Origin of the sequence: Nicoliella spurrieriana, assembly GCF_023380205.1 — a bacterium.
In the GTDB taxonomy this organism is placed as follows: Bacteria; Bacillota; Bacilli; order Lactobacillales; family Lactobacillaceae; genus Nicoliella; species Nicoliella spurrieriana.
Genome location: NZ_CP093361.1, coordinates 173,015 through 230,685 on the forward strand (window position 1 = coordinate 173,015; position 57,671 = coordinate 230,685).

At 41.1% G+C, this 57,671-nt stretch carries 47 protein-coding genes, 3 tRNA genes and 3 rRNA genes (2 of these 53 running past the window's edge); 11 read left to right on the top strand and 42 right to left on the bottom strand.

The annotated features are described in order from the left end of the window. Both mfd and pth read right to left on the bottom strand, forming a co-directional pair. Positions 1-3,089 carry the 5' portion of a transcription-repair coupling factor gene (gene mfd / locus MOO44_RS02455; RefSeq protein WP_260116849.1) on the bottom strand. Its footprint begins 436 nt before the window's first position, so 3,089 of the gene's 3,525 nt are visible here — the first part of the coding sequence; the start codon lies at positions 3,087-3,089; its stop codon lies beyond the left edge, outside the window. Between the two features lie 23 nt (positions 3,090-3,112). After that, positions 3,113-3,670, bottom strand: coding sequence for an aminoacyl-tRNA hydrolase (gene pth, locus MOO44_RS02460; protein WP_260116850.1), 558 nt, complete (start codon positions 3,668-3,670; stop codon positions 3,113-3,115). A gap of 160 nt (positions 3,671-3,830) precedes the next feature. Between pth and MOO44_RS02465 the strand changes: the two genes are divergently transcribed. The 3 genes from MOO44_RS02465 (at position 3,831) to cbpA (ending at position 7,064) form a co-directional block, all read left to right on the top strand. Beyond that, positions 3,831-4,781: an L-lactate dehydrogenase gene (locus MOO44_RS02465; RefSeq protein WP_260116851.1), complete on the top strand. Its 951-nt coding sequence runs from the start codon at positions 3,831-3,833 to the stop codon at positions 4,779-4,781. A 94-nt stretch (positions 4,782-4,875) separates the two neighbouring features. Then, positions 4,876-6,420, top strand: coding sequence for a glycosyltransferase family 39 protein (locus tag MOO44_RS02470; RefSeq protein ID WP_260116852.1), 1,545 nt, complete (start codon positions 4,876-4,878; stop codon positions 6,418-6,420). A 2-nt stretch (positions 6,421-6,422) separates the two neighbouring features. After that, a complete protein-coding gene (gene cbpA / locus MOO44_RS02475; RefSeq protein WP_260116853.1) occupies positions 6,423-7,064 on the top strand; it encodes a cyclic di-AMP binding protein CbpA in 642 nt (213 codons plus the stop codon). 69 nt (positions 7,065-7,133) lie between these two features. On the opposite strand, the gene MOO44_RS02480 is transcribed toward cbpA, so the two are convergent. The 7 genes from MOO44_RS02480 to MOO44_RS02510 all read right to left on the bottom strand — a co-directional run bounded on the left by MOO44_RS02480 (position 7,134) and on the right by MOO44_RS02510 (position 14,530). Further along, a complete protein-coding gene (locus MOO44_RS02480) occupies positions 7,134-7,508 on the bottom strand; it encodes a type II toxin-antitoxin system PemK/MazF family toxin (protein ID WP_260116854.1) in 375 nt (124 codons plus the stop codon). Between the two features lie 332 nt (positions 7,509-7,840). Beyond that, a complete protein-coding gene (gene alr / locus MOO44_RS02485; protein ID WP_260116855.1) occupies positions 7,841-8,971 on the bottom strand; it encodes an alanine racemase in 1,131 nt (376 codons plus the stop codon). A gap of 125 nt (positions 8,972-9,096) precedes the next feature. After that, positions 9,097-10,602 carry a degradosome RNA helicase CshA gene (gene cshA / locus MOO44_RS02490; protein ID WP_260116856.1) on the bottom strand — a complete coding sequence of 502 codons (1,506 nt, stop codon included), beginning with the start codon at positions 10,600-10,602 and terminating at the stop codon, positions 9,097-9,099. Positions 10,603-10,751: 149 nt separating this feature from the next. Further along, positions 10,752-12,125, bottom strand: coding sequence for a UDP-N-acetylmuramoyl-tripeptide--D-alanyl-D-alanine ligase (locus MOO44_RS02495; protein WP_260116857.1), 1,374 nt, complete (start codon positions 12,123-12,125; stop codon positions 10,752-10,754). Positions 12,126-12,190: 65 nt separating this feature from the next. Beyond that, positions 12,191-12,976, bottom strand: coding sequence for a hypothetical protein (locus tag MOO44_RS02500; RefSeq protein ID WP_260116858.1), 786 nt, complete (start codon positions 12,974-12,976; stop codon positions 12,191-12,193). Positions 12,977-13,046: 70 nt separating this feature from the next. Then, complete coding sequence (htpX, locus tag MOO44_RS02505; RefSeq protein ID WP_260116859.1) at positions 13,047-13,940, bottom strand: zinc metalloprotease HtpX; 894 nt, start codon at positions 13,938-13,940, stop codon at positions 13,047-13,049. An 8-nt stretch (positions 13,941-13,948) separates the two neighbouring features. Then, on the bottom strand, positions 13,949-14,530 hold the full coding sequence (locus MOO44_RS02510) for a LemA family protein (RefSeq protein WP_260117284.1): 582 nt from the start codon (positions 14,528-14,530) through the stop codon (positions 13,949-13,951). A 102-nt stretch (positions 14,531-14,632) separates the two neighbouring features. Here MOO44_RS02510 and MOO44_RS02515 point away from each other — a divergent pair, with 102 nt between their 5' ends. Beyond that, positions 14,633-15,100, top strand: coding sequence for a low molecular weight protein-tyrosine-phosphatase (locus MOO44_RS02515; protein ID WP_260116860.1), 468 nt, complete (start codon positions 14,633-14,635; stop codon positions 15,098-15,100). Positions 15,101-15,159: 59 nt separating this feature from the next. On the opposite strand, the gene MOO44_RS02520 is transcribed toward MOO44_RS02515, so the two are convergent. The 5 genes from MOO44_RS02520 to MOO44_RS02540 all read right to left on the bottom strand — a co-directional run bounded on the left by MOO44_RS02520 (position 15,160) and on the right by MOO44_RS02540 (position 19,855). Next, complete coding sequence (locus tag MOO44_RS02520) at positions 15,160-15,408, bottom strand: type B 50S ribosomal protein L31 (RefSeq protein ID WP_260116861.1); 249 nt, start codon at positions 15,406-15,408, stop codon at positions 15,160-15,162. 102 nt (positions 15,409-15,510) lie between these two features. Then, positions 15,511-16,797, bottom strand: a complete 1,287-nt coding sequence (locus tag MOO44_RS02525) for a UDP-N-acetylglucosamine 1-carboxyvinyltransferase (protein ID WP_260117285.1) — start codon at positions 16,795-16,797, stop codon at positions 15,511-15,513. A gap of 211 nt (positions 16,798-17,008) precedes the next feature. Beyond that, positions 17,009-18,619 (bottom strand): CTP synthase, encoded by a 1,611-nt coding sequence (locus MOO44_RS02530; protein ID WP_260116862.1) that lies wholly within the window; start codon positions 18,617-18,619, stop codon positions 17,009-17,011. 180 nt (positions 18,620-18,799) lie between these two features. Then, positions 18,800-19,327 carry a DNA-directed RNA polymerase subunit delta gene (rpoE, locus tag MOO44_RS02535; RefSeq protein ID WP_423802925.1) on the bottom strand — a complete coding sequence of 176 codons (528 nt, stop codon included), beginning with the start codon at positions 19,325-19,327 and terminating at the stop codon, positions 18,800-18,802. Between the two features lie 117 nt (positions 19,328-19,444). Then, positions 19,445-19,855: a YwiB family protein gene (locus MOO44_RS02540; protein ID WP_260116864.1), complete on the bottom strand. Its 411-nt coding sequence runs from the start codon at positions 19,853-19,855 to the stop codon at positions 19,445-19,447. Between the two features lie 170 nt (positions 19,856-20,025). Here MOO44_RS02540 and MOO44_RS02545 point away from each other — a divergent pair, with 170 nt between their 5' ends. After that, positions 20,026-21,387, top strand: a complete 1,362-nt coding sequence (locus tag MOO44_RS02545; RefSeq protein WP_279306814.1) for an HD domain-containing protein — start codon at positions 20,026-20,028, stop codon at positions 21,385-21,387. Positions 21,388-21,399: 12 nt separating this feature from the next. Then, positions 21,400-22,215, top strand: coding sequence for a sugar-phosphatase (gene yidA / locus MOO44_RS02550; protein ID WP_260116865.1), 816 nt, complete (start codon positions 21,400-21,402; stop codon positions 22,213-22,215). Positions 22,216-22,287: 72 nt separating this feature from the next. On the opposite strand, the gene MOO44_RS02555 is transcribed toward yidA, so the two are convergent. The 15 genes from MOO44_RS02555 to trpS form a co-directional block, all read right to left on the bottom strand. Next, entirely contained in the window at positions 22,288-22,620 is a 333-nt protein-coding gene (locus tag MOO44_RS02555) for a DUF3899 domain-containing protein (protein WP_260116866.1), read from the bottom strand. A 41-nt stretch (positions 22,621-22,661) separates the two neighbouring features. Continuing rightward, positions 22,662-23,621 (bottom strand): ribose-phosphate diphosphokinase, encoded by a 960-nt coding sequence (locus MOO44_RS02560; RefSeq protein ID WP_260116867.1) that lies wholly within the window; start codon positions 23,619-23,621, stop codon positions 22,662-22,664. A 101-nt stretch (positions 23,622-23,722) separates the two neighbouring features. Further along, positions 23,723-25,096, bottom strand: a complete 1,374-nt coding sequence (gene glmU, locus MOO44_RS02565; RefSeq protein WP_260116868.1) for a bifunctional UDP-N-acetylglucosamine diphosphorylase/glucosamine-1-phosphate N-acetyltransferase GlmU — start codon at positions 25,094-25,096, stop codon at positions 23,723-23,725. Positions 25,097-25,113: 17 nt separating this feature from the next. Then, positions 25,114-25,935, bottom strand: coding sequence for a pur operon repressor (purR, locus tag MOO44_RS02570; RefSeq protein ID WP_260116869.1), 822 nt, complete (start codon positions 25,933-25,935; stop codon positions 25,114-25,116). Between the two features lie 109 nt (positions 25,936-26,044). Further along, on the bottom strand, positions 26,045-26,896 hold the full coding sequence (ispE, locus tag MOO44_RS02575; RefSeq protein ID WP_260117287.1) for a 4-(cytidine 5'-diphospho)-2-C-methyl-D-erythritol kinase: 852 nt from the start codon (positions 26,894-26,896) through the stop codon (positions 26,045-26,047). Positions 26,897-27,005: 109 nt separating this feature from the next. Further along, complete coding sequence (gene rsmA / locus MOO44_RS02580) at positions 27,006-27,896, bottom strand: 16S rRNA (adenine(1518)-N(6)/adenine(1519)-N(6))-dimethyltransferase RsmA (RefSeq protein ID WP_260116870.1); 891 nt, start codon at positions 27,894-27,896, stop codon at positions 27,006-27,008. Further along, a complete protein-coding gene (gene rnmV, locus MOO44_RS02585; protein ID WP_260116871.1) occupies positions 27,896-28,453 on the bottom strand; it encodes a ribonuclease M5 in 558 nt (185 codons plus the stop codon). Before rnmV ends, rsmA begins: the two co-directional genes overlap by 1 nt. Further along, a complete protein-coding gene (locus MOO44_RS02590) occupies positions 28,450-29,226 on the bottom strand; it encodes a TatD family hydrolase (RefSeq protein ID WP_260116872.1) in 777 nt (258 codons plus the stop codon). The genes rnmV and MOO44_RS02590 overlap by 4 nt, the downstream gene beginning before the upstream one ends. Positions 29,227-29,291: 65 nt before the next feature. Further along, positions 29,292-31,322 (bottom strand): methionine--tRNA ligase, encoded by a 2,031-nt coding sequence (gene metG, locus MOO44_RS02595; RefSeq protein WP_260116873.1) that lies wholly within the window; start codon positions 31,320-31,322, stop codon positions 29,292-29,294. 62 nt (positions 31,323-31,384) lie between these two features. Beyond that, the gene (locus MOO44_RS02600; RefSeq protein WP_260116874.1) at positions 31,385-32,230 is read right to left on the bottom strand and encodes a DUF72 domain-containing protein; all 846 of its coding nucleotides are present in this window, start codon (positions 32,228-32,230) and stop codon (positions 31,385-31,387) included. Beyond that, positions 32,231-32,938 (bottom strand): NAD-dependent protein deacylase, encoded by a 708-nt coding sequence (locus MOO44_RS02605; protein ID WP_260116875.1) that lies wholly within the window; start codon positions 32,936-32,938, stop codon positions 32,231-32,233. An 18-nt stretch (positions 32,939-32,956) separates the two neighbouring features. After that, positions 32,957-33,922, bottom strand: a complete 966-nt coding sequence (locus MOO44_RS02610; RefSeq protein ID WP_260116876.1) for an IpaB/EvcA family protein — start codon at positions 33,920-33,922, stop codon at positions 32,957-32,959. A 15-nt stretch (positions 33,923-33,937) separates the two neighbouring features. Next, positions 33,938-35,188 carry a hydroxymethylglutaryl-CoA reductase, degradative gene (locus MOO44_RS02615; RefSeq protein WP_260116877.1) on the bottom strand — a complete coding sequence of 417 codons (1,251 nt, stop codon included), beginning with the start codon at positions 35,186-35,188 and terminating at the stop codon, positions 33,938-33,940. 53 nt (positions 35,189-35,241) lie between these two features. Further along, a complete protein-coding gene (locus MOO44_RS02620; RefSeq protein ID WP_260116878.1) occupies positions 35,242-36,180 on the bottom strand; it encodes a Ppx/GppA family phosphatase in 939 nt (312 codons plus the stop codon). Positions 36,181-36,222: 42 nt separating this feature from the next. Next, a complete protein-coding gene (gene trpS, locus MOO44_RS02625) occupies positions 36,223-37,242 on the bottom strand; it encodes a tryptophan--tRNA ligase (RefSeq protein ID WP_260116879.1) in 1,020 nt (339 codons plus the stop codon). Positions 37,243-37,566: 324 nt separating this feature from the next. On the opposite strand from trpS, the gene helD reads away from it, so the two are divergent. Then, complete coding sequence (gene helD, locus MOO44_RS02630; RefSeq protein ID WP_260116880.1) at positions 37,567-39,885, top strand: RNA polymerase recycling motor HelD; 2,319 nt, start codon at positions 37,567-37,569, stop codon at positions 39,883-39,885. 66 nt (positions 39,886-39,951) lie between these two features. Here the strand turns inward: helD and MOO44_RS02635 are convergent. The 9 genes from MOO44_RS02635 to MOO44_RS02675 form a co-directional block, all read right to left on the bottom strand. Beyond that, positions 39,952-40,024 (bottom strand) — tRNA-Thr (locus MOO44_RS02635). A 60-nt stretch (positions 40,025-40,084) separates the two neighbouring features. Further along, positions 40,085-40,201: ribosomal RNA gene (rrf, locus tag MOO44_RS02640) — 5S ribosomal RNA — on the bottom strand. Between the two features lie 72 nt (positions 40,202-40,273). Then, positions 40,274-43,188: ribosomal RNA gene (locus MOO44_RS02645) — 23S ribosomal RNA — on the bottom strand. A gap of 171 nt (positions 43,189-43,359) precedes the next feature. Beyond that, positions 43,360-43,432: transfer RNA gene (locus MOO44_RS02650), tRNA-Ala, on the bottom strand. A 35-nt stretch (positions 43,433-43,467) separates the two neighbouring features. Continuing rightward, positions 43,468-43,541 (bottom strand) — tRNA-Ile (locus MOO44_RS02655). An 86-nt stretch (positions 43,542-43,627) separates the two neighbouring features. Further along, positions 43,628-45,203: ribosomal RNA gene (locus tag MOO44_RS02660) — 16S ribosomal RNA — on the bottom strand. The 16S, 23S and 5S rRNA genes sit together here with 3 tRNA genes alongside, the layout of an rRNA operon. Positions 45,204-45,643: 440 nt before the next feature. Next, a complete protein-coding gene (gene tyrS, locus MOO44_RS02665) occupies positions 45,644-46,903 on the bottom strand; it encodes a tyrosine--tRNA ligase (protein WP_260116881.1) in 1,260 nt (419 codons plus the stop codon). A gap of 292 nt (positions 46,904-47,195) precedes the next feature. Further along, complete coding sequence (locus MOO44_RS02670) at positions 47,196-47,993, bottom strand: DUF4811 domain-containing protein (protein ID WP_260116882.1); 798 nt, start codon at positions 47,991-47,993, stop codon at positions 47,196-47,198. After that, positions 47,993-49,462: an MDR family MFS transporter gene (locus MOO44_RS02675; RefSeq protein WP_260116883.1), complete on the bottom strand. Its 1,470-nt coding sequence runs from the start codon at positions 49,460-49,462 to the stop codon at positions 47,993-47,995. Before MOO44_RS02675 ends, MOO44_RS02670 begins: the two co-directional genes overlap by 1 nt. 179 nt (positions 49,463-49,641) lie before the next feature. On the opposite strand from MOO44_RS02675, the gene MOO44_RS02680 reads away from it, so the two are divergent. The 3 genes from MOO44_RS02680 to MOO44_RS02690 all read left to right on the top strand — a co-directional run bounded on the left by MOO44_RS02680 (position 49,642) and on the right by MOO44_RS02690 (position 52,713). Beyond that, positions 49,642-50,100, top strand: coding sequence for a MerR family transcriptional regulator (locus tag MOO44_RS02680; protein WP_260116884.1), 459 nt, complete (start codon positions 49,642-49,644; stop codon positions 50,098-50,100). Positions 50,101-50,313: 213 nt separating this feature from the next. After that, positions 50,314-51,534: a glycosyltransferase gene (locus tag MOO44_RS02685; protein WP_260116885.1), complete on the top strand. Its 1,221-nt coding sequence runs from the start codon at positions 50,314-50,316 to the stop codon at positions 51,532-51,534. Positions 51,535-51,822: 288 nt separating this feature from the next. After that, positions 51,823-52,713: a polysaccharide deacetylase family protein gene (locus tag MOO44_RS02690; RefSeq protein ID WP_260116886.1), complete on the top strand. Its 891-nt coding sequence runs from the start codon at positions 51,823-51,825 to the stop codon at positions 52,711-52,713. Positions 52,714-52,750: 37 nt separating this feature from the next. On the opposite strand, the gene MOO44_RS02695 is transcribed toward MOO44_RS02690, so the two are convergent. The 4 genes from MOO44_RS02695 to MOO44_RS02710 form a co-directional block, all read right to left on the bottom strand. Beyond that, a complete protein-coding gene (locus tag MOO44_RS02695; RefSeq protein ID WP_260116887.1) occupies positions 52,751-54,409 on the bottom strand; it encodes a hypothetical protein in 1,659 nt (552 codons plus the stop codon). A gap of 152 nt (positions 54,410-54,561) precedes the next feature. Further along, a complete protein-coding gene (locus MOO44_RS02700) occupies positions 54,562-55,254 on the bottom strand; it encodes a 2,3-diphosphoglycerate-dependent phosphoglycerate mutase (RefSeq protein ID WP_260116888.1) in 693 nt (230 codons plus the stop codon). Positions 55,255-55,324: 70 nt separating this feature from the next. Then, positions 55,325-56,395 carry an AI-2E family transporter gene (locus MOO44_RS02705; protein ID WP_260116889.1) on the bottom strand — a complete coding sequence of 357 codons (1,071 nt, stop codon included), beginning with the start codon at positions 56,393-56,395 and terminating at the stop codon, positions 55,325-55,327. A gap of 23 nt (positions 56,396-56,418) precedes the next feature. Beyond that, positions 56,419-57,060, bottom strand: coding sequence for a hypothetical protein (locus tag MOO44_RS02710; protein WP_260116890.1), 642 nt, complete (start codon positions 57,058-57,060; stop codon positions 56,419-56,421). A 140-nt stretch (positions 57,061-57,200) separates the two neighbouring features. On the opposite strand from MOO44_RS02710, the gene MOO44_RS02715 reads away from it, so the two are divergent. Continuing rightward, on the top strand, positions 57,201-57,671 hold the beginning of the coding sequence (locus MOO44_RS02715; RefSeq protein WP_260116891.1) for a class I SAM-dependent methyltransferase. It continues 714 nt past the right edge of the window; 471 of the gene's 1,185 nt are visible here — the first part of the coding sequence; the start codon lies at positions 57,201-57,203; its stop codon lies beyond the right edge, outside the window.

Consider the following 57,671-nt stretch of genomic DNA (forward strand, 5'->3'; position numbering starts at 1 on the left):
TCGTCTGGAAGGTAGGCTTCAACATCCAGTTCAATGGTCGAATCGACTCTTTGGGTCCGGCTAGTCCCCCGCTTTTGCGCCACCGCATCTGATAGCATTTCGGTGTAGAGGTCGTAACCAACTGAATCAACGAAGCCGTGTTGTTGCTTTCCCAACAAATTTCCGGCGCCCCGTAACGAGAGGTCACGCATCGCAATTTTAAACCCGGACCCCAGGGCGGTGAAATCACGAATTGCATCTAAGCGATTTTCGCTGACTTCGGTCAAGACCTTGTTGGGTTTATACATAAAGTAGGCATATGCAATCCGATTGCTCCGCCCAATTCGGCCCCGTAATTGGTATAGTTGGGACAGCCCCATGTGGTCCGAATTTTCAACGAACAACGTATTGGCATTCGGAATATCCACCCCGGTTTCAATGATCGTAGTCGTTACTAACACATCATAATCACCGTTCACAAAGTCATATAAGACCGTCTCAAGCTGATTTTCACTCATTTTACCGTGGATGTACGCAATTCTAGCATCCGGGACTAGTTGTTCTAACATCCCGACCGTTTTTTCAATATCTTCGACCCGGTTATGCAGGTAAAAAACCTGCCCCCCACGATCTAACTCCCGGTGAATTCCATCCTTAATCGTCCCGGCGTTCTCCTCTAGGACGTAGGTTTGAATTGGGTAGCGGTTGGTCGGGGGCGTCTCAATTACTGATAGGTCCCGGACCCCCATCATCGACATATTTAAGGTTCGGGGAATCGGGGTGGCAGTCAGCGTTAATACATCAACGTCGGAACGCATTTCCTTAATTCGTTCCTTATGCTTAACCCCAAAACGTTGCTCTTCATCAACGATCAACAGCCCTAAGTCCTTAAAGTGAACGTCCTTGGATAAGAGCCGGTGGGTCCCCACCACGATATCGATTGATTCATCCTCTAACCCCTTAATCGTCGTTTTAATCTGTTTAGGGGTTCTAAATCTAGACAGGACTGCCGCTGAAACCGGAAAGCCATCGAAGCGTTTTAAAATCGTCTCGTAATGCTGGTGTGCCAAAACGGTTGTTGGCACTAAAAAAGCGACCTGTTTGCCGGCCTCAATCGCCTTAAACGCGGCTCGCAGCGCTACTTCGGTTTTCCCGTACCCGACATCACCGACCAATAGCCGGTCCATCGGGTGGGGCTTTTCCATATCAACCTTAATTTCATTGATGCTCTTAATTTGATCGGGAGTTTCGGGGTACGGAAAGGCATCGTCAAATTGTTCTTGATAGACATCATCTGGCGGGAACGCAAACCCGGTAGCGGTTGACCGTTTTGCATAGAGGTCGATCAAATCATCGGCAATGTCTTCAATCTTACTTGCGACCTTACTCTTGGTCTTAGCCCATTCACTGCCCCCCAGTTTGTTAATTCGGGGCCGCTTATCCTCAGCCGAAACGTACTTTTGAATTAGATTTAACTGGGTCACCGGGATGAACAGTTGTGCGTTATCGCGGTAGGTAATCGTCATGTAATCTTGGTGCTTACCATCAACTTCCATTGTCTTCATGCCTTCATAGCGACCAATTCCGTGGTTTACGTGAACGACATAGTCGCCGGGCTTTAGATCCACGTAGCTCTTGATTCGCTCAGCATTTGAAAAGGTCTGCCGCTTTGCAAGCCGCTTCGTCACGTGGTTAAACATTTCTGATTCGGTAATTAGTGCCAAGTTTGCAAACGGTAATTCGAAGCCGTTGTTCAACCGTTCTGGGATCAATTGGACCTGATTTTGAATCAGGTGGTCCCAATCGGTCTGGGTCACATTGATTTCAAAGTCATCCATCGTGTTTGCCAGCTTATCCATCTGGACCTTATCACGAACCATGATCACAACGGTTTCATTTTGCTTTTGCCAACGGTTCATTTCGGTTTTTAATAGCGGAATCTGCCCGTAAAATTTCTGCATCGGTTGGACCTTAATTTCAACCAGCTTAGTCAACCGCAATCCATTTAGTCCCCGTTGGAAACGCGCGAACATTAATTCCGGTTGGTTAGCAGCCTTAAAGACCGTTTTAAAATCATGACCAAATTGCTGGTCACTAAAAATTTCGCCATTTAATAGTTTATCGGCCGCCCATTGCTGCTCGTCCCCTAACAACTCTTGTTCCGATTCTAATAGCCGATGATAGTCGTCACAGACGATGATACCATCGGAAGGCACGTAGTCAAAAATGGAGGTGGATCGATCAAAGAGGTAGTTAGCAAATAAAATCAACTGGCTATCAATGATTCCGGCCTTAAATTCATCAATAATCGGCTGTAAGTAATCCTTCATGGCTTCCGCAACTTTGGCATCCTTAATCTGCCCAACCGAACGGTTCAAATGCGTCTGCAGTTGTTGCGGGCCGTTTTGCAACTGGTCCGCATTCAAAATAAAATCGGTGGCTGGCAGGACCTTAAAGCTATCCATATTTTGCACACTGCTTTGCGTGGAGACATCAAAGTAACGCAGTGAATCAACCTCGGTATCAAATAGATCAACTCGAATCGGATATTCCGAATTAAGTGGATAAATATCAATGATCGATCCCCGAATTGCAAATTCACCGGGGGCGGCCACTAGTTTCACCCGTCGATACCCTAGACGAAAGAGTGCCGTCTTAACATCCCCTAGGTCAATTTCATCTCCAACGGTGATTTGAAACTGATTTTCGGCAAAATCATGGGGCGTCGGCAACAGTCTCCGGACCCCAGACATTGAGGTCACAACTACGGCCGCTTGCTTAGTTTGTAATGCATGCAAGGCCCGCACCCGTTGCGCTCGGTATTGCGGTGAACTGGTCGCTGCTTCGGCTGCAATCAATTCCTCAGCCGGAAATTCAAATACTTGATTCTCAGATAGTAGATTCGTAAAATCATCGGCTACCTGGGTCATGTGATGCAAATTATCAACCACCAATAAAATTGGCTGCTTAGTTTGCTCAAGTAAAATTGATAGTAATAATGTTTTAGCTGAGCCAGACATTCCAGTAATCAATTGCCGGGTGGCCGGTTTTAAATTGTCAGTAATTGTTTGAAACTGCGGAATAGAAGTAAAAAACTGACTGAGTTTCATCAAAGGAGTCCTTTCAATGCGTTTTAATTATATTTATTTTCAAGCCGGTCAAATGCGGTTCCAGCAACCCAATCATCCAAAGCAGCGACCGCTTGATCACAAGCGGTTTTGAAATCGGGTAGTTGTTCATCGGTAAACTTGCCTAAGACATAGTCAACCACACTTTGTAGTTTTGGGTGGTCAGTCCCCACTCGAATGCGGTTAAACTGATTCGTTCCTAAGTGGGCAATTAAACTCTTGATTCCATTGTGGCCACCGGCAGCCCCATGGGTCCGCAAGCGGATTTTACCCACTGGGATGTCCATGTCATCGTAGACCACGATCAAATCTTCAATCGCTAACTTATAAAACTTCATCAAAGGTCCCACGGCCCGACCGGAATCGTTCATGAAGGTAGTCGGTTCAACTAGTAACACCTTTTCGCCATCAATCATCGTAGCACCTAACTTAGCATCCATTTTGCGGGTCGTAAGTTCGATTCCATGGTCAGCTGCAAATTGATCCACAACTGCAAATCCAGTATTATGCCGCGTTCCATCATATTGGGGTCCAATGTTTCCTAGTCCAACAATCATTTTCATTTTATTAAGCACTCCCTAATTCATTTATTTCTATCTATTATATCAAAATATCAGCTTAATATAATTAAAGGCGACCTCTTCGTTATCAACTTAACATTAATTATGATATAATGATTTTTGGAAGCATTAAAATAAAAATTCTTTTGAAGGGATGATTATTTTGGCATTAAAACACCAAAAAGTTGCTTTAATTGGTGACGGTGCGGTTGGTTCTTCATACGCATTTGCAATGATGCAACAAGGAATCGCCGAAGAATTCGTCATTATTGATATTGTTAAGGATCGGACAGAAGGAGATGCTTTAGACCTTGAAGACGCTCAAGTTTTCACTGCTCCAAAGAACATCTACTCTGGCGATTACAAAGATTGTAAGGATGCTGACCTAGTAGTTATTACTGCTGGTGCTCCTCAAAAGCCAGGCGAAACTCGTCTTGACTTAGTAAACAAGAACGTTAAGATCCTATCATCAATTGTTAAACCAGTTGTTGATTCAGGATTTGACGGAATCTTCTTAGTTGCTGCTAACCCAGTTGACGTATTAACTTACGCTACTCAAAAGTTATCTGGTTTTCCAAAGGAAAAGGTTGTGGGTTCCGGTACTTCACTAGATACCACCCGTTTCCAAGTTGCAGTTGGTAAGAAGTTAGGTGTTAACCCTGCCGATGTTCACGCATACATTATGGGTGAACATGGTGACTCCGAATTTGCTGCAATTGATGAAGCGGAAGTTGGTAGTCGCCCATTACTAGATGTTGCCAAGGATGCTGGCGTAAGCAAGGACGATCTTCTTAAGTTAGAACAAGAAACTCGTGACAAGGCTTACACGATCATTAACAAGAAGGGTGCTACTTTCTACGGAGTTGCAACCGCATTAATGAGAATTTCTCGTGCCATTCTTCGCGATGAAAATTCAGTATTGCCAATTGGTGCTCCAATGAATGGTGAATATGGATTAAATGATATCTACATTGGTTCTCCTGCCGTAGTTAACGCCTCTGGTGTTGCTAAGGTCTTAGAAGTTCCATTAAGTGCCGACGAAGCTAAGAAGATGGCCGCATCTGCTGAAACTTTGAAGGAAACTGCTAAAAAGGGTATGGATGTATTAAAGTAATTCACCCGATTTAACAACGCAAAATAACCGCACTCTGTTGAGTGCGGTTATTTTTTGCTAAGAAGGAAGGTTTCCGGGAATTTCCCATTTAATCATGAATCATAAATCCAATCAAAAACTAGGATGGCCATTGATCATTTTAATCGGCATCCTAAGCTTATTCATTACCGCATTTATTACCACTACCTCCCCGCTATTTGCCTTCAATAATTCATGGGACGGTAACACCATGTTTACCGTTGGAAAGGGGCTATGGCACGGGCTACTTCCGTACCGCGATCTGTTTGATCAACGGGGACCATTAATGTATTTAATGAACTCATTTGCCGCTTTAATTAGTTACAGAACCTTTTTAGGGGTTTACCTATTTGAGGCCCTCACAGTCTGTTTTGACATCATATTAAGTTATCGCATTATTAATCTTAAATTCAGCAAGCCGATTGCATTTGCCAGCAGTTTCACCATCATTCCAATCGTTTTTAATGGTTACTTTTTCGAAAATGGTGAATTACCAGAAAGCCTGGTAATGCCATTGATGTTAGGCCTCATTTACACGGTTTTAAAGAATAATGGAGCAGCATTTAGCGATTTCCAATTATTTTGGCAGGGGGTCGCCCTATCAATTGTTTTTTGGACTAAGTACACGTTAATCTTACCGTGGGTTGCCTTTTTCGGTTGGATTCTAATTGCAATGCTGATCAAAAAACAATGGCACCCATTATTACGCAAAATCGCGTTTGGGGCTGCGGGCTTTTTTAGCATTTCACTAGCGTTAATCATCTTTTTTGGTATCAATGGGGCCCTCTTTGACCTGTTCAAGGGGTATTTCTATATGAATTTTCATTATTACCCTAAATCTAAATTTTTATCAATTCACATTATCTATAATATTTTTGATTTTATCTTTAGAAATCCACTGAATACCCTCTTTTCATTTCTATTCGCCCTTGGATTTGCTTATTTCTTAAGCAGCCGAACCTTTAAGTGGCAACCCAAGTTGATGATTGCCCTAGGAGCATTAATGGAGGTATTCATGATCGTTGGAAACGCCCATAGCTTTCGGTACTACTTTGTGGGCCTGGGCTGCTTTTTAATTTTCATCTCAATGGGGATTGCTAATTTAATTACCATTCTGATTCAGCATTGGCGACCCAATCCAATTAAGGTTAGTGCCCTCGTTACATTGCTTGCCATTGCAGGAGTGTTTATCACTAATCCGCTCTATCAAGACACCATCTTGTTTCCCCACAACCAATCCATTAGTGCGAACCAAAAATCAACGGTCCCGTTTCAAATTAAATTTGCCAAAATCATTAATCGGAGTAATGATCGGAGCATTTTAAACTATAATAATTTAGATGTGGGCCTATATACGGCCACTGCAACGTTGCCACAAAACAAATACTTTGCTAAACTAAATTTGAAGGGCTTTGCCCCCATGATGGATAGTCAAAACTACATTTTAAACCACCATAAGGCTAACTTTGTTGTTTTTGCCCTTAAGCGAAATCAAAGCATTTGGGATCCTGATCAACACCCCGATAGGAGTTTCAAAAAATACTACCGGTTAGTTGCCCATCGCACAACCATCTTCCAAAACCAAAAGGTAAAATACCTATTATATAAATTAAGGAGCTAATTATGCTATTAAAATCGTTAGTTAAACCCAAGTCCAGATTAACAATGGTAACCGAAAATACCACCCTGGCTGAAGCATTAAAAATTCTAGAGGAAAAGGATTTCCGGTGTGTGCCAATTCTAGACGAAACCGGAACCCTATTTCGCGGTAATATTTATAAAATGCATTTATACCGCCATAAATCACGTGGTGGGGATATGAACCTCCCCGTGACCCACTTAATTAAAAATTCTACTAAGTTTATTAGCGTCAATGCATCATTCTTTAACGTGTTCTTCTCAATTAAGGACTTACCTTACATTGCCGTGTTAGATTCACAAAATTCATTCTATGGTATCTTAACCCATAATCGCTTGATGGATATGCTTTCACAATCATGGAACGTTAACGTGGGAAGCTACGTCATTACGGTTGTTTCCACCGGTGAACGTGGTGATTTGGAAAAAATGGCTCGGATCATTTCTAAGTTCACCAACATCGCTAGTGTGATTTCACTTGACGTTCAAGAAGGTGAACTCGTCCACCGGACCATGTTCACCCTACCATCAGATGTTGATCAAGATAAGTTGGATAAAATTGTGGCCACCCTGCATAAACGAGGCTTTAAGATTCCTGAAATTGAAAATCTAAACAGTGTTCAATAGTTCGTCCATAATATAAATAAAAAGATTCGGGAGTGAATTAACATTCCCGAATCTTTTTATTTATGTATACTACTTTTTAACGTTAGGTTTAGAAGCTAATCCAACGCTTAACTCCAAAGCAGTATCAACCTTTTTCATTAAATATTTATTTAAATGGGCGACCCGGTCGTTAAGGCGTTGTTTATCAATCGTTCGAATTTGCTCTAATAAAATAACTGAATCCTTTTCAATATCTGATTGACTAGCTTTAATCCCAACGTGCGTTGGCATCTTTGGTTTTGAAATTCGTGCAGTAATGGCTGCTACGATTACGGTCGGACTGTAGTGATTTCCAATATTATTTTGAATAATCAATACAGGCCGCACCCCTCCTTGTTCAGAACCGACGACCGGAGATAAATCAGCATAGAAAATATCGCCACGTTTCACTTCTGTCTTTGACATTTCTGATATACTCCTCCTTAATCTTATTAACGAATTGTGAATCACCTAAGTATTCATTAATAGTTCTTGCCGCACAATCCTCAGAGGGCATAAACTCTTTAACGATATCCTTATTTAAATTCCCCATTATGATGTAACCATATATCAATTGCTGAATATAAGGGGAGTAACTGGATTCAGAATTAACTAATACCGAAAACGTCCGGTAATTATTTAAATTATTTTTAATATCATTAATTAAAATTAACTTATTATTCGTAACTACAAAACGTTCGCATAAAATAAATGGCATCATAAATACCTCTCATTATAATATATTACTAAAAAAAGCACTAAATATATACTCTGGGAAGTCGATTTTGAAATAAACAAGCAACTTCATAGTGAATTGTACCACATTTTTCAGCTATTGATTCTAATGAAATCTCATTTTGACCATTTTTACCAATTAAGGTGACTTTGGTTCCAATTCCAACCTGCTTTGGCAGCTTAATCATAAACTGATCCATACAAATCCGCCCCACGATCGGACAGAATTGTCCGTCGACCAGCACGTGAAAATCATGCAATGCACGGACATAACCGTCAGCATACCCAATCGGCAGGGTTGCAATCCATTCATCCTTAGTAGTGGTATAGGTAGCCCCATACCCAATCGAACGACCAGCTGGCACTAGCTTGCAATGAACCACTTCCGTTTCTAAACTAAGGGCTGGTTGTAATTCATACGGTGGTTTAACTTCGGTCCCGGATGGATTCAACCCGTAACCCGCGACCCCGAATCGAATCATATTCCCATTGCACTCTTGGTGCCAAAGACTAGTGGCGGAGTTTGAAACATGGACGTAACGGGGCCGGGTCGGTAATGCAGCCATAAACTGGTTAAACCGGCCTACTTGGGTGTGAAAATAATTAGTCGCTTCGATTTGGTTTGAATCAGCAGTTGAAAAATGGGTAAAGACCCCCTCAATATTAATCAACTGCTCATTTGAAGCTGCCAGTGCTAATGCTGTCTTCATTGAAGCAACCGTCTGAAAACCAATTCGCCCCATTCCAGTATCCAATGCAATGTGGACGTTTAATTTGGAGGCATCCGGATGGTGAGCGAGCTCAGCTACCGTTGCTTGTAACCATTCGTTCGAAGGTAAGGTAGTGGAGATATTGTAGGTAGCAGCAATTAAGGCATCCTTAGGTCTAATGACCCCTAATACTAAAATTGGTTCCATCAATCCAGCTTCACGCAGCTCCAGGGCTTCATCCAAAATGGCAACACAAAATCCAGTTGCACCAGCAGCCTTAGCCACTTTAGCCACTTGGACAGCCCCATGGCCATATCCATCGGCTTTTACCACCATAAATAATTCGGTCCCAGCATCAAGACGGGAGCTTTCACTATTAATGTTATGATAAAGCGCCTGTTTATTAATCACTAATTTTGCATTTCGATGAACCCCAGTTATCATTGTCCACACCTTCAAAATATAATTTATCTTCTATTTTATCATTAAAATCAACAATTAAAAATAGGAACAACGACTTTTCAGTCCCTGTTCCTATTTTTTAGTAATATCTTATTATTTGAAGATTATTAGTCGCGTTGCTTAATTGTAAATGACTTTCCGCCACCATTTGAACGATGGTTATTCCGCCGATCACCACTGCGCCGGTCATTACGATGATTATTATTCCGACCATTGTAACGACGACCACCATTAGAGTGACCACCGCGACCACCGCTGTGACCGTTATAACGACGGCCACGGCTAAAGCGGCGCTTCTTGTTTGGTAATGGCCGTTCTGGCGTAATCCGGACCTTAACTTGACTTCTAGTCATCTTGCTGAGCAAGACTGACACTAGTTCCTTAGCGGAATACTTTTCCAAAAGTTCGTCAGCAGTATCTGAGAACTTATCCATATCAGTCTTTTGAATTAAGGCCCCTAGTTCGTTCTTAACCACTGCTAATTGACCATTCAATGCTTCAGTTTCCGAAGGTGGCTTAAGTGGTAACATTCTCACCTTGGTTAATTTTTCAACTTCTCTAAGGTAGTCCTTTTCATTTGGTTCAACAAAGGTAAGTGATACCCCATGGTTTCCGGCACGACCAGTCCGGCCAATCCGGTGAACGTAGCTTTCTGGATCCTGTGGAATGTCGTAGTTATAAACATGGGTCACACCACTAACATCAATCCCACGGGCTGCAACATCGGTCGCAACTAGGATCGTAATTTTTCCATCACGGAATTCACGCATAATTTGGGAACGCCGCTTTTGGGTCAAGTCCCCGTGTAATCCAGCAGCTGGGTATCCACAAGTGATTAATCCCCGCGATACTTCATCAACCCGCCGTTTAGTTCGACAAAAGACGATCGTTACTTTGGGTGCCTGAACATCAAAGAAACGGGTCATTAAATCAAATTTTTCAGCTTCCTTTGAACGAACGTAGTATTGATCAACTAAATCAGTAGTCAATTCCTTCGCCTTAATTTTAACCTGCTTAGGATTATTCATAAACTGAACTCCGACCCGCTTGATTTTATCGGGCATCGTAGCTGAGAATAATAGGGTTTGCCGTTCAGTCGGAAGGGCTTTTAAAATACTTTCAATATCATCTAAAAATCCCATGTCTAACATGTCATCGGCTTCATCAAGAACTAAGAATTTAACATTACCTAATTTTAAAGTCCGTCTATTAATATGGTCTAAAATTCGACCAGGCGTCCCTACAATTACTTGAGGGTGCTTTTTAAGATTTCTAATTTGTTGACGAATGTCAGCACCACCATAAATGGCCTGCACCTTAGCTCCTTCAACCCGACCAAAACGGTTCATTTCACGTTGGGTTTGAATGGCTAATTCACGGGTAGGTGATACGACCAATGCTTGAACATTGGGATCATCCAAGTCAATTTTATCCAAAATCGGTAGGGAAAATGCAGCTGTCTTACCAGTCCCCGTTTGGGCCTGACCCAAAACGTCGTGGCCTTCTAGAATCAACGGAATCGTATCCGCTTGGATGGGGGTAGCTTCGGTAAAACCTGCTTTTTCAACGGCTGTTAATAGGTCATCTGATAAACCTAAATCTCTAAATTTCAAAAAATTTCCTCCTATGATTTCAAAAATTACTAGTGAGCTAAGAAAAATCCGTTTCCGTCAACCACCCACTAGCGGATTCAAAATCAATCAATCTATTATTAAAGTTGTATATCTTTTTAATGATAGTCCTTTTTAGCATATTAAGCAACCTAATTAACTAAATTGTTTAACACTGTTTCTAAGTGAATCCCATGGCTAGCCTTAAGGAGCACCATGTCATCATGCTGAATTTCTTTTTGTAAATCATTCGTTAATTGCTCCAATTGATCCTTTGTATAATAATGAAGCGCACTAGCTGGGTATTTAGCAGCTAACTTATCTCGTAGTGCTAAAATGTCAGTCCCGATTAAAAAGATGTCTGCGGTCAATGCCGGATTCAATGATTCAGCTAATGATTCATGCATCGCTTTCGACTGAACTCCTAATTCCAACATGTCACCCAACACCGCAATCCGCTTTCCCGTGGTTTTCGTCTCGGCAAACGCATGCAACACTTCCTTTGCGGCCGTTGGATTAGAATTATAGACATCGCTTAAAATTGCTTCCCCCTGATTTCCAGTCAACCATTCAGTTCGATTTGCAGTTAAATGAACTTCATTCAATCCATGGCGAATTGATTCAGGCCGAAGATGAAATAAGGCCCCCGTTAGGACTGCCGCTAGGGCGTTATTCACATTATATTCACCAATCATTGGAATAGTAAATGTAAAGTCCTTCCATTTATTAGTAACAAAGCTGGTTTGGGCTGGTTGATCATGAATTTCAGTTGGGTAAATATCATTGACCCCGTTGCGACCAAAGGTCAATTGATCAAAGTCCACCATAGCTGCCCGTTGACTTAACAACGGTTCATCCCCATCATAAATAAAGGTGCCATCAGCTTTTAGTCCATTTAAGATTTCGACTTTCGCATCGGCAATTTTGCTCCGGGTCCCGAAAAATTCAATATGGGCTTCCCCAATCATGGTAATAATTGCAACGTCTGGTTGGACCAGGCGGCTTAAAAAGTCGAGTTGCCCGGGACGATCCATCCCCATTTCTACCACCAAGACCTCAGTATTTGCGCCCATATCTAAAATGGTCACCGGCACCCCAATTTCATTATTAAAGTTAGCATGCGTCTTAGTCACATTAAACTGCGTGCCTAAGACGGAAGCTACCATGTCCTTGGTAGTGGTTTTACCATTACTTCCTGTAATTGCGACCACCTTCGGGTTAATCTTGTTTAGGTAGTATCGACTTAAATCCTGCAACGCCTTGAGTGGATCGGCCACTACGATTACCGGAAAATTAGTCGGCTGATTAGCATGCCCGCGTTGCCAAAACGTCGCTTGCGCTCCGTTTTGAATCGCACTGTCAATGAAGCGATGGCCATCTTGGTTGCCCACTAGGGGTACAAATAGCGCTCCTGGTTTTAAATGCCGACTATCAAATGCAACACTGGTGAGTTCTACATCCTGATAGCCCGTAACATCATTTTCAGCTGATACAGCTTTTGCAATTTCAGCAATCATCATTTTCATAGTCTTTAACCCCATTAAATGTAAAATAAAAAAGCACCCTGGTTAATTAAACGTCCAGAATGCTTCTAATCTTCAAAAATAAAATTATTTGGTAATTTATCTTCATTAATATTGATTCGCCACTGTTGTTCATAAATTAAGTAGCTTAGCGTCCCAACGGAAATGGCATTCTGGTATATATCATGTTTAGTATACCATGTACTCTGTTTTTCTGGGTACTTTTCCATTAATAACGGGATAATATATTGTCGTTTTTGTTCTGTGCTGCGGTCGAAGGCAATCACTAACCCCTCACTACTAAGTCGAATCATCAGTTGTAAAATCTTGTCATCAATGTTTTTAATCACTAATGGTTTTACGAACATCCTGCGACCACTATGAATTTCACGTAAGTGCCGCTTGATACTTATTGCTAACACATTATCAAACGTGGAGAAGTTCCGGTAAAATAATTTTAAAAAATTAGATTTTAGAGCAATGTAAATATAATTATTTCGGATTTTCGAAGAAAATGGATTAGCGATGGGATAAGTCATGTGCCCTAGGTAAAGGAGATTCGCAATTTCACTATCTAACATCACATTTAAATCATCATTTGAACGAAAATCAATAATTTTCTTATCAATGATTTGTTTATCTAACAGGTAATCACGGACAGCACTGCTTCCAGTAATCGTACTGAACCTTGTGTGAGCATTATAGCTATTGGCGTTATCTCGATCATCGTTCAATAGAATAATATTACTTGGCACTGGATTGATTCCGTTTATAAAATCTGCGGAATCAATTCCCCGGGTAATCGTCATATTTCTTACTAAATTAGCATCAATGTAGATAAAATTATCCCGCATCACAACCACACTTTCGCAAAGATTTAACCATTCAATTGTACTCCATTTTAGTCACTTTGAACCACCATTATTACATTTTTTCTAATCTTTGAATTCGATCCTTGATTGGTGGGTGGGTATCGAATAACTTTGCAAATGAAAATTGATGCTTCCCATGGTATGGATCTTCAATATATAACCCCGCACTATTAGAGTTAATGTCATGCATCGGTTCCCCGCCGGCAATTTTTTGAAGGGCATTAATTAACCCCAGTGGATTTCTAGTCAACTCCACACCGGATGCATCCGCTAGGTACTCACGATTTCTGGATAGGGCCATCTGAGCAATTGTGGCAGCTAATGGACCTAACAAAAGTACTATAACTGAAGCGATGATTTCCAAAACACCGGTATCCTTCTCATCATCATTACGACGATTACCACCAAACCATAGGCTCCGCATTCCAAAATCAACAATAATTGAAATCGCAGCTGATAATGCTACTCCAATCGTTGACACTCGAATATCGTAATTGCGAATGTGGGATACTTCGTGGGCAATTACCCCCTCTAATTCTTCCCGGTTCAAAATGGATAACAATCCAGTTGTGACCGCCACTGCAGCCCTTTTCGGATTATTACCAGTGGCAAAGGCATTGGGACTATCATCGTCAATAATAAATACCCGGGGCATTGGCACCCGTGCCACCATTGCCATATCAGACACCACATGCCAAAGTTGTGGTGCTTGTTGCTCAGTAGTAATTTCATGTCCATGGTTCATCATCATTACAACGTCAATCGATTGACTAATCATGATCAACGTATAAATCACTCCAACCACCGCTGCAATCACCACTCCCAAAATTGCATTACGCAAAAAGAGAATTCCCGCTGCTGCCCCTACCAATAATAAGAGCATCATAAAACCAGTCAAAACATAGACTGTCTTTCGTTTATTTTGTGCAATTTGTTCATATAACATCTAAACGCCTACTTATTAAAGCCCTTAAATTCATCAAAATTAACCTGAGGGGCCTGTTTTTCTGCTTCTGGCACTTCCAAGTATTCTCGCTTAGTAAAATGGTGAATTCCAGCGACTAAATTACTTGGGAACGTGTTGATCTGCATATCATATTTAGCCACACTGGAGTTATATAACTGTCTGGAATACGCAATTTTATTTTCAGTATTGGTCAACTCTTCCATCAGTTCCTGAAAATGAGTGTCAGCTTTTAAGTCTGGGTAGTTCTCAGCCACCGCAAACATTGACTTCAAAGTCCCTGATAGCTGGTCAGAAACCTGCATTAACTTATCACGATCAACGTTGCCATCGATTGAAAGCATTTGATTCCTTAATTCGGTTACCTTAGCAAGTGTTTCTTGTTCGTAGTTTGCATAACCCTTCGCAGTTGAAATTAAATTTGGAATTAAATCATTTCGCCGTTTTAACTGAACGTCAATTTGACTCCATGATTCATCAACGTAAGTTCTCAATCGAATTAACCCGTTATAGATTGAAATATAGGCAATCACTAAGATTGCGATTACAACCAATGCAATAATAATTCCCATCATAAATTCTCCATTCTATCTAAATTTGTATTAATCATAACAAAAACCACCTAAATTAGCTATAATAATAATTGTAATTTAAATTTGATTGGAGGAAATTTAATGGTCAACGTCCTATTTGTCTGCTTAGGGAATGTTTGTCGTTCTCCAATGGCAGAGGTCATTTTCAAACAATTGGTGGCTAAACAGGGGTTAACTAATCAAATTACAGTTAGATCAGCCGCTACTAGTGACGAGGAGCAGGGGAATCAGCCCCAACCTGGTACTATTAAAACCCTTACTAAGCACCATTTACCATGGCAACAATTGCGGGCCAGCCAAATTACGCTTGCCGATTTTGAATGGGCTGACTACATTATCACGATGGACCATCAAAACGTAGTAGATCTTAAACGGATTGCACCTGCTGATTGTCAGGATAAAATCCATCTTTGTTTGGATATTTTTCCTGATCAAAAGGGCACCCCCATTCCAGATCCATGGTACACGCACCGGTTTGATTACACCTACGACGTTTTAGCTAAAGCCATGCCGGCTTGGTTAACATTTATTAAGCGTCATTCATTATAAATTAATGCATAAAAAAAGAGCCCGTCGAATGACGAGCTCTTTTACGTAATTAAAAATAATTACTTGTTTAAACCGTAACGCTTGTTGAAACGGTCCACAGCACCATCTGCTTGGGTGAACTTTTGACGTCCAGTGTAGAATGGGTGTGAGTCTGATGAGATTTCCATAAGGATCAATGGGTAAGTGTTACCATCTTCCCATTCGATGGTTTGATCAGAATTAGCAGTGGAACCAGTTAAGAAACTGAAACCAGTACTTGAATCCTTAAATACAACCTTGTGGTAATCTGGATGAATTCCCTTTTTCATTATCTATCGCTCCTTTGCCCTGAAATCTGATTGAAAACAGAGATTATCGATTAGTCGATACTTATTATATTACCACTAACTAACCGTGCAATCAATGCTTTTTTAATTGATTAAATTGGTATTATTGATTAATTCAACATGTGCGTGTAAGTTAGTTAACTTATCCACTACGTTATCGTAACCACGCAAAATATTATCAGCATTAGTGATCTTTGTAACTCCATCAGCCATTAATCCTGAGATCATGGCAGCCGCACCGGCCCTAATTTCACCCGCATCAACCACTGCTCCGGTTAATTTAGCGGTAGGACTGATAATAATAATGTGGTCTGATGGACTAACCTTAATGTTAGCGCCCATCTTAATTAATTCCGCAATGTGTCTGGTACGTTCAGGATAGATGGTATCCACAATAATACTATCACCACTGGCTTTCAACAGTAGTGGCGTAATCGGTTGTTGTAAATCAGTGGCAAAGCCTGGGAACGGCAGGGTCTTAATTTTAATTGGTTTAAAATTATCACACCGGTGAACATAAATACTATCCTCATTAATATCTAAGTTCACTCCCGCTTCATTTAACTTTGCAATAAACGATTCCAAATGTTCAGGAATCACATTATTTACCAACACCCCATCACCAATTACAGCCGCCATTGAAAGGTACGTCCCAGCTTCAATTCGATCTGGAATAATCGTATGGGTATTTTTAGCAATTAACCGCTTCACCCCATCGATTCTAACTACATCGGTACCAGCTCCCCGAATTTTAGCCCCCATATTATTCAAAAATGTGACTACATCAATGATTTCAGGTTCCTTTGCAGCATTCCAAATGGTGGTAGTACCCTTAGCCTTAACTGCAGCTAAAATTGCATTAATAGTTGCTCCAACTGAGACAACATCCAAAAAGATGGGGGCCCCAACTAGTCCGTCCGGACCCGCCTCAATTTTAATCTTACCGTTCGCATCCTCACTTACGGATGCTCCTAACGCCTTAAACGCCTTAATGTGTTGATCAATTGGCCGCGGTCCAATATTATCACCACCGGGAAAAGTCAAAACCGCCCGGTTAAATCGACCAAGTAATGCCCCCATAAAGTAATATGATGCTCGCAAACTTTTAATGGTCTTACTTGGGAGGGCCGATTGTTCAATGTCAGTCGGATCAATTGACAATACCCCATCCACAAACTCGGAGTGGACATTCATGGATTCCAAAATCAACATTAAATTTTTAACGTCTAAAATATTTGGCACCATATCTAATTGAACTGGTGAGTCAGCCAAAATTGCAGCTGGAATAATTGCAACGGTACTGTTCTTAGCACCACCAATTGTAACCTCTCCTGAAAGCCTGTGCCCTCCATAAATAATCATTTCGCTCATGATTGCATTTCCTCGCTTAAATTTAATCATTAACCCCCAATTTAAAATGGTCACTATGCCATTTTTGGGTGAAAAATCAGCATTAGTTAAAATTAACCAACTAATAACAAATTATATCATTTTTTAGATATAATTTGTGAATTTATTCGCAAATGTAAAATAAAAAGGGCGTTCGATGAAATGATCATCAAACGTCCCCTAATTATTATGATTATTGATTGCCGTGTTGCTTATTAGCAGCGGCAATAAATGCCTTGAATAAGCCTTCCGGACGATTAGGTCTAGATAAAAATTCAGGATGATATTGGGCAGCTACGAAAAATTTATTTTCAGGAATTTCAATTACTTCCACTAAGTGGTTATCAGGAGAAGTGCCCGCAAATACTAATCCCTTAGCTTCCATTTCTTTTCTGAATTTATTATTAAATTCATAACGGTGCCGATGCCGTTCTGAAATTTCAGTTTGGTTATCATAAGCAGCAGCAGTAACGGTCCCAGGCTTAATCTTACATGGGTATGCCCCTAATCGTTGGGTCCCACCCATTTCTTCAATATCTGATTGATCAGCCATAATATCGATCACATTGTGCTTAGTATCCGGATCAATTTCGGTCGTATTAGCATCTTTGTATCCTAATACATCCCGCGCATATTCGATACTAGCAACCTGCATCCCTAAACAAACCCCTAGGTATGGAATATCATTTTCACGAACGTAACGGACGGCTCTGATCATTCCTTCGACCCCACGCCGACCAAATCCACCGGGCACGATGACCCCATCTGCACCAGCTAGCATTTCAGCAACGTTATCATCAGTAATATCAGCGGCAGCAACCATCTTTAGGTTGATCTTAGCATCCACTGGGTATCCAGCATGGTGTAATGATTCTGCAACTGAAATGTATGCATCATGAAGAGAAACGTACTTTCCAACTAAGGTAATGTTAATTTCATTCTTAAGGTGAAGTGCCCGTTGTTCCAATTCGCGCCATTTGGTCATGTCAGCTTCTGGAGCTTGGATTCCGAAATGTTCCAAAATTTGGTCATCCATCTTTTGGGCTTGCAAGCTCAATGGAACGGAGTACAGTGACTTAGCATCAATTGATTCTACCACTGCTTCAGGCTTAACGTCACAGAAAAGTGAAATCTTCTTCTTCATTGAATCAGTAACGGGATGTTCAGCACGAACCACTAATAAGTTAGGTTGAATCCCGAGTCCCCGGAGTTCCTTTACACTGTGTTGGGTCGGCTTAGTCTTCATTTCACCAGCAGCATGTAGGTATGGAATTAAAGTGGTATGAATGTAAAAGACGTTGTTTGCACCCATTTCAGTCTTCATTTCCCGAATGGCTTCCAAGAATGGTTGTGATTCAATATCACCAACGGTTCCACCGATTTCGGTAATCACTACATCAGCATCAGAAATATTAGCGGCCCGCATGATCTTTTCTTTAATCATGTTGGTAATGTGTGGAATGACTTGAACCGTAGCACCAAGGTAATCACCACGGCGTTCCTTTTCCAAAACTTCTGAATAGATTTTTCCAGTCGTAACGTTTGAATATTTATTTAAGTTAATATCAATAAATCGTTCGTAATGCCCCAAATCAAGGTCGGTTTCAGTCCCATCATTAGTAACAAAAACTTCACCGTGTTGGTAAGGACTCATCGTTCCGGGATCCACGTTAATGTATGGATCGAACTTTTGAATCGTAACCTTTAAGCCCCGATTCTTAAGTAGTCGGCCAATTGATGCCGAAACAATTCCCTTTCCAAGCGAGGAAACAACTCCACCAGTTACAAAAATATACTTAGTCAATTGAATTTCTCCTTTTTAAATGATTAAGGTTCCAAACAGTAATAAAAATAAAAAGACTCCCCATTCTATGGAACGGGGAGCTAATTATCTGCATAATATTATCGATCAATTCCCTACGAATTCTTCGTAGGGAGCCCAAACAATATATTACCCAGAATAAAGACCATAGTCAAGCACAAATTATTTTTTATCGTGGTCTTGATCATCGTCATCAGCATCGATATCTTCATCGTGTAAATCGATGTCATCTGGCACGTCATTATGATCTTCATCATCGATCGGATTTTCTTCATCGATATCATCTAAGTCGTGATCGTCATCATCATTACTATCATCATCATCACTAAAATCATCCTGATCTTCAGGATCATCATCGTCATAATCGATCACGTCATCATCGTCATCAGCATCAGCTAAGAATGCATTGACCTTGCGCCGTTTCTTCTTTGGGCGTTCTTCGTCTTCTTCTTCTGGATGAACGGTTGCTTCATCAATTGATTCGTAAGGATACCAAGTCCGTAGGCCCCAAAGGTTATCTCCTAATGAGATGAAACTACCATCGACGTTTAAGTCAGCATAAAACTGGACTAAGCGATTTCTGATTTCTTCATCTGAGTCACCAAGGTATTTTTGAATCTCGTTAGCTAAATCAGCAAACGACATTACATCGCCGTGTTGAGATAAAATTGCGTGTGCAACTTCGATCATTGAGAGTTCTTTTTTGTTCTTACCTTCTAAGGCTTTTAATTCCAAATTGGTGCACGTCCTTTCAAACACTTTTCAATCGGATTATTCGATTCGCATATATTAATATATGGTACTCGTCTAGGCGCTAAATTGCAACCTTATCTTGTAGTCACCCAACAGATTTGCTCCCGAAAACAACCGGTATTCGACCCGTAAGTTCCCCCTTGCTGGCTTATCTTGGTATTGATAAGCCAATTTGGTCGTTTCAGCTTCCATATTCATTAATCCGTACGGGGTGTGATAGCGGTCCGTAAACTTGCGGCCCTCGGCAAATCGAACCTGCAGCCGATTTGCAGCTGCCCGGGTCAAGCGCACCTCGCCATTATCATCCAACTTAAAAGTGACTGGAATTTTTGTACCAGTTTGTGGATCATCTTCTTGGTATCGTAGATAAAATGATTTGCCCACCCGAGCTAGTTGGCCCTCAACGTCAAATAAAAAATCAGAGTGTTCCCCCTCTTGACTCACACGGGTTTCCAAATGAATCATTACGGTTTGTACGTTCGTATCTCTAATGTTGATCTCCTCCCAAAATTGATTGATACCTTAATTATACCTGTGCGGATTTAAATTGCACCCATTTGATAGTCAACCAACTTAAATTTAGTTATAATAATGATAAACACTTTTAAGTCGAATTAACTAGAGGGGTTATCGGAATGCCATATGCTAAACAATTATTACCACGTGAAAAGGTTTTTCGCGATCCAATTCATAACTACATTTATGTGCGCCATCAGGTAATCTTGGATTTGATCAACACTCCTGAATTTCAACGGCTCCGTCGGATCAAGCAGTTGGGGACCTCATCATTTACGTTCCACGGTGCTGAACATTCTCGCTTTACCCATTCGTTGGGGGTTTATGAAATTGCTAGGCGCATTTGTAATAACTTTCAACGGAATTTCCCCCACCAAAAAAATTGTGACGATGGGCTATGGGATGACGATGCCGAACGACTCGTTACCCTCTGTGCAGCTCTGCTTCATGATATTGGTCACGGTGCTTATTCACACACATTTGAACACATTTTCGGCACTGACCATGAAAAAATTACTAGGGACATCATTACTAATTCAAAAACGACGGTTAACCAAGTCTTAAAGCGGGTCGCACCTGACTTTCCCGAACGGGTCGCAAGCGTTATCGATAAGACATACCCTAATCCACAGGTCGTCCAAATAATTTCTAGTCAATGCGATGCCGATCGAATGGATTACCTTTTGCGTGATTCATACAGTACCGGAACCAGTTATGGTAACTTTGACCTTACTAGAATCCTTAGGTTAATGCGCCCTTACCATGACGGTATCTGTTTTGATATGCGGGGAATGCATACGATTGAAGATTACATTATCGGTCGAATGCAAATGTATTTACAGGTCTACTTCCACCCCGTCTCACGTTCGATGGAAGTCATCTTAAATAAATTACTCCTGAGGGCCAGGGATATCTATCGTAATGGTAAATTTCCACCACACTTAACCCCCTATTTATTATTGCCATTCTTTGATAGTGATAATAATCAAAATGCTCAATTTGATTTAAACGCCTACTTAGAACTAGATGACGGGGTGCTTAATACCTACTTTATCCACTGGATGCATTCAAAGGATCAAGTCCTAAGTGATTTAGCCCACCGCTTCTTAGATCGCATCCCGTTCAAGTCGGTCAAATATGAAAGGGAAAGTGCACTAACCACCATTAATGACCTTAAACAAATCGTGAAAAATAATGGTTTTAAAGAAGTTGAATACTACACGGGGATTGATAATAGTTTTAATCATCCTTACGATTCATACGATACTAAAAAGCAAGTTCACAACGGGCCGATTATGTTAATGCAGTTGGACCATTCGCTAGTAGAACTATCTAAAGTTAGTGAACTCGTTAATGTCGTCACTGACAAGACCGTTAGTGATGACCGCTTCTTCTTTCCACGTGAATTCGTGAAGGAACGTAACACCCCTGCTCAAAGGGAATTTCAAGAATACATTCAAAATGATGAAATTATTAAATAAGGAGTCTGCATTATGGATATTAAATTAATCGCAATCGATATTGATGGAACGCTAGTTGACGATGATAAGGTGCTTCGTGAACCCACCAAGCAAGCCATCGCCGCCGCTCGGCAAAGGGGAGTTAAGATCGTTTTATGTACTGGCCGGCCCATCTCAGGTGTTGAAAAATACTTAGAGGAACTATCAATCTCCGGTGCTGATGAATATGCGATTTCATTCAACGGATCATCCATTCAAGATGCCAATGGGAAGTTAATTTCAAACCACACCATTACCTACGATGACTATGTTGATACCGAAGCCCTCGGTCGCAAATTAGATGTTAATTTTCAAATTGAAAATACCGAGGCTATTTTCACCTTCAACCGAGACCTTAGTCCATACTCAGTTTATGAAAGTTCCATCATTCGCCTCCCAATTAAGTTTCGGAATCCAGAAGACATCAAACCGGATTTAACCATTACCAAGTCAATGTTCGTTAGCACTCCCGAAAAAATTACCCATGCTAAAAACAACATTCCAAAGGAAATTAGCGACCGGTTATACGTGGTCCAAACCGAACCGTTCTTTTTGGAATTTTTAAATAAAAACATTAGTAAGGGTAACGCCCTAAGGGAACTCGCCGCAAAGCTAGATTTAAAGCCAGAAAACATTATGGCCATTGGTGACCAGGGAAATGACCTTTCCATGATTAAATTTGCCGGATTAGGTGTCGCGATGGGCAATGCAATTGATGAAAACAAGGCCGCCGCTCAATTTGTTACTAAGCGGAACGTTGATGACGGAGTAGCCTATGCCATTAATAAATTCGTTAACCAACCCGAATAAATAGTTGATAGTAAAAGAGCTTCGTTAGAAATGATTTTCCTAACGAAGCTCTTTTATTATTCAATCTTAAATTTAAATCATTGTAATGATGATTGCCATCACCATTAACGGCAATGCAACCTGCAAACAAAAGTTAGCGGGGCGATTTAACCTAATGGGCGCGTTTTTTAGCCGGCCCACTTTGCGGGCTGGGACTCGTTCATCTGGTAGATCGGCATCATCGCCCCGTCGACGCATCCGCCGCCAACCAGTGAACAAATGGCCGCCTAAAATCATGATGAAAGCAGCCACCATCAGCATTAATAAGCCCACCATGAAGTAAATATTACTAATCATCACCGTGAGCCGATTAGCACCAATAATCAATGGACCAACTGCAATCAAAATCGTTAAAGCAATTGTCAAAATTGCAACCCTAAACCGTTTAGTCAATTGTTTAAACATGTTTAGGCCTTAAATAAAGGGCTTAGCGGTTTATTTTGGTGAATGCGAGTAATTGCATTCGCCATTAGTTCAGCAATCGTAATTTGATTAATCTTACTAATTCTTTGTTCCGGCTTTAATTGGATGGAGTCAGTCACTACTAATTGCTTAATTGGTGACTTTTCAATTCTCTCAATTGCTGGACCGGATAGCACCGGATGGGTACAACAAGCATAGACTTCCTTTGCACCAGCATCAATCAATGCTTGGGCCCCCAGGGTAATCGTTCCAGCAGTATCGATCATATCGTCAACCATTAGACAGGTCTTGCCCTTAATATCACCAATGATGTTCATGACCTTAGCAACGTTTGCCTTGGGTCTTCTTTTATCGATAATCGCAATGGGTGCCTTTAGGTGTTCAGCTAACTTCCGTGCTCGAACGACGCCACCGTGATCTGGTGAAACAACGACCGTGTTGGAATCAAAACCTTCCTTTAAGAAAAAGTCAGCTAATAATGGTGCTGCCATTAGGTGGTCAACTGGGATGTTGAAGAAGCCCTGAATTTGCGCAGCGTGTAAATCAAGTGAAACAACCCGGTTAACCCCAGCAGTCTGTAAGATGTCAGCTACTAATTTAGCAGTAATGGGTTCTCTGGATTGTGCCTTTCTGTCCTGACGAGCGTAACCATAGTATGGAATTACAACATTAATTGTCCGGGCACTAGCACGCTTTAACGCATCTGCCATAATCAATAGTTCCATTAAATTGTCGTTCACGGGTCCTGAAGTAGATTGGATAATGTATACATCATCCCCACGAATACTTTCTTCAATTTGAATCTGAATTTCACCATCACTAAAATGATTAACGTTCGCTTTTCCCAATTCAATGCCCATCTTATCAGCAATTTTTTCAGCCAACGGGATGTTTGAATTTAAAGCGAAAAGTTTAAATTTAGGATCGATTTTTTGTTCAGCCATGAGTTCCTCCATCTAATTCCATTCTGATTGATTATATTCCACTATATTGTATTTTACACTAATTTAAATCATTATCATACAGCGTCAGGTTAATTTTTAACCTATCCGTCGTAAGGTAATTTTTGATAGTAACCAGGCTTATTAGTTTGCCTTGCCCGTGCAATTGCCATATCATATTCATTTACATCATCTGTAATCGTTGAGCCAGCAGCAATGAACGAATGATCAGCAATATTGATTGGGGCAATTAGGTTCGAATTACTCCCGATGAACGAGGCATCCCCAACGGTAATATTATGCTTATTTTTACCATCGTAATTAGCAAAAATAACCCCACACCCTACATTAATATTTCGGCCTAGGTGGGCATTCCCGATGTAGGTCAGATGCCCCACCTTAGTTCCCTCATCAATTTGGGCCTTTTTAACCTCTACAAAGTTACCAAGATGAACATGTTCACCAATTAATGCATTGGGTCTCAAATGGCTATAAGGGCCAATATCGGAGTAATCCAACATTTCAGATTCCTGTAGGTATGATGATGTTACGGTAATGTGATCATGTAATTTACAATCGATGATCTCAGAATTAGCACCAATTTTACAATCGGAACCAATCGTGGTCTGCCCATGGATTTGCACCCCTGGTTCGATGACCGTATCAGAACCAATTTGAATATCGACATCAATATAGGTATCTTCAGGGTTAATAATCGAAACCCCTTCTGCCATATGATGATGGTTAATGCGGGCTTGCATTACCTTCGTGGCTCTGGAAAGTGCGATTCGATCGTTAACACCCATTGATTCGTTAAAATCATCCATTTGGTATGCAGCAATAATGCGACCGGCAGCTCTTAAAATTTCAATTACATCGGTCAGGTAGTACTCACCCTGAGCGTTATTATTATTAATCTTATGCAGTGAATCAAACAACGCTTGATTGTCAAAAACGTACACTCCGGTGTTGATTTCGTTAATTGCCTGTTCTTCCTTTGAAGCATCTTTTTGTTCAACGATTTTTTCCACAATTCCCAGGTCATTTCTAACGATGCGTCCATACCCAGTAGGATTAGGCGCTTTTGAAGTCAAGATTGTCACTGCAGCCTGTTTTTCTTCATGGTACTTAAATAGCTTTTCAAATGTTTCACTGGTAAATAATGGCGTATCACCACTAACCACCATCGTGGTCCCGTCTAATCCAGCAAGAAGTGGTTCCGCTTTAATTACAGCATCACCAGTTCCCAATTGTTTTTCTTGAACCACGTACTTAGTCCGATCACCTAATTCATGTTCAACATCTTCGGCTCCGTATCCGACCACCGTAACCACATTGTCCATGTGGGTTTTTTCCACTTGGGTCAACACATGATCCACCATTGTCCGGCCGCAGATGCGGTGCAGAACTTTGTATAGTTTTGATTTCATCCTAGTACCCTTACCGGCAGCTAAAATAATCGTGTTTCTTACAGCCATTAAAATGCTCCTCCTAATTATTGGTTAAAAACCGTTTTTAGAAAATTCCCATCAGAAACGGTAATGTGCTTTGCAATATCCACCTTGACCAACGAAACGTACTGTTGATCAGCAAATTCTTTGCGATCGTAATTTTCCTCAGCTAACACGGAAATTCCTGCCACTTCACAGTTAAATTCCTTGGCTAGGGTTGCGAGTCCATTTACAGTTCCGCCCCCCTTAAGGTAGTCATCTACGATCAAGACCCGGGAGTTATCCCTTAGGCTCCGCTTTGATAATACCATTTTTTTGACATTATTATTAGAACCAGATACATAATTGACGCTAATCGTTGAACCGTCAGTAATCTTAGAGTCATGCTGAGCAACTACGAACGGAACGTTTAAGTTACTAGCAATACTTTGGGCAATTGGAATTCCCTTCGTAGCAACGGTCAGGACCGCATCAATCTTTTGGTCGGTATACTTAGTTGCCATAATGCGCCCAATCGTCCTTAGTGTATCAGGGTAACTCAATACGTCTGACATGTAAATGTAGCCCCCCGCCAAATAGCGACTATCATCATTTAAAGCATCCTTTAAGTCGTTTACGAATGCTTGGGCCTCGGTCGCCGGAATCGAAGGTAAGAAGCGGGTCCCTCCCGCTGCTCCTGGAATCGTATCCACAATTCCAATTCCACGTTCCTTAAACGTCTGTTTTAAGATGCCCAGGTCTTCACTAATGGAAGACTTTGCTGACTCATAACGGTCAACAAAAAAAGTCAGTGGGATCAATGTGTGTGGTCGATCTAATAAATACTTTGTCATATCAATCAGTCGATTACTTCGTCTGACTTTCAAATCCTTCACCTCTATAAAATAATAAATTTTCCTATCAATCAAATTTTAGCATAAAAGTTCGGATTTTACTCATTTTTTTCATAATTTAATCAATTAATGTAAGTAATCTTTATAACGGACGGACTAAGTAAGCTTCATTGCAAAAGCCCCTGATGCTATTGATAATGCGTTTCGCACGACTATATTTTTGGCAAATGGCAAACACGGTGGGCCCGGTCCCACTCATTTGCGAACCATCTGCGCCAAAATTAATCAACCGGTTTTTAATATCAATAATCTCTGGATAACGTTTTCCCGAAACGGTCTCTAACACATTTCCCATACTAGCGGTAATTCCAGAAAAATCACCCACCCTGGTGAACGCTAGCAGTCGTTCAATATTAGGATGGACTAGGTGATCATAATCAATTTCTTGGATAATTTTAGGGGTCGAAACACTAATTTTTGGTTTCACGATCACAATCCACATTGACGGTAGCTTAGGCATTGTTTCAATAATTTCACCACGCCCGGTCACCTTGGCGGTACGACTATAAATGCAGTACGGAACATCAGAATCCACCTGTAATCCTAACGTTGCTAACTCCTGATTAGAAAGGTTTAAGTGGTACAACTTGTTAAGCCCCCGCAATACCGCTGCTGCATCGGAGGACCCACCACCCAGACCGGCAGAAACTGGAATATGCTTAATGATGTTAATCATGATGCCATCGTTAATGTGAAATCGCTTCGTAACCAATAACGCTGCTTGATAAGCTAAATTTCGTTGGTCGTTTGGAATAAAAACACTGTCGGATTCCACTTTGATTTCGCCATGATTTGAGTTAGTTTTAATTTCTACATAATCAGCCAAATCTACCGATGCCATGACCATATTCCACTCCGGTAAGCCATCATCATGCATGTACGGCGTATCTAGACCGAGATTAATCTTCGCCGGTGCTTTTTCCACGATTCTCAAGTTCATCCCTCCAATCCTATCATTTGATTTATTTTTAATTATACTAAAAAATTAGTCAAAAGTCAGTGGACTAAAAAAGCAACCATTGCATTTAATGGTTGCTAAGGGATTATTTTAAGATTCCAATTTGATGGTAGGTATTAGCGAGGTTAACAAAGTCTGTAACCGTTAAGCGCTCCGGGCGTACCCCTGGATCTAATTGCATCTGTGCTAGTCCCGCTTTAATTTGTTGCTTTGCTTCGGGCTGTTTGCCAAAAACACCCTGCAAGTTGTTCCATAACGTTTTACGCCGGTGGGCAAAGCAACCCCGAACGAACCCCATAAATGATTTATCATTAAATGCGGTTACATCGCGGTGCTCATAACTAGTTAGGGTGACAATTGCAGAATCCACCTTGGGCGCTGGGATAAATGATTTTCTAGAAACCATCATCGCTACGTTGACTTGGTGGAGGTATTGCACAATTACTGATAACGAACTATAGGCCTTCACACCGGGCTTAGCACAGAGCCGATCGGCCACTTCCTTTTGCATCATTACCACAATGTTTGTAAAATCAACGGGCCCCTTTAATAAATTTAAAATAATCGGGGTCGTAATGTAATAAGGTAAGTTGGCAACCACCTTAACCGGTTTCCCATCTCCAAATTGATTTTCAATCGTTGCTGGCAGGTTCGCCTTTAAAATATCCTGATTAATGATTTTTACGTTGTCATATTGATGGAGGGTATCATCCAATACTGGCAATAGGTTTTGATCTAGTTCGTAGGCCACCACCTTATTGGCTCGTTTGGCCAATTGTTCGGTCAAAGACCCAATTCCTGGACCAATTTCAATTACATTATCCTGCTTCGTAATTTCCGCAGCATCTACGATTCCGGTTAGGATGTTTAAATCCGTCAAGAAATTTTGGCCAAGACTCTTTTTAGCTGATAGGTGGTAGCGATTCAAAATTGCTTGCGTCCTGGCGGGACTGCCAATTGCTGGAACTTCAGACATTATAATTCCTCCTTGATTTGCTCAACTGCAGTTTTAAATTGTTGGGGGGTAATTGAGAACATTTGCAACCGCTTCCCTAGCTGTTTTCCATTTACATAGCCGATATTTAAAATGTTGCAGAGTGCCTGGCGCCGTTGCTTTGCGTCCTTGCCACCGACTAATCCAGATTCAATTAACACGTCATCGGTAATTAACGGTTTGGCAGCTTGATTTTCAGTATACAAATTAGCTAACGCATCCCGAATGGATTCAGCAGAGGCGTGTTCCACCCCTAAGGAGCCGTTTGAATGCGTAGGTTTAGCTTGATTGCGTTTAATGAACGCATGCTTTGCATCCGGAACCGCCTTTGAAACAATTTTGCGAATCCGTTCACCAGAAAAGTCAGGGTCGGTAAAGATAATAATCCCCCGTTGGGCAGCAATTTTTTTAATCAATGCAAGTGTCGGGGCGTCAATCGCTGAACCACGCGTCTCAAGCGTATCAGCATTCACTGCATCCTTAATCCGCTTGGTATCATCCTTGCCCTCAACGATAATGACTTCCTTTATTTTTTTCATGATGCCTCGATTCCAAATAGCCTAAGGGTATTTTGATAGGTCGCATCAGCAATTACATCCGGAGTCGTATCACGATACCTAGCAATTGCTTCAACCGTATATAACGTATAACCCGGTTCATTTTGCTTCCCCCGGTATGGTTCGGGTGCTAAATATGGTGCATCGGTTTCGACTAGGATTTTATCCAGCGGAGTTTGTTCCGCAGCCGCATGGACTTCATATGTTTTCTTGAAGCTAGCAACCCCACTAAATGAAATCAGCATCCCCAGGTCCACAAATTTGCGGGCCCACTGGGCATCACCGTTAAAACTATGCAGGATGCCGTGTGTCTTACTAACGTCAGCTGATTTTAAAATGTCATAGGTGTCCTCAAAGGCATCACGATTATGAACTGAAATTGGTAACCCGGCATCCTTTGCAATTTCAATTTGCCGTTTAAAAACTCGCTTTTGAACACTTTGCTTCACTACGTTTTGATGATAGTCCAACCCAATTTCACCAACGGCCACTACCTTGGGATCATTTAACTGGTCGATCAATTCATTTTCAGCCGCTGCATCAAAAGAATTAGCCTCTTCTGGATGGTAACCGACGATAGCATAGAGATTATCATATTGATGGGCTAATTGAATCGCTAGCCGATTTAACTTGGCATCAGAACCCACGATTGCCATCTTCACTACCCCTAATTTACGGGCGTGTTCAATGTATTGTTGTGCATCTGGATATAAAATCGCGTCGTTTAAATGGGTGTGTGAATCAAAAATTTTCATAAAAAGGCCTCCTCAATGAAATTAGCCATTAATCAATTGGATTAATGGCTAATTGAAAGTTGTTACTATTCTAAAGTAGCACCGTTTTCAAAGTTGCTTGGGAGGGTGGCCAGTTCAATCGAACCGTCATCGTGTTCCACTGAAAGTAACATTCCCTGGCTAACTTCACCCCGCATCTTCCGAGGTTTTAAGTTAGATACCGCAATTAACTTCTTCCCAACTAATTTTTCATAGTCTGGGTACCACTTTGCAATCCCAGATAGAATTTGTCGATAGCCATTGTCACCAGCATCCAGCTTAAATTTAAGTAACTTATCTGAGTTTTCAACTGGTTGAACGCTGACTACCTCTGCGACCTTTAATTCCACCTTATCGAAGGCTTCGTACCGAATGGCCTTCTTAGTGAGGGTTAATTCAGTCGTATCGGGATCGAACTCGCCCTCAGCAGCAGCCTTTTGAGCGGCCCGACCCTTCGTCTTATCGGACTTGGTCATTTGGCCCTTAATGAATGCGACTTCAGCCTCAGCGTCTAGGCGAGGGAAGATTGGCACTCCCTTTTTGATTACTTGCGTATTCGCAGGCAGGTCGGCCAACTTTAAGTTGGTTAAGTCGAACCCAGCTTCCGGTAAACCTAGCTGTTCAAATATTTTCTTTGGCGCCTGAGTCATAATGGGACTGATCAAAACTGCAATTACCCGTAAACTAGCTGCTAAATGGGCCATTACTGAGGCCAAAGCTTCCTTATCGGCATCGCTTTCACCCTTAGCCAGTGCCCACGGTTCAGTTTGATCAATGTATTTATTAGTGGCAGCAACTAGCTTCCAAATGGCTGCTAAGGCATCGGCAAAGTGCACACTATTCATTTTAGCATTAAACTCAGTAATGGAATCAGCGGCAACCTGTTCCAATGGTTGATCAAATTCAGTCACTCCGGATTTGAATGCAGGAACGGTCCCGTCTTCATACTTATTAATCATTGCAACCGTCCGGTTCAAGAGGTTTCCAAGATCGTTGGCTAAATCGTAGTTTACCCGGTCAACGAAGTCTTCAGGGGTAAAAATTCCGTCGTTTCCATATGGCATTGCCCGTAATAGGTAGTAACGGGTCGCATCCAGTCCATAGCGCTCGACTAACGTTTCAGGGTAAATGACGTTGCCCTTTGACTTAGACATCTTCCCGTCCTTCATCAAGAGCCAACCATGACCGATAACGTGTTTTGGCAATTCTAATCCTAATGCATGTAAGATAATTGGCCAGTAGATGGTGTGAAAACGTACAATTTCCTTCCCCACCATTTGAACGTCAGCGGGCCAGTACTTTTTAAATAGTGAATCATCAGCGGAGTCATACCCCAGTGCCGTAATATAGTTAGAAAGCGCGTCGATCCAAACGTAAACAACGTGCTTAGGATCACTTTTGACTGGTACGCCCCACTTAAATGAAGTCCGTGACACCGCAAGGTCTTCTAGTCCTGGCTTAATGAAGTTATTGATCATTTCATTCATTCGAGCAGCTGGTTCGATGAAATCAGGATGATCTTTGTAGTATTGGAGAAGCCAATCGGCGTACTTACTCATCTTAAAGAAGTAACAAGGTTCATGAACTAATTGGACCTCATGGCCACTCGGTGCCTTACCACCGGTAACGTTGCCATCATCATCCTTATAAACCTCTGATAATTGGGATTCAGTAAAGTATTCTTCATCAGATACTGAATACCACCCCGTGTATTCACCAAGGTAGATATCACCGTTATCTTGCAGTTGTTGAAAGATCTTTTGAACGGCTTCTTCATGGTAATCATCAGTCGTTCTGATGAACTTATCATTAGAGATATCCAACGTTTTCCAGAGTTGTTTAATCCCATCAGCCATTTTATCAACATAGGATTGTGGATTCATCCCTAGTTTTTCAGCTTTTTGTTCAATTTTTAAACCATGTTCATCGGTTCCCGTGAGATAAAAGACATCATACCCAGTTGAGCGCTTGAACCGTGCTAATGCATCACAAGCAATGGTGGTGTATGAGTTCCCAATGTGTAATCGCCCTGATGGGTAATAAATTGGGGTGGTAATGTAATATGTTGGTTTTGCCATAGATAAATGCTCCCTTTCCAAAGCGGTTGCCGCTAGCTTGTTTGTTGTTCATTATAGCATAACTAGAATAAATCTAGTTGTTTAGGTGCTAGCCCGGTAAAGTGCAGCCCCAAAAGCGATTGTAATTTTAACGCATTGGGTGCAGCGTCCTTACCGGAGTTATTATTAAAAATGATGCAAACTTCATTTGCCCGGGTCGCTAAGTCGGCAATGATCCCCGCTAACCCGGCTAATTCATGGTCATTATAACGATACAGGGTGCGCTTTTTACGCCAATCAGGTCCCTGATTGAACCACCCCTCCGCATTCCGACCATGCAACCTGATAAATGCTAAATCGGGATTAGTCAGCACCGGTACAAATGGAATCCCATCGTTTAGGTTATGTGGTTCATCAACAATTGCCAGGGTAATGTGCAATTGCTTTAACCCCGCGTATAAATGGTTAATAAATGGTTTTTGGTACCATGATGGATGGCGAAATTCAACCGTAATTAATACTCCGGGCAAGCGCTTCGGCAACTCGATTAGATAATCAAGGTTTTCTCGACTCACCTCAAAGAACGGTGGAAATTGAAATAAGACCGTTTTTAGTTGCTGAGTATCAACTAGCGGTTGAATCATATTCTTAAAGCTATCAAATGCCCGCCATCGTTCAGCCAGTGACACTATCGATGGACTTTTCAAATCGTGTTGGGTCATCAAACGATTGGCCTTTAAAATAAATTGAAACTGGCTAGGCACCTGCTTTTGCCAATTCTCAACACTACTGATTCGGGGAATGGCATAAAATGGCGTGTCCACCTCGACCGTCGGTAAAAAACTAGCGTACTGCGGTAGGGTTGGTGGTCGATCAGTGTTTGAAAATGCGGGATGGTCCGTCCAAGTCGTTAAGCCAATCGTAATCATCTAAACCCGCAGCTCCTTAAAGAAATTAACTGCATCGCCTTGAATCATCTTCAGCGGAATCCCCAAATGAAGTGGTTCTTGATTAATCGCAATCACCGGTGCACTCGGGTTGCGATATTGAAGCAAGCCCGCAAACGGATACACCCGCATGGAAGTGCCCACGATTACAATCAGGTCACTCTTAGCCATTAAATCGACACTGGTCTGAACCCGTTTTGGATCCAACCCCTCGTCATAAAGAACGATTCCAGGCCTTAGAATGCCACCACAACCCTCATGAACTGGACTGTTCAAGTACGCATGCCAATCCACGGATTGGTGACACTTTTGACAGCTAACGTCATACAGGTTGCCGTGAAATTCGACTAGGTGGGTCGCATGCGCAACGTGATAGAGATTATCCACGTTTTGAGTAATAATGCTAGCCCGATTCTGGTTAGTTAATGCGGCCTGCTTTTCGTGAATCGGATTGGGTTTAGCATTCGGATAGTACATATTATTTTTAACGAATGCGTAAAATTGATCCGGTTCATCCGTTAAACAGGCATGACTAAGGTAGTATTCAGCTGGCTTGCCGTCGTTATCCTGCTCATACAACCCGTTTTTGGACCGATAATCCGGAATGCCGGACGGTGTCGAAACCCCCGCACCGGTTAAAAAGACAATTCGCTTTGCTTGATCAAACACTTTTTGAACATCTGCATCCATATTTAACGCCCCCGTTAATTAGCGAATAATAAATGGCATCTTTAATTCCTTAAAGAGCTCCTTTACACTCATTTCATAAAGCTTCTTGAAGTAGGCTGGACTATCATCCATCCCGGTTGGTGCAGCAATTACGAATGAATTTTGATCATCGACCTTACTAAACCCAACGTATGCGCGTCGATCAGTCGACTTTTCATGTAACTCTGAATGAAAGATTTCAAACATTTGCTTAACCTTTAAGTTCAGTTGGCGTTCTGATAATACACTCGTAATGGTGGTAAAGTCCTTATTATTTAAAGGTGGCAAGTTCCATGCCTTTAGTTGATCATCAAAGGCCCGGAATAATTTAACGACATTTCGCCGGAGTCCGAATGGTGAATCGGTCGGTTTTTCGGTAATCACTTGGTAAATCTTTTTAGCAGCTGCCAAAGCGACTGGGTATGATTGATTCAACTGGGCTTCGACCTGCTCAAATTGGTCGCCATAAAACACCATTGCGTCCAACAGAGTCAATAACCGAATCGACATTTCATCATCTAATTCCTTGGGTTCTGGCTTGATGGTCTCATGAATCCCCTTCAGATACATTTCTTCAATGTTCGCATTGATTAATCCATGTTTCCGTTGTTCAGCAACGACTACAAAATGAGAAACGATATCGAATAGTTCAATTCCCATTGCTTGGAGCTGATCATCTAGTTCAGAATTCCCGGTCGTTAATGAAAAGAACACCTGTGGAAACCCACGAAGGGTCATTAATAAGTGTAACAACTCGTGTGACGCCGTATAATTTGGTGCTGATAAATCAGAAATTTGAATATAGACATTCTTACCATCTTGAACCGCTTGCGCCTGGTCGTGTCTTACATAACCAGCTTGGAGGCGGCCAATAAATTGAACCTCAACCTTCCCTGGAAAAAATTTATTCACAACGTTCAATAAACTTTGGGTCTGTTCATTTAACTTAATATCTTGTGGTTCCAAAACATTTCACCCTCACTAATTTGATTTTCTAATTTGTTTAATAATTGCGCGAGCATCATCGACACCCACGTTTTTCATCGTTCTAAGTTTTCTTACGACACTTGCAACCTCATCTGGCCTTGCACCGGCACTAATTGCTAATGAATTTAATTGTAACGCCATGTGCCCCTTTTGAATGCCATCGGTAACGATTGCCTTTAAAGCAGCCAGATTTTGCGCTAAACCGGTCGCAGCAATTAGTTGCATTAATTCACGGGCATTTTTGACCCTTGCAATCGATTGGTTAATTTTAACCATGGGAAAGACCTTCGTTGCACCACCTACAAAGCCCACCGGCATCGGTAGCGTCATTTCACCCACTAATTGGTGATCAACGATGTGCCAGCGACTAAGGCCACGGTATTGTCCATCACGTGCAGCATAGGCGTGAACCCCACTTTCAATTGCACGCCAATCATTGCCCATTGCAATTGTAATCGCGTCTACTCCGTTCATAATCCCCTTGTTGTGCGTGGTCGCACGATAGGGATCAATCTGTGCAACATGGCTCGCTAACCCAATTCTAACAGCAACTTCACGCCCCGTCATTCCAGGAGCACTTAATTGCTCAAAATCAATTTTACCCACTACCGTTACCAGACTTTTAGTTGCATAATTGGATAAAATTTGCATTAAAACGACTCCCGGAGCCTGTTGGTTAATCGAAGCCCCGACTTTTTCTAGCATTGAATTCATAATGTTCGCTCCCATTGCCTCTGCGACATTAACACTGAGGTCCAGCGAATATTCATTTTCATCTAGCTTGCGTAATTCAATTTCAGTTGCTCCACCGCCATACTTACTAATGGTGGGATGGGCTGAATCAGCAAGGGCAATTAAGTTAGCCCGGTGGCGTTCAATCCATTCCAATAATGAATGACTGGGTTTGTGCAAAACGACCTGCCCAATTAATTCCCGATTGATGACGGTCGCAGTAATCCCATTTTTACTAAGCATCCTAGCCCCATTACTGACTGCAGCAATCACTGATGGTTCCTCTGTCACCATTGGAATCGCGTGCTCATTGCCGTTGACTACTAAGTTGACCCCCACTCCCTCTGGTAAAGAATAGTCAGTCAGGTAGTTTTCGATTAGGTGTGCGTCAGTTTGATCAACATGGGTTTGAATTAACTTTTTCGCATCATCATTAAGCTCTGCATACTTTCCTACCACCGTTAACCGATCGGTGTATGATTTACGATAAAAGTGTTTAAATGGACTGTTCATAAATAAGATTCCACCTTAGTGATCAATTGTTCCTAAGCAATGAAACAATTGAATTAATGTTTTTGATTTAATTTTCGGTGGTGTAAATACTCATTAATCAAACCCTCACGAACCCCACTATCCGCAAAAATTACCTGTTTAGAATTAATGCGGTTAATGATTGACACCAGTGGTAATAATCCACCCACAATTATGTCGGCACGGTCTGATTCTAATCCAGAGATTTGTTTCCGTTGCTCATTATCACGATCGACTAACATTTCAAACGTTTTCAACACCTGGTGCTGCTTTAATTGGTAATGATTTAAACGATGGGCCCGGTTTAAGTGCTGGTGATGTTGGTTAATCCTAGCTAGGGCCCTGGTAGCACCCCCTAATAAAACGAGGGGGTAGCGATAAGCCCATTTTAACCAAAAGACCCGGTTTAACTCCTGTTGAATATAGCATTCCGCATTAAATAAATCAGCAGCACTAATTTGACTACTTAAATGGTAGTGCTCTGATAAACTAACCGCCCCCATTGGTAGACTGATCAGATTTTTCTTTTTGTGATTTTGAACGAAAACTAACTCCATACTAGCCCCACCAATATCCACCAATATATAGTTGGGGGTTTTAATACTATTAACCACCCCGAGGTAGTCATAGTAAGCCTCTTGATTACCAGATAAAATTTTAATCTGCAGGCCCAGGGTATCACGAACCTGCTTTAAAAAGGCAGCTTGATTATTCGCCTGACGAACGGCAGCAGTAGCAATCACCTTAACATGCGCATTTGGATAGTCCTTATAAACATCTTGAAAATTTTGCAACGCACTAATTGTTCGCTTCATTGCTGCTGATCGCAATAATTTTTCTTGGCCCATTCCCTCAGACAGCCGACTATCATTCTTAACTCGCTTAACTTCACGATACGATCCATCGCTTTCAATTTGATTAATTGCCATTCTGACTGAATTAGAACCGATATCTAAGATTACAAAATTTTCCAATTTAACACCCTTCTTTAAATAACGATTTGATTTCAGTGATTATTATTTAAAGTAATTAATCCCGATTGCATCACGAACTTCTTGAAGGGTTTGATTAGTTACTTCACGGGCGCGTGCACTCCCGGCCTTCAAAATGTCATAAACGGCAGCTGGATCCTTAGCGAATGCTTCACGTCTGGTCCGAATTGGTTCTAATTCGGCCTGAAGGACTTCATTTAAATACCGCTTAATTTTAACGTCCCCTAATCCGCCATGCCGGTACTGTTGCTTCAGTTCCTCAACGTGGGCTTGATTCTTATCAAAAATATCAAGGTAGGTAAAGACCGTATTTCCCTCCACTTTACCAGGATCTTCCACGTGAATATGGTCAGGATCGGTGTACATTGACATTACCTTTTTTTGAATCGTATCTGGATCATCTGCCAAGTAAATTGCATTTCCGAGGGATTTACTCATCTTAGCATTCCCATCTAATCCTGGGATCCGCCCCATTTCCTTTGGTGGGAAGTAACCCTCTGGTTCCACCAAAATTTGCTGATTATAAATGGAGTTAAACGAGCGAACAATTTCACGAGCTTGTTCTAACATTGGTTCTTGATCGGCACCGACCGGCACCGTTTCGGCCTTAAATGCGGTAATATCCGCAGCTTGGCTAACTGGATAAATAAAAAAGCCAGCTGGCACACTCTGACCAAACTTCTTTTGTTGGATTTCAGCCTTAACCGTTGGGTTTCGATTCAATCTGGAAACCGTTACTAAGTTAAGGTAGTGCATCGTTAATTCGTTTAACGCTGGTAATTGTGATTGAACACAAATTGTCGATTTTTCAGGATCAATTCCTACTGCTAAATAATCGAGTGCTACTTGTAACAAGCTATGTTGAATCTTTTCTGGATCACGTGCATTGTCAGTTAATGCTTGCATATCAGCAATTAATAAGTAGGTGTCATACTTGCCAGAATTTTGCAGTGCGACCCGGTTTCGTAATGAACCCACGTAATGCCCAATGTGAAGCTTGCCAGTGGGCCGATCTCCAGTTAAAATTACTTTTTTGTTCGTCATAATTCTCCATCCTTTCTAAAAAAGAGCGTGCTACTGGATAATCTCCAATAGGACGCCCTTAACGTGGTACCACCTATGTTGCGAGCGTATTAACCCCGCCACTCTTTCCGATAAGGGGGAACCCGTTCAACCATTTCGTCACTTTTAATCATTTTCAGCATTTATGATTTCTCTGGTAACAAAGCAACTACTTTTACATATAATCATCTAATATTTTAATTGATTACTAATTTAATGTCAAAGTGAGTTTAATTGACATTTCAGCATTTTGCACCTAAAATTATTGCACGTTGAAAAGGAATTTAAGAAACGGAGGAATTAAGATTGGAACCCGGTGAATACAAAAAAGAACAGACCCGTGTTGATTCGATCATTAAAAAAATTAAGGCTCGTATTAAAAAAACGCGGGTCGATTTGCATAGAGCACACCAAGAAACCAAAAAGGTTCAACAAAATTATAGTGCTAACACATCTGTTAACTATTTTGAAGTCGATGATCGGATTGAAACTAGTGCCGAGTTACAACAACAACGGGGCCTAGTTAGTCGTGATCTTGAAAATGAATCAATTATTAAACGGCACTTAAATACGTTAAAGGACCTGTCTAATTCACCCTACTTTGGGCGAATCGATATCTTAGACCCAGATGAATCCACTCCGGAAAATCTATACATCGGGACCGCATCATTCGTGGATCAGAATCAAAATTTTTTAATTTACGATTGGCGCGCGCCCATTGCTAGTATCTATTACAATGGAACCCTCGGGAAGGTTCATTACACTACTCCTGCGGGCCAACTATCAACGGACCTCCTCAAAAAACGCCAGTTTCAAATTCAAGACGGTAAGATTAATAACATGTTTGATACTAATGAAACCGTTGGCGATGAAATGTTACAACATGCGTTGGGTGAACAAAATGATGAGACCATGCAAAACATCGTTGCAACGATTCAAAGCGAACAAAATGACATCATTAGGGATACTAAAAGTGATCTATTAGTAGTCCAGGGGGTTGCTGGTTCCGGTAAAACCTCCGCGATTTTACAACGAATTGCGTTTTTACTATACCATAGCCGGAGCTCACTGGTGGCTGATCAAATCGTATTATTATCACCTAATAAACTGTTTAGTCACTATATTTCGGACGTCTTGCCCAGTCTAGGTGAACGCAACATGCGTCAAGTAACGCTTGCTGAATTTTTTAACCATCGCTTTGAGGGCTTTCACGTACAAAGTATTTTTGACCGTTATGAAAATCAACAGACTCAAAATAACGATCAAATCGCAATTCATGAATATAAGGGCAGTGCCCAATTCATGGCTGACTTGACTAAGTATATTAATAATCTTTCAGCCGCTGACATTGATTTTAATGATATTAACTTTCGGGGGAAACCATTTTTTACCGGTGAATTTATCCGTTCGATCTTTGAAAAATATCCATCACGGATGCTAACGGCACAAAGAATGTTAAAAACCAAAAACCAACTCATCCGAATCTTAAAAAAGCGGATTCATTCTTCAATTCATGAGCCATGGGTAAATGAGGAGCTAGAAACCCTCAGTGAAGAAAGAATTAGAACGATGATGAAGGGTAAGCAACTCCGTGATTTTCAGAGTCAAGATGATGAGCGCGACTTCTTAGCCACCAAACTAGTTAAACGTGAGTATCGCATCATTTATGATGCCATCTATAATAATAATTTCTTTGACCCGTATCTCCAATATACTGACTTTTTAAATCAATTAACGGTTGAAGCACATATTAATGAAGAGCAATGGCATCAATCGGCAATTAACTTTGCTAACCAATTGGAAAATCATCAAATTAGCCTAGATAATGCAGCTCCATTACTATACACTCGTGATTTAATTACTGGTGAGGGACGTAATCGTGCCATTAAGTATCTATTTATCGATGAAATGCAGGACTACTCAATTGCCCAATTAGTTTACTTACGGTTCATTTTTTCTAACGCTAAGTTTAATTTAATTGGTGATAGTGAGCAAGCATTGTTTAAAGCGGTTGAAAAACCAAATCAGTTGTTAAAGAACCTAAACAATGCATTTGGCACCCGTCATTCACGGCTAATTACCCTCCGCAAATCGTATCGTTCTACCTATCAAATCACGACCTTTGCTAAGTCACTGCTACCAGATGGTAATGAAATCGAAGCTTTTAACCGTCAGGGACCCGTCCCAGAAATTATCGTTAGGTATGACAATGAAGTGGCTATTCAAAGTCTTAAGACGGTAATCAAGGAACAACTAAATGATAACGGAACTGTAGCAATTATTACTAAGAACATGGCGGAAGCTAAGTTCATTTATCATAGCATTCATCGTAATTTTAAAACTACCTTATTAGATGATGCAGATCGTACCCTCCCAAAGGGCGCAATCGTGTTACCGGTATACCTTGCTAAGGGCCTAGAATTCGATTCAGTAATTGGTTGGGACGTTTCAGCAACTAATTATAATAGTAATCAACTAGTTGGCACCCTATATACCATTGCCACCCGTGCAATGCACAGCTTAATTTTAATTAGTGTGGGGGCAGTTAGCCCGTTAATTACTAAGGCCAACATTCCTAACGAATCGTTTAAAATTGATCATCAACTGAGTTCACCAAATAAATAAGTAAATAAATAATCGGACCGACTTTGCAAAGCTGGTCCGATTATTTTATAAACGATTATTAATAGAAGCCGTTTCCGGGATTTGAACCCGGGACCTCTTCCTTACCATGGAAACGCTCTACCTCCTGAGCTAAAACGGCATTCATCTTTTAATCAATAAAAAAGACCCTCGTTTTCACGAAGGCCTTTTTTATTGATTTGCGTGGCAACGTCCTATCCTCGCAGGGGGCGATCCCCCAACTACTTTTGGCGTGCGAAAGCTTAACTACTGTGTTCGGCATGGGAACAGGTGTATCCTTTCGGCCATCATCACCACACAAATTTAACTGTGAGAACTTCGTTCTCTCAAAACTAGATAATATTTTATTCTTCCGTGAGAACAACCTTACTTGGTTAAGTCCTCGACCAATTAGTACTAGTCCGCTCCATGCATCACTGCACTTCCACTTCTAGCCTATCTACCTGATCATCTTTCAGGGGTCTTACTTCCATAAAGGAATGGGAAATCTCATCTCGAGGTGGGTTTCACACTTAGATGCTTTCAGCGTTTATCTCATCCATACATAGCTACCCAGCGATGCGCCTGGCGGCACAACTGGTACACCAGCGGTATGTCCACTCCGGTCCTCTCGTACTAAGAGCAGCTCCTCTCAAATTTCCTACGCCCGCGACGGATAGGGACCGAACTGTCTCACGACGTTCTGAACCCAGCTCGCGTACCGCTTTAATGGGCGAACAGCCCAACCCTTGGGACCAACTACAGCCCCAGGATGCGATGAGCCGACATCGAGGTGCCAAACCTCCCCGTCGATGTGAACTCTTGGGGGAGATAAGCCTGTTATCCCCAGGGTAGCTTTTATCCGTTGAGCGATGGCCCTTCCATACGGTACCACCGGATCACTAAGCCCGACTTTCGTCCCTGCTCGACCTGTAGGTCTCGCAGTCAAGCTCCCTTCTGCCTTTACACTCGTCGAATGATTTCCAACCATTCTGAGGGAACCTTTGGGCGCCTCCGTTACTGTTTGGGAGGCGACCGCCCCAGTCAAACTGCCAACCAGACACTGTCTCCCACCACGATCAGTGGTGCGGGTTAGAGTGTTCATACAGCGAGGGTAGTATCCCACCAATGCCTCCATCGAGACTAGCGTCCCGACTTCTATGGCTCCTACCTATCCTGTACAAGCTATACAAACACCCAATATCAAGTTACAGTAAAGCTCCATGGGGTCTTTCCGTCCTGTCGCGGGTAACCTGCTTCTTCACAGGTATCTCAATTTCACCGAGTCTCTCGTTGAGACAGTGCTCAGATCGTTACGCCTTTCGTGCGGGTCGGAACTTACCCGACAAGGAATTTCGCTACCTTAGGACCGTTATAGTTACGGCCGCCGTTTACTGGGGCTTCGTTTCTGGGCTTCGCCGAAGCTAACTCATCCACTTAACCTTCCAGCACCGGGCAGGCGTCAGCCCCTATACTTCATCTTACGATTTTGCAGAAACCTGTGTTTTTGATAAACAGTCGCCTGAGCTTTTTCACTGCGGCTGCACATAGTGCAGCACCCCTTCTCCCGAAGTTACGGGGTCATTTTGCCGAGTTCCTTAACGAGAGTTCACTCGCTCACCTTAGGATACTCTCCTCGACTACCTGTGTCGGTTTGCGGTACGGGTAGTTAACTACTAACTAGAAACTTTTCTCGGTAGTGTGACGTCAACGACTTCCCTACTAAATTTCGGTCCTCATCACACCTTGTCAACCCGGGATTAAGCATTTGACTCAACCCCTGACTTAGTGCTTGAACATTCATATCCAACAGAATGCTTCGTTTAGCCTCCTACGTCCTTCCATCGGTCAAACATAGTTAACTAGTACAGGAATCTCAACCTGTTATCCATCGCCTACGCCTCTCGGCCTCGGCTTAGGTCCCGACTAACCCTGGGAGGACGAGCCTTCCCCAGGAAACCTTAGTCATATGGTGGATCAGATTCTCACTGATCTTTCGCTACTCATACCGGCATTCTCACTTCTAAGCGCTCCACCAGTCCTTACGGTCTGACTTCATTGCCCTTAGAACGCTCTCCTATCACGTAACAAAGTTACGTCCACAATCTCGGTAATATGCTTAGCCCCGGTAAATTTTCGGCGCAGGATCACTCGACTAGTGAGCTATTACGCACTCTTTAAATGGTGGCTGCTTCTGAGCCAACATCCTAGTTGTCTATGCAACTCCACATCCTTTTCCACTCAGCATATATTTAGGGACCTTAATTGGTGGTCTGGGCTGTTCCCCTTTCGACGGTGGATCTTATCACTCATCGTCTGACTCCTGGATATAAATCAATGGCATTCGGAGTTTATCTGAATTCAGTAACCCAAGACGGGCCCCTCATCCAAACAGTGCTCTACCTCCATGATTCTAAACTCCAAGGCTAACCCTAAAGCTATTTCGGAGAGAACCAGCTATCTCCAAGTTCGTTTGGAATTTCACCGCTACCCACACCTCATCCCAGCACTTTTCAACGTACACGGGTTCGGCCCTCCGGTGTGTTTTACCACACTTTCAGCCTGGACATGGGTAGATCACCTGGTTTCGGGTCTATCACAACATACTCGAACGCCCTATTCAGACTCGCTTTCGCTACGGCTCCGACTTTTCATCTTAACCTTGCATGTTATCATAACTCGCCGGTTCATTCTGCAAGAGGCACGCTATCACCCATTAACGGGCTCTAACTGCTTGTAGGCACATGGTTTCAGGAACTATTTCACTCCCCTTCCGGGGTGCTTTTCACCTTTCCCTCACGGTACTGGTTCACTATCGGTCACTAGGGAGTATTTAGCCTTGGGAGATGGTCCTCCCGGATTCCGGCAATGTTTCACGTGTATTGCCGTACTCAGGATCCTGAACTGAGGGAATTAGATTTCGTCTACAGGGCTATCACCTTGTGTCGCAGAACTTCCCAGATCTTTCGACTATCTAATTCTTTGGTAACTCAAATGTTCAGTCCTACAACCCCACCGAGTAAACTCGATGGTTTGGGCTGTTCCCCGTTCGCTCGCCGCTACTGAGGGAATCGAATTTTCTTTCTCTTCCTGTGGGTACTTAGATGTTTCAGTTCCCCACGTCTGCCTCTTGATGAGTATGAATTCGTCATCAAGTAATAATCGATCAAGATTATTGGGTTTCCCCATTCGGAAATCTCCGGATCAAAGCTTACGTACAGCTCCCCGAAGCATATCGGCGTTAGTCCCGTCCTTCATCGGCTCCTAGTACCAAGGCATCCACCATGCGCCCTTAATAACTTAACCTATTACCACGAAGTGGTATTTGGTTAATTGAGTAAATACGAATAAACTATTTAAAAAACTCAAAATAACGCGGTGTTCTCGGTTGAAATTGTATTTAATACAATTCAATAATTTGGAAAAATTAAAATATTATCTAGTTTTCAAAGAACCAAGTTTGACACAATGTGTCAATGGAGAATAGCGGGATCGAACCGCTGACCTCCTGCTTGCAAAGCAGGTGCTCTCCCAGCTGAGCTAATTCCCCATACCATTTAAACTGATTACTAACGTAATCAATAATGGGCCTAAATGGACTCGAACCATCGACCTCACGCTTATCAGGCGTGCGCTCTCACCAACTGAGCTATAGGCCCAAAGAAGCGTGGTTCCATAGTTTGAGAGTAGACCTCTCAAAACTAAACAAAACTATGACTGCGTAAGGTCCCGAATTATTCCTTAGAAAGGAGGTGATCCAGCCGCAGGTTCTCCTACGGCTACCTTGTTACGACTTCACCCTAATCATCAGTCCTACCTTAGGCGGCTTGCTCCTCAAAAGAGGTTACTGCACCGACTTTGGGTATTACTAACTCTCATGGTGTGACGGGCGGTGTGTACAAGACCCGGGAACGTATTCACCGTGGCATGCTGATCCACGATTACTAGTGATTCCAACTTCATGCAGGCGAGTTGCAGCCTGCAATCCGAACTGAGAACGGCTTTAAGAGATTAGCTTGACCTCGCGGTTTCGCAACTCGTTGTACCGTCCATTGTAGCACGTGTGTAGCCCAGGCCATAAGGGGCATGATGATTTGACGTCGTCCCCACCTTCCTCCGGTTTGTCACCGGCAGTCTCACTAGAGTGCCCAACTGAATGCTGGCAACTAATAATAGGGGTTGCGCTCGTTGCGGGACTTAACCCAACATCTCACGACACGAGCTGACGACAACCATGCACCACCTGTCATCCTGTCCCCGAAGGGAACGGCTAATCTCTTAGCTTTGCAGGAGATGTCAAGGCCTGGTAAGGTTCTTCGCGTAGCATCGAATTAAACCACATGCTCCACCACTTGTGCGGGTCCCCGTCAATTCCTTTGAGTTTCAACCTTGCGGTCGTACTCCCCAGGCGGAATGCTTAATGCGTTAGCTGCGGCACTAAAGGGCGGAAACCCTCTAACACCTAGCATTCATCGTTTACGGCATGGACTACCAGGGTATCTAATCCTGTTTGCTACCCATGCTTTCGAGCCTCAGCGTCAGTTACAGACCAGACAGCCGCCTTCGCCACTGGTGTTCTTCCATATATCTACGCATTTCACCGCTACACATGGAGTTCCACTGTCCTCTTCTGCACTCAAGTTTCCCAGTTTCCGATGCACTTCTTCGGTTAAGCCGAAGGCTTTCACATCAGACTTAAGAAACCGCCTGCGCTCGCTTTACGCCCAATAAATCCGGACAACGTTTGCCACCTACGTATTACCGCGGCTGCTGGCACGTAGTTAGCCGTGACTTTCTGGTTAAATACCGTCACGATGTGATCATTTCCTATCACACCCGTTCTTCTTTAACAACAGAGTTTTACGAGCCGAAACCCTTCTTCACTCACGCGGCGTTGCTCCATCAGACTTGCGTCCATTGTGGAAGATTCCCTACTGCTGCCTCCCGTAGGAGTATGGGCCGTGTCTCAGTCCCATTGTGGCCGATTACCCTCTCAGGTCGGCTACGTATCATTGCCTTGGTAGGCCATTACCCCACCAACTAGCTAATACGCCGCAGGTCCATCCTAAAGTGATGCAAACGCATCTTTTAAACAAAAGCCATGCGGCTTTTGTTGTTATGCGGTATTAGCACTTGTTTCCAAATGTTATCCCCCGCTTTAGGGCAAGTTACCTACGTGTTACTCACCAGTTCGCCACTCACTTCGATGTTAAGTCAAGTTAATGCAAGCATTAACTATCATTAACGGAAGTTCGTTCGACTTGCATGTATTAGGCACGCCGCCAACGTTCGTCCTGAGCCAGGATCAAACTCTCATCTTATGATGAAAAGCTTAACGTTAGCTCTTCTTAATTTGTTACTTTAAAGCGAATTGACTTCGCATAAGTTTTTTGTACTTCATATTAAATATGAAGTTCCTTACACATTTTTGTCATAATTTTGTTCAGTTTTCAAAGATCTACTTTAATGCGTCGCTCTTAACGACAACTATTTAATAATATCAAATTGCTAATCAAATGTCAACAACTTTTTAAAATTAATTTTTGCTAACTAATCAAAGTTAGTAGTCGGAATGAATAACGTGAATAACGCAAGTAATAATATACCGCGTAACAAGTTTAATGTCAACACCAAAATAAAATTAATTTTGTAATTCTAAAAACAAACCTACTCCTAAATTAATCACTTCTATTATTAAGGCCAAAATAAAAATGAGCTACGGCTAACAATTTAATGTTAACCGTAACCCATTTAATAATAGCTATTTAGTTACCCGTGCTAAATAGTAATGTTTCTTACCCTTTCTTACAACGACAAACTTACCATCAAAATCATCACTTGGATTGATCACTGCTTCTACGTCATCAACCTTTTCACCATTGATTCTAATCGCACCGTTCTTAACATCTTCACGAGCTTGTCTTCTGGAAGGCTCAATTTTAGTATCATCCACTAACCATTGAATAATGTTATTGGATTCAGAACTAACTTCGACACTAGGCATGTTTTTAAAGCCTTGTTCTACTTCGCTAACGGTCAGATTTTTAATGCCATTAGTAAATAAAGCCTTAGTAATATTTTGAGCTTCTGCTACCGCTTGTTCACCATGAACGAACTTAGTAACCTCTTCAGCTAATCTGCGTTGAGCTTCGCGCTTCTTAGGTTCAGTCCGTACCTTTTCAGCCAATTCATCAATTTCATCATGACTTAAGAATGTAAAGTACTTCAAGTACTTCACAACGTCACGGTCATCTTGATTAATCCAGAATTGGTAAAATTCATATGGAGAAGTCTTCTTTGGATCGAGCCAAACGGCGCCACCAGCAGTCTTACCAAACTTAGTGCCATCCGCCTTTAACATTAATGGAATCGTAAGTCCGTATGCTTTGGCATCAGCACCTTCCATTTTATGAATTAAATCAATTCCGGAAGTAATGTTTCCCCATTGATCAGAACCACCAATTTGAAGTTGCACGTCATTATTCTTAAATAGGTGCAAGAAGTCCATTGATTGTAAAATTTGGTAAGTAAATTCAGTAAAAGAAATCCCCGCATCTAAACGGCTAGCAACGACTTCCTTATTTAACATGGTATTAATGTTAAATACCTTTCCATAGTCACGTAAGAAGTCTAATAATGAAAACTTAGAAAGCCAATCGTAGTTATCAACAATTGTAAAGCCACCATCTTGACCAAATAACTTGGTTACCTGCTTAGTTAGGGCTGCCTCATTATGTTTGACCTGCTCCATTGTTTGTAGCTTTCTTTCAGCTTTTTTACCACTTGGATCACCAATTGATCCAGTCGCACCCCCGACTAGAATCACTGGATGATACCCAGCTAATTGGAATCGCTTTAAAATCATAAATGGAATCAAATGGCCAATATGCATACTGTCACCAGTGGGATCAATCCCAGCATATAGCCCAATTTTTTTGCTACTGACGGTTTCTTTTAATCCGTCAGCATCAGTTTGCTGATTAATTGCTCCCCGCCATTTTAAGTCATCGATAATATTCATTGATATGTCCCCCTTATTAAATAACAAAAATCCCCTACAGCTTAAATCAGCCATAGGGGACGAAATGAGTTCCGCGGTACCACCCAGATTATCATTATTAAATGATCTCTCAACCATTAATAACGAAATGACCCGGCAATTGCACGCTCCATAGGTGTAATTTCTCAAATGAAGCGCTTAGCTCACAGCCCCGCTAAGTTTCTGGATTCTCGCCTTCATTCAGTACTAGAACTACTTCTCAGCATTTGTTTAATTAATCATATCATAATAATGAAATGCTGTTTTGTCAATATTATTTAATCGTATCTAATTGTTTTTGAACTTGCGGTAACATTTTTTGAAGCGCAGCTTGTTTAGCCTGAGCCATTACCTGCTTTTTACCGTTTGCAGTCGCTTGCTTAACCACCGCTTGCTTTTCTTTGGCACTCATTGAAGGATTTTCCTTAGTTGCCTGCGCTAATTGCTTTTGAACGTAGGCTTGCACCTGTTGTTGTAACATAGCTTGTTGTTGAGCCTGCGAACCACTAGCTTGCTTTTGCATCTTCGCTTGTTCTTGTTTCATGATGGTTGGCAATGCCTTTACCTGCTTAGCATTTAGAACCATCCAATTTTTGGGTACATACAAAACATTAGTCCGATGATAAACGGATGGCTTTTGTGCAAAATTGTACATGAACCGTTCAAAACCATTCTTATATTCCCAACGCGTCGTCTTCGTAACTAATTTAGCGTGCTTTAAGTTCCCTTGCTTTACAACTACGTTAGTAACGTCAGTATCTGGCTTAAGCGTCCGCTTAGAACTGCCACTCTTATAAACCAATGCCTTATCCTTACTATTGCTTTGCCCCACTGGTTGATCAACTACCATGCTTAATTCAGGAGATAGCGATGCAACCTTAGTGGTCATCGTCGTTGTTGTAACCTTGTGCATCCCATAGTGATACTTAAAGTTAGCGACTGATAATGACATCACACCAATCAATAGTGCTGTAAAAATAACATTTAAAATAAAATGCAGTGGTTGTTTACTAACCAAGTTCCAAGATAAGAAGAACAGGACCGCAATAATAACCAATAATGCAATAATCATTATTTATTGCCCCCCTTCACGTTTTCTGGAATACTCTTCCCGCGCTTGATCAAGAACGTAAAGGCCAACCCAATGATTCCAAAGATAAATGCAACTAAGAACGCAGCGTGGTAACCACTCAAAACAGCGTCTAACATCTTAGACTTATATTGAAGTGGATCGACCGTTAATAAGTGGTGCGCTGGTTTAGCATTATTAGTCACATTGGTTAAAACAGAAGTCATCACCGCAGTGGCCATCGAACTAGCTACCTGTCTTAAGGTATTATTGGCAGCAGTCCCATGGTTCATCATGTTAACTTGAAGTGCATTCATACTGTAAGTGGTAATCGTCATCATTGACATCGCAATCCCACATGACCGAATTGCATAAATCACTACCACATACATAATCGGCATATCAGTAGTAATGAAGAAAAACGGAATGGTTCCAATCGATAGAAGTAAGAATCCACTAATCCCTAAATACCGTGCCCCGTATTTATCAAAAATTCGGCCGGTAAATGGACTTAATACCCCGATCATCATGGCCCCTGCCAACAACGTTAATCCAGAATGAAAGGCATTATAACCACGAACAATTTGTAGGTATAGTGGTAAAATCATTTCAAATCCAATCATTGACATCATTGCCAATGCTCCGATAATGGACCCCACACTAAATTGCTTGGATCTAAATACGTTTAAGTTCACCAATGGGTTATCAGTTCTAAATTCACGCAGAATAAATAAGATAATAAAGATAATCCCAATTACTAAGGTGCTAATAACTAAAGAACTACCCCATCCCTTATCACCAACGGATGAGAATGCATACAATGCGCTCCCAAATCCAATCGTTGATAGTAGCAAGGATGAAAAGTCCAACTTAGTCTTGCTAGTGGGCAGAATTGGCTTCATCGTCCAGAGACTAATGATAATTACAATTCCAACAATCGGGATGATCATCCCAAATAAATCACGCCATTGCGCATTCACAATAATCCAACCAGAAACGGTAGGCCCAATTGCAGGGGCTAACCCAATTACAATTCCAGATAGTCCCATCGCAGTCCCCCGTTTTTCAGCAGGGAAAATTGATAACATAATCGTTTGTAACATTGGCATGGAGATCCCCACTCCGACGGCTTGAATCAACCGTCCTGATAGCAATGTTGCAAAATTAGGAGCAGCAAAACACATTACCGTTCCAATTTCAAAAATCACCATTGCAGAAATGTATAGCCACTTCGTATTAAAGCGACCAGACAACCATGCAGTCACTGGAATTAAAATTCCATTGACCATTAAGAATCCACTGGTCAACCATTGAACAGTGGATGTATCGATATCAAACACACTCATTAACTTTGGGTATGCAGTCGCTAAGAGCGTTTGATTTAAAACGGTACAAAATGTACCAATTAAAAGGAAAATCACTAATAGCATTCTGCTATATGGTTTTCCGTTTTGGTCTAACGGCTTATCCATTAGAATAGTCCTTCTTTCTATAAATAACATAGTTAAATATTGCTTTCTATGTTAATAAATTTAGCACTAGCTAATATCATTGTCAACTAAATTGACAATGATATTAAATACGATATAATAATTATATGTTATTCAAGTTCGTTTTAATCAATCTAAATTAACGAAAGGAAGCCCCCACTATGGATGGTAAAGCAAATTCATTTTCTGAAATCAGTAGCCACCTGTTCGAAATGTTCAAACGAGATGATTTTTCATTTGGAATTGGTGATATCGCAAATTATGCTAAAATTCCGCAAAGTAAACTTCGCTACTGGGAAAAATGTGGTTACATTAAATCAGAAAAATGTAGTCGCAACCAAAATCGTAAGTATTCATACCATACGTTAATGAAGGTCCAATTAATTAAATCATATTTAGAATCTGGATTTACCCTCAGTAAAGCAGCTGAAAAAGCTGCCCAATTTACTAGTTATAACCTAATTTTAGTCAATATGATAAAAAGGCGAATTAAAGAAATTGGCACCATTGATGGCTGCCCTGCAATTAACATGGGGCCATTGGAAGATGATCCCACCAAATCAATTTATTTCATTGATGATAATAGTAATATTAAGGCTCTAATTAAAAATAATGAATAATGTTAAAACTTCCATTTTGAAATGATAATTTGGAAGTTTTTTGATTATTAAAATTAATCTATTAAAGCGATAAGAATCTTAAAATATGTTATGATAATAAGGATTAGGCAATCTAATTATTGCCGTATTATGCTAATCCCGGTGGTATTCCATCTGGATAAAAATCTTTCATCGGGAAATAACCTTCCCAGTTTTCAAGGAGGAAAACTATTTATGTGGTTCAGTCAAATGATTAGCGATTTTATCTTTGGTTACCCGGTAATGGTATCGGTAGTTTGGATCGTTGGTTGTATCTTTAAGGAGTGGACACTTCGGCACGAACCTGATAATGAAGCTGATCATCAACCATTGGTTTCAATTCTAGTTCCAGCTCATAACGAACATGATACCCTAGCCGAAGCTGTAAAATCACTTTCTAATCTAACTTATTCAAATTATGAAATCGTTCTGATCGATGATAAAAGTTCTGATGACACATTAGAAATCATGCATCGCTTAAAGCAGGAGTATCAATCCCAATTCAACGTCCAAATCGTTGCCATTCCAGTTAATCAAGGAAAGGCTAACGCAATGAATCAGGGACTAAAAGTGGCAAATGGTGAATATCTTTTAGGAATTGATTCTGATTCAGTATTGGATCCCGATTCATTATCATACGTTGTGAAAACACTCAATAATAATCCTAAGGCGGGAGCGGTTGCTGGCAAGCCAGTCGTTAGAAATCGCACTACCATTTTAGGACGCCTGCAACTCCTCGAATACATTGGAGTTATCGACATTATTAAACGAGCTGAATCATTTCTAACCGGTAAAATTACCACTGTTTCTGGGGTAATCGTTGGGTTTAGAAAGGCAGCGGTTGAGTCAGTTAATGGTTGGAACACCAAGGTAATGACCGAAGATATTGACATTACATGGCGTCTATACAGGAAAAACTGGCAAGTGCTATACAATCCTAACATTATTTGTTGGATCTTAGTTCCCGAAAATGTCCGTAATTTAATTAAGCAACGCCAAAGATGGGCCCGGGGAGGACTAGAGGTGCTTTCTGGAAATCGGGACATGCTGATTCATGGAAAACTAAGTGAGAAGTTCTTACTATCTGAAACCATCGTTAGTAACGCATGGGCAGTTATTACGATTTTAAGTACCATTACTTACATCCTAACGTTTGTCTTAGACCACAACCTAACGCTAGACGGGAACATTTTATTATTCATGTTGTTAGTTAGTTTTACCCAGTTCTTAATTAGCTTTGCTTTTTCCAAGAAAAGTACCTTTATGAATTGGAGCGACTTTCTACTCCTCCCCGCCTACATTATGTACTATTGGATTATCAATTTAATTAGTTGTATCTACGCCATGATTTCATTCTTCTTGGATCCTGATCACGTTGGAACATGGCGCAGTCCAGATCGGGGGCGTAAAAATTGAATCATCAACCACAGTATAACTTCGTAATTCGTAGAAAAAATAGTCCCGGTAGAAGGATTTGGAATTTCTGCATATTCGCTGCGCTTTGGTCAGCAGTATTATTTATCTTTTATGTTAACTATGGATTTATCTTCGACTTATATACAGATAATTTAGTTACCTACTACCTACTACTTAATCTAAACTACGGATTTTATTTTGGGTTAATGGAAGCTGTTTTGATCTTTGGAATTGGAACGCTTATCTTTAGCTTCTATCGGATTAGGAAGATGCGGAGGAATCAAAGCAATGACACGCAGGACTCGTAAACTTATCGTTTGGATCATCGCCATTTTAATTATTTTGGGAATGTCATTGACCGTTCATCGAACGGTTCAATATGATAAGGGTCAAAGTACCAACTACGCCCTTGATAAAAAAACACAAGCAAAGAAAAATGGAATTTTAGTTTTTTGTTACCACCGAATTATTAACGATGACCTTGGCGTAAATGTGGTTAAGGCATTGTCCGATAATTCTCAACTACATGACTTTGCGGTAACTTCGACCCAGTTCAAAAAACAAATGAAATTTCTAAAGGACCATAAAATTAGGGTCATTAGCGGCCAACAAATGTATGAAATGGTAAATAACCATACGCCCATTAAGGGAAAATATGCAGTCCTAACATTTGATGATATTGACCGCTCCACCATTGAAAATGCAATGCCAGTAATGGAAAAGTACAAGTTCCCATTCACGACGTTCATTGTGACTGGAAACACCGGTCGTTATCGTGAGGGCTCTAAGTTCGCTACTTGGAAGAATATTTTGGCAGCCAAGAAAAAGGCTGGTAACCTCCAAAGCCTAGAACTCCACACTAACGATATGCACTACCTGACCAAAAGGTTAGTGCCCATCATTGAAAAACCGGATGAATACAACCGCTTTACTCGTGACTTCATCACTAGTCAACGCATTATGCATAGTAAGACCGGTCAATTCGGAACTGCATTTGCATATCCATATGGTGGTGGAACTACTAAGACCACTAACTTCTTAAATTCACAGAACTTACAGTGGGTCGCCACTTTAAATACCGGGGTCGTAAATGATAATACCAATCTAATGTACACCCCCCGGATGATTATTAATAACGATAGTTGGCCAAGTATCCACAAGTGGTTCTCCACGAAATAATAAAAAAGAGCGCTGTAGGCGCTCTTTTTTTATGCCATTAATTTAATTTTTTAACTAACCGCCGGATTCCATCACCAATTAGCACTAGCCAACTAATAATCGAAACCCAAATCAATACCCTAAACCAACCTGCACTTTGGTATCTAATCGTCAGTCGATTAACGCCCGGTTTACCGTTAATGATCATCGTTCCAATCGAGGTGATTTTCACCCGATTTAACTGCTTACCATTTAACGTTACGATTGAGTGGGTATACTTAGCAACCGGTAACTTATGCGCCCGATTTTGATTACTATGATTGACCCATTCAACGGTCATCACACCGTTTTTAACGCGCCGCCACTTAGCCTTTAAATTCGGCATAATTACTGCCTTCCGATATTTAAGGTAGGGGTGAAACGCACCGTAATCAAATACGGAAATTTTCCGTTTAACTGGCATGTAGTCAGGAGTTGACTTAGTTGCTAATCGTAAAATGGTCTGCGGATTATCTGAACGAAGTGCTGCCCGTAGTTTATTGGGATCATTAGTGGTTACGTGTGTATTTCGTTTACTAATCAGGACCTGCTCAGAATTAAACACCGTATTTTTATAACGAAGGTGAACAAGACACTTTCCAATTGCCAATAACATAATTAATCCAATTAAAGTGGTTACAAGTATTCGAGGCCACTTAATTGATTGGTCAGACAACATGATTCCCACAGCTAGGTACAATAAAACATACGGAATTACTAAAAACCGAATCGGATTTTGAATAACTGAATCCACTGCTGGAACTAATTTAGATAATAATGCCCACGGAAAGAAACTGGTGGGAATCCATAGAAAAAATAAGCCGTTTAAAATAATCACCCTGGTTGCTAATTCCATCTGTCGCCACTTAACGATGAGATAAACTAACGCCATTATAAAAATAATCAGTGTTGAATTCCCTAACCGCGTCGTTCCACTTAAAAAGTGAAGCGTATCCTGTGCAAGGTGTGTATCAGGAAAAACTGGTAATAAGTGATTAGATGAAAATAACTCCAGCATTGCTCCCCACATGTTAAATGACAACAGTAAGGTTAAGCCAATCGCTTTAAGCAAGTCAATGCTCATTTGTTTCCGGTGATTCGTGGTCAACCAACCGGTTACGAAAAATGGAATTAACGCCATTGCACAAATTGCACTGGTGGCATTATGCACTTCTAATACTAACGTCATTGATAGTGATAATTTAATCCATTTGATTTGGTGGTTACGCATCATCTCAGTTCCGCACAGCATCACTAATGGGACGAATGCAGCCCCCCAGGCTGTAAATTGTTGTCCGTTAATCCAGTATAAAATGGGCGTTGAAAACATGTAACAAATTGAAATTAATACGGACCAGCTTTTTCGAACGTTATTCTTTATTGATAAGTGGTACATTAAAGCACCACTAACAATTAATAATATCACCGAACTCACAATTTGATAACGGACCCAGTTCTTTGTAATTAGCAATAATAATCCATTTAAATATGCAAATAACGGACCATAGACCGCATTAACCACCCGTCCTGATTGTCCAAACCCAAAAAAAGATTGAAAGTAACTGTAGCTGCCGGTTTTAATTTGCATCATTGCATCATAAAAGCGATTCATATGAAACAATGAGTCAATTCCAACGTAAGCTGAATTAGCGATCCACTGGGGAATCATTATAAGCATTGATAGTCCCACAATTAAAAGATACGGAAATATCACTCGCCAGTTAATCTTGGCATTAAGCGATTTCATACCATTCACTTCCCTGATTAAAATGCGTAAAAAATAAGGTAATTGAATGGGGCGCACCCGATCAATTACCCTATTTTAAAAAATTAGTCGTCTAATTTAGTCTTGTTAGTAACCTTAAGCTTATCATCAAAGTCATAAACAACTGGTTCACCAGTCTTCATTTCTAAGTCCATGATATCATCATCACTGATTCGTTCAATGTACTTACTCAAAGCACGAAGTGAATTTCCATGAGCTGCAATAATAACGTTCTTGCCGTCTAATAACTTAGGTGCGATTTGGTCTTCCCAAAGGGGCATCACTCTTTCGAGGGTTACCTTGAGGTTTTCACCTGCAGGAATTAAGTTTGGATCTAAGTCGGCGTAACGACGGTCTTTCTTAGCAGAGTAAGGAGAGTCATCTGGAAGCAATGGAGGAAGTGTATCGTATGAACGACGCCAAATGTGGACTTGTTCGTCTCCATATTGTTCAGCAGTTTCTTTCTTGTTAAGTCCTTGTAACTTTCCGTAATGACGTTCGTTTAAACGCCAAGTCTTAGTTTCAGGAACCCACAATTGGTCTGATTCTTCTAAAGCAAAGTGTAAAGTCTTGATTGCACGGGTCAATACTGAAGTGAAGGCATAGTCAAATTCAAGACCGTGTTCCTTCAATAATTTACCTGCGTTTTTGGCTTCTTCAACACCCTTGTCGCTTAAATCAACGTCAACCCAACCAGTAAATTGGTTAGATAGGTTCCATTGACTTTGTCCATGACGAATTAATACAAGTTTTGCCATAAGTTCCAAACCTCTTTCTATTTATAATTAAATTAATACAGAATTCATAATAATGATACACCATCTACCGTTATTTTTCAGTAGATTTAGATTTTTTTATAATTTTAACTTCATCATTAGCTGGATTATCGACCCGCTGCACATTTAGAATATGAAGAATAAATGTAAAAATTGGAACTGAAACGATTAATCCCCAACCACCAAATATTTTTTCACCAACAATTAAGACTACAAACGTATAAAAAATTGGTAGCTTAGTTCGTGATGACATAAACTTGGGGTTCAAAACGTACGCTTCGACTACGTGCACAACAATAATGGTAATGATCATGTAAAGGACATCGTAAATACCACCGGTAGAATAACAGACTAGTGATAATGGAATGAAGGAAATAATCACTCCGGCTACTGGAATCAAACTCAAGAAAAATACCATTAATGCTAAAATCAACAGTTGTGGCAAGCCCATCACTGCCATTACAATCGTGGTTAACACCGTATTACAAATGGCAATAAATAACTGGGCCTCTAAAACCACTCCAAAGGTCCTAACAAAGATTCGGGCATAATAATAAATATCTTGAAATAACCACCCAATATTACTAGTTAAAAATTTTTTTGAGAAAGTAGCCATTCGATCGCTTTCTAGGGTAAAGAAAAAACTTAAAATGAGTGAAATAAAAACGGATACGCTGACTGACCCAATGCTAGCAATATATTCAAATACTGCATTAGCACTGCCCTTCAATACCGAAACTAAGTTAAATTTAGAAAGAAAATCAGTAATGTATCTTTGAATCTCAGTATCTTGGCCCGTAATATTATTAGGACTCTGGTAGAAATTAATTAACGACTTAATGCCCATAATTGCCTGATCAATAATTTGGGGAACGTATACTGACAGCGCCCATGATACCAATAATACAATGGTAATATAAATAATCGAAACTAACAGTGGTTTGGGAATCTGAATGAATTTACGAATCCAATTAACAATCGTTAACACTAAAAATGTAAAAATAAACGTTAATAATATAATCGTCATCATTCCACGAACCAGGTAGAGAACGAATATAATTCCCATTAGAACTACTAGCCTGCGTAGTCGAATGTTTTCAATAAATTGATTCCATAGATGCATTTCAATTCTCCTATCTTTGAATATTAATTACTAGTGGATTGCCCGTTGTTTAACTGTTCAATCGTTTGCGGACGAATTGCTAGGCGGTTAGTGACAGTCGCACGATCTAGTTTGTGAGCTGCATTTGCAGTTCGCAAATCGTTAATCCGTTTAGTAATATTTTTAAAATATGAATTATTAATGTTCCCGTTCATAAACGCACCCTGCAGTGCTTTAGTGGATGCAGCGTATTTTTGAGCATGATTAAGACGGAGAGCCTGATTATAAACGTTTGTTAAATCAATTGCTCCATTCAAAAGATTTTCATTATTATTTAGTTGTTGGTGAGCCCGTTGCACTAAGACCTTCGATTGCTTTAGGTCCACTACTGTTTGATATTGACTAATTGCGGTCACAAAGTGCTGGGCCCCATAGAAGACATCTGCCGATTGCATTGCTTGGACTTGTTGCAGCGCCTTCAATGCCGTTTGGTCATTGGGCTTTACATCTAATGCCTGCTTGAAGTTAACCACCGCTTGTTCGTAGTGATAATTTTTAATATTTTGATTTCCCTTATCAATTGCATTTTCAAATTCGTTAATGGTTGAACTATGCCCATTGATCAAAAAGCCACCAAATAATCCAACGATAATAATGGCAACAATTGCTACCAATATTTTTTTCATATTAATCCCTCTAACTAATTTAATTTATTTAATTATACCATTTTTTATAGGGTAAATTGGCTCATATCCCTTACAAAAGTTCAATCAACTAGCGTATAATAATTATTATAGTTAAATTTCAAGAGAGGATTTGTTTATTTATGTTAGAAAAGCCTTTTTATCGGCAGTTTTTGAAAAGAAGCTTTAGCATGCCCGTTAAAGTGACTTATTGGGACGGTAAAAGTGAAAACTATGGTGAAGGTGAACCAGAAGCTCACATCACATTCAAGGAAGCAATTCCCATTCGGCAAATCACTAAGAACGCTTCAATTGCGTTGGGTGAAGCATACATGGACGGCAAAATTGAAATTGATGGAAATATCGAAGACTTAGTTACATCCGCATACGAAAACGCAAGCAGTTTCATGCGGAATAGTAAGTTCATCAAGTTTCTTCCTAAACAATCACATAGTGAAAAGGAAAGTATCAAGGATATTCAAAGTCACTATGACATTGGAAATGATTTCTATAAAATCTGGCTTGACCCAACCATGACTTATTCATGTGCATATTGGGAACATCCTAATGACACGTTAGAACAAGCTCAAATGAATAAGGTTAAGCATATTATC

What these genes read in the sequence shown, in the direction of transcription:
- cbpA (WP_260116853.1), top strand. Translation starts at nt 6,423, where the DNA reads ATGCTATTAAAATCGTTAGTTAAACCCAAGTCCAGATTAACAATGGTA.
- MOO44_RS02480 (WP_260116854.1), bottom strand. Translation starts at nt 7,508, where the DNA reads ATGTCAAAGACAGAAGTGAAACGTGGCGATATTTTCTATGCTGATTTA.
- MOO44_RS02590 (WP_260116872.1), bottom strand. Translation starts at nt 29,226, where the DNA reads ATGAAAATTTTTGATTCACACACCCATTTAAACGACGCGATTTTATAT.
- MOO44_RS02510 (WP_260117284.1), bottom strand. Translation starts at nt 14,530, where the DNA reads ATGGGAATTATTATTGCATTGGTTGTAATCGCAATCTTAGTGATTGCC.
- MOO44_RS02605 (WP_260116875.1), bottom strand. Translation starts at nt 32,938, where the DNA reads ATGGATGCAGATGTTCAAAAAGTGTTTGATCAAGCAAAGCGAATTGTC.
- alr (WP_260116855.1), bottom strand. Translation starts at nt 8,971, where the DNA reads ATGATAACTGGGGTTCATCGAAATGCAAAATTAGTGATTAATAAACAG.
- rpoE (WP_423802925.1), bottom strand. Translation starts at nt 19,327, where the DNA reads ATGATCGAAGTTGCACACGCAATTTTATCTCAACACGGCGATGTAATG.
- MOO44_RS02515 (WP_260116860.1), top strand. Translation starts at nt 14,633, where the DNA reads ATGGTCAACGTCCTATTTGTCTGCTTAGGGAATGTTTGTCGTTCTCCA.
- MOO44_RS02525 (WP_260117285.1), bottom strand. Translation starts at nt 16,797, where the DNA reads ATGAGCGAAATGATTATTTATGGAGGGCACAGGCTTTCAGGAGAGGTT.
- MOO44_RS02520 (WP_260116861.1), bottom strand. Translation starts at nt 15,408, where the DNA reads ATGAAAAAGGGAATTCATCCAGATTACCACAAGGTTGTATTTAAGGAT.
- MOO44_RS02560 (WP_260116867.1), bottom strand. Translation starts at nt 23,621, where the DNA reads ATGGCTGAACAAAAAATCGATCCTAAATTTAAACTTTTCGCTTTAAAT.
- MOO44_RS02695 (WP_260116887.1), bottom strand. Translation starts at nt 54,409, where the DNA reads ATGCTTATAATGATTCCCCAGTGGATCGCTAATTCAGCTTACGTTGGA.
- metG (WP_260116873.1), bottom strand. Translation starts at nt 31,322, where the DNA reads ATGGCAAAACCAACATATTACATTACCACCCCAATTTATTACCCATCA.
- MOO44_RS02700 (WP_260116888.1), bottom strand. Translation starts at nt 55,254, where the DNA reads ATGGCAAAACTTGTATTAATTCGTCATGGACAAAGTCAATGGAACCTA.
- rsmA (WP_260116870.1), bottom strand. Translation starts at nt 27,896, where the DNA reads ATGTCTGAAGTTCCAGCAATTGGCAGTCCCGCCAGGACGCAAGCAATT.
- MOO44_RS02495 (WP_260116857.1), bottom strand. Translation starts at nt 12,125, where the DNA reads ATGAAAATGATGATTGCTGAAATTGCAAAAGCTGTATCAGCTGAAAAT.
- MOO44_RS02710 (WP_260116890.1), bottom strand. Translation starts at nt 57,060, where the DNA reads ATGAAAAAAATATTGGTAGCAATTGTTGCCATTATTATCGTTGGATTA.
- MOO44_RS02680 (WP_260116884.1), top strand. Translation starts at nt 49,642, where the DNA reads ATGGATGGTAAAGCAAATTCATTTTCTGAAATCAGTAGCCACCTGTTC.
- MOO44_RS02545 (WP_279306814.1), top strand. Translation starts at nt 20,026, where the DNA reads ATGCCATATGCTAAACAATTATTACCACGTGAAAAGGTTTTTCGCGAT.
- tyrS (WP_260116881.1), bottom strand. Translation starts at nt 46,903, where the DNA reads ATGAATATTATCGATGACTTAAAATGGCGGGGAGCAATTAATCAGCAA.
- MOO44_RS02705 (WP_260116889.1), bottom strand. Translation starts at nt 56,395, where the DNA reads ATGCATCTATGGAATCAATTTATTGAAAACATTCGACTACGCAGGCTA.
- MOO44_RS02690 (WP_260116886.1), top strand. Translation starts at nt 51,823, where the DNA reads ATGACACGCAGGACTCGTAAACTTATCGTTTGGATCATCGCCATTTTA.
- MOO44_RS02675 (WP_260116883.1), bottom strand. Translation starts at nt 49,462, where the DNA reads ATGGATAAGCCGTTAGACCAAAACGGAAAACCATATAGCAGAATGCTA.
- MOO44_RS02685 (WP_260116885.1), top strand. Translation starts at nt 50,314, where the DNA reads ATGTGGTTCAGTCAAATGATTAGCGATTTTATCTTTGGTTACCCGGTA.
- MOO44_RS02670 (WP_260116882.1), bottom strand. Translation starts at nt 47,993, where the DNA reads ATGATTATTGCATTATTGGTTATTATTGCGGTCCTGTTCTTCTTATCT.
- htpX (WP_260116859.1), bottom strand. Translation starts at nt 13,940, where the DNA reads ATGTTATATGAACAAATTGCACAAAATAAACGAAAGACAGTCTATGTT.
- glmU (WP_260116868.1), bottom strand. Translation starts at nt 25,096, where the DNA reads ATGGCTGTAAGAAACACGATTATTTTAGCTGCCGGTAAGGGTACTAGG.
- trpS (WP_260116879.1), bottom strand. Translation starts at nt 37,242, where the DNA reads ATGACGAACAAAAAAGTAATTTTAACTGGAGATCGGCCCACTGGCAAG.
- MOO44_RS02615 (WP_260116877.1), bottom strand. Translation starts at nt 35,188, where the DNA reads ATGAACAGTCCATTTAAACACTTTTATCGTAAATCATACACCGATCGG.
- yidA (WP_260116865.1), top strand. Translation starts at nt 21,400, where the DNA reads ATGGATATTAAATTAATCGCAATCGATATTGATGGAACGCTAGTTGAC.
- MOO44_RS02540 (WP_260116864.1), bottom strand. Translation starts at nt 19,855, where the DNA reads ATGATTCATTTGGAAACCCGTGTGAGTCAAGAGGGGGAACACTCTGAT.
- pth (WP_260116850.1), bottom strand. Translation starts at nt 3,670, where the DNA reads ATGAAAATGATTGTTGGACTAGGAAACATTGGACCCCAATATGATGGA.
- MOO44_RS02470 (WP_260116852.1), top strand. Translation starts at nt 4,876, where the DNA reads ATGAATCATAAATCCAATCAAAAACTAGGATGGCCATTGATCATTTTA.
- MOO44_RS02500 (WP_260116858.1), bottom strand. Translation starts at nt 12,976, where the DNA reads ATGCGGGATAATTTTATCTACATTGATGCTAATTTAGTAAGAAATATG.
- MOO44_RS02600 (WP_260116874.1), bottom strand. Translation starts at nt 32,230, where the DNA reads ATGATTACGATTGGCTTAACGACTTGGACGGACCATCCCGCATTTTCA.
- rnmV (WP_260116871.1), bottom strand. Translation starts at nt 28,453, where the DNA reads ATGAAAAAAATAAAGGAAGTCATTATCGTTGAGGGCAAGGATGATACC.